The following is a 41,106-nucleotide window of genomic DNA, read 5'->3' on the forward strand; positions in this document are numbered from 1 at the left end:
TTGAAGCATTTGTTTGAGCTCTTTTTTGGTTTTACTAAAAAAATCAAAAAAAGCGAGTGTGGAAAGCGTGAATAGCTGCTATTAATTATTCTAATGCTATTTTATAATAGTAGAAGGATTGATTATACTAACAATTATCATAAAAGATTAATTTTTTGATAGTTCTCTGAGAGATATCCTTTCCAGATTTGATATTATCTTTGATCCGGTTAAACACTTTGGTTCAAGATATTTATATTGCCATTGAGATTCAGCAACATTAAGCCAAAATTATTTTGACCTTTGTTAGATTCAACTAGTTTTTTATTTTTTATTATACTGATATAGATTGACCTTTTTTAGGTATAATTTATACGGTTAAAAAGATTTTTTTAGCCGTTTAGAAGGTGAAAAAACATTTGAACTAGGTTTGTTATTAAATTTTAAGTTCAGGTAAATTTAGTTTATTTTTTCGATACGATTTGTATTTTAGATTAGGATTTAAATGTACTTCTGCAGGTTTTCTTAATTCTAGGCTAAAATGCGTTCTTAAATTGTTATAAATGAAGAGCGCTTGCTCAGTCATTTTTTGCGCTAATTCTGTATTTTTAATAGTTTGTTTTAGTCCATATTCGTATTTCAATGTTCTGTTAATTCGTTTTGCTACAGTATTTTCATATGGGTCGTATTGTTCAGTCATACTCATTATGATATTGTTGTCTTCGGCAAAAGCGGTATACTTAGGATTGCAGTATTGAAATCCTCTGTCAGAATGATAAATTAGTTTTTTTTGGGGGTATTTTCTGTTTTTAATAACTATGGCGAGCGCATCAGTACAAAGTGATGTTCTCATATGGTTATCGAGTTTGTAGCACATAATTTGCTTAGAATACGCGTCTGTAACAATGGCTAAATAATTATGGCCGTATTGTGTTTTAATATAAGTGATATCGCTTACCCATAGTTGTTCTGGTCGATTAGGAACGTAATTTTTTACAAGGTTCTTATATTTTTTGTATAAATGGTTTGAGTTTGTTGTGGTTATGTAGTTTTTCCGTTTAGGAATCAAAAGATTATTTAGTCTTAGGAAGCGATAGAACTTGTTTCTACAGATCTTAATATTAGCGTTTACAAAGTCTTGTTTTAGTTCTGTGTATAGCTTAATTCCACCGGTTTTCGAGCCTACTTTTTTACGGTATTCCTTGACCATTTTAATTAGTTCTTGACGCTCTATTTGTTGTCTTTGTTGTGCTTTGAGTCTTTTGTAGAAGGCTTGTTTAGATATCCCAAAACATCCATAGAGCCATTTTCTCTTATACGCTGTTTTTTCTTTAGCGCTATCTCTTTTGCTAATGTTTTGGGCAATGACTTTTTTGACATATCGACGCCTGTAATGAGTTCCATATCCGCGATAATGTCTTGTTGGAAGTCTTTTTGAAACTCAAGTTCTTCAATCTTTTCCTTTAACCTTTTAATCTCATCGTTTTTACTCATACCCGTATTTTGTTGCACTAAAGTAATGTATTTTCTTAACCAATAGGAAATAGTAGTTCTGGGAATGTCATATTTTTTAGAAGCTTGATTATTGGATATTTGCCCGCTAAGTATTTGGTCAACGACTAAAATTTTTGTTTCTAAAGTTGCTTTTTGATAGCTTTTTTTTCGCCAGTGTTCATTTTGTGTTTTCATAAGTGACTATAATTAAAGGTTTAATTTTTAGTCAACCTATTTTAGAAAAATTCATTTGTCAAATGACTTACAAAGGTTTTGTGTATGGATAGTTGCGTGTTTAAGCAACTAATAAAGCTGTTCTTTTTAAGAACATTATAAGTAATATTAAAACATGAAAAAATAAAGTTAGGTAACTAAATTGTTACCTGTTTAATTTATCCTATTATCTAATTTACCTCACTAAAACGATACTTCTCAAACATTAAAAAATCGTAAAAAGGTATTCTTAATAATTTTCACTATAAACCCCAAACAAAGTATATATTATTCAATATTTTTGTTTTTCTAAAAAAAAAAATTAAAATGCAAAACCTACAGCCTATAATGTTAGTTGGTACTGGATCGGATGTTGGAAAGAGCTGGATAACCACAGGAATTTGTAGGTGGCTTAAACAGAAAGGATATGCGCCTGCTCCGTTTAAAGCCCAAAACATGTCGCTAAATAGTTTTTCTACGCCCGATAATTTGGAAATAGGAAGAGCCCAAGCAGTACAAGCAGAAGCATGTGGCATTCCGCCAACTGTAGAAATGAACCCTATTTTGTTAAAACCATCGTCGTTAAATAAATCGCAGATAGTACTACACGGTAAACCAATTGGAGACCAAACGGCGAAAGAATATTTTTTAGGAGACAATAAAAAACAGCTTTTTGAGGAAGCTAAAAAATCATTTCATCAATTAGCGGCAAAGCACAACCCTATTGTAATGGAAGGCGCTGGAAGCATTAGCGAATTAAACTTAAAACATAGAGACATTGTAAATATGCGAATGGCAGCTGCAGCCAATGCTTGTGTGTATTTAGTCGCAGATATCGATAAAGGAGGCGTATTTGGTAGTGTGTATGGTACTATTGAATTGTTAGATGACTGGGAACGAAAACTTATAAAAGGAATTATTATTAATAAGTTTAGAGGAGATACTGCATTATTTGTTGATGGGAAGAAGAAATTAGAAGAGCTCACAAACATACCTGTTTTGGGAATTTTACCCTATGAGAAAGATATTATTCTTGAAGAAGAAGATTCAGTAGCATTAAATAGTAGGGAAACAACTGCAACGAATAATAAATTAAATATAGCGGTAGTAAAACTCCATTATATGTCTAATTACACCGATTTTCAGGCATTGGAACAAGAACCACTTATCAATTTATATTTTACCAGAAACGCTGAAGAACTAAACAAAGCAGATGTACTCATTATTCCGGGTACAAAAAATACGATTGAAGATTTAATCGCTTTAAAAAAGGATGGATTAGATAGTATTATTAAAAAGCAATATGCGAACATTCCTGTTATCGGAATTTGTGGAGGGTATCAAATGTTAGGTAAAGTGGTGAAAGATCCTTTTTCTGTGGAAAGTAATATTAAATCGGAAGATGGTTTGGGGGTATTTGATATTGAAACAACACTTTCTAAAACAAAACAAACGGTACAACGTAATTTTCAGTTTAAAGACATTAAGGAGCTTTGCGAAGGGTACGAGATTCATATGGGGGAGACCATTGTACCTAAAAACAAACATTTAAACTGTATTAATGGTAAGGAAGAAGGTTATTTTGATGGAAATAAAAGTTGGGGAACCTACCTACATGGTATTTTCGATAATCAAGAAATAACTACAGAGTTATTGCAATTAAAATTTCCGAATGCGAAGGCTAAAAACTACAAAGTATTTAAAGCAACACAGTTTACTAAATTAGCAAACTGGATAGATGAAAATTTAGATATGGCAACCATTTTAAAAAACGGCGCACAAAAATGTTAAACGGTCATGGAGACGATCTTCATTTAATTGAAGGAGAAATTACGCACAACTTTAGCTCTAATGTGTATTATAAAGGATGTCCTGAAGCGTTGCTTGATGATATATCGAGGAATATTAATTTAATTCAAAGTTATCCATCGCCTACTGCTAGCGAATTAAATGAATTGGCAGCTAAAAAGTTCCAACTCAATAACGAACAGTTTTTATTTACCAATGGCGCAACAGAAGCTTTTTATCTCATAGCTCAATTATATTCTGATAAAAAAGCAGTCATTGTAGCACCTACTTTTTCGGAATATGAAGATGCTTGTAAAATTTTTCAGTTAGAGTATCAGTTGATTTCTAGAGCAGTAATAAAAGATACGAGCGCAGATCTTATTTTTATATGCAATCCAAACAATCCAAATGGGGCTATTTTTTCGAAAAGTGAATTAGAACTTTTTCTTCAACAAAAAACAGAGACTATATTTGTTATTGACGAAGCATATATAGAGTTTACTAATAGCATTGAATCAATTGTTTCACTGACAAAAAAGTATAAAAATTTAATAGTTGTCCGTTCATTAACCAAAACATTTACAATTCCCGGATTGCGTTTAGGGTATGTCATTTCAAATGCTTCACTCATAACAAAGCTTTTAAATTTAAAAATGCCTTGGAGTGTTAATTTATTAGCTATAAGAGCAGGGGAATATATTTTTAACAATTACGAAACACTTCAATTTAACGCTTCATTATTATTAGAAGAAACGACGACCTTTAAGAAAGAACTTGCCCAGTTAAAAGGCATAAAAGTTTGTGAAAGCAATACCTCTTATTTTTTAGTTGAATTACTGCATACATCAGCAAAAGAATTAAAAGAATATTTAATAGAAAAGCATCAAATTTTAATTAGAGACGCTACAAACTTTAATAATTTAGAAGGGGAATTCATTCGGCTTTCAACACAAAGTAAAGAAGCAAACAATACACTTATTACAGCCTTAAAAGCATGGATTTAACCTCAATTTACATACTTGTAATTGCTTTTGGGTTGGATTTAATTTTAGGAGATCCGAAAAAACTTCCGCATCTTATTATACTATTTGGTAATAGTATTTCTTTTGGTGAAAAATGGCTTAATAAAAATAATTACAGGCTTTTAAAAGGGGCACTTTTAACCATCATTTTAGTTAGCATTTCTTTTACCCTACCTTATTTAATTATAGAATGGTTACATGCAAATGATTTTAAAATTAGTGCCATTATCTTTTCGGTAATCATGTTGTTTTACAGCCTAGCCAACAAAACATTAGTAAAAGAAGGCTATGCTGTTTTTAATACCCTAAAAAATGAAGGATTAGCGGCGGGTCGTAAACGTTTATCGTGGATTGTTGGTCGTGAAACCAATCAATTAAACGAGCAACAGATTAGAGTAGCTACTTTTGAAACCATGTCAGAAAATTTAAGCGATGGCGTTATTGCTCCACTTTTTTACTTTTTAATTTTAGGAGTTCCCGGAGCCATGGCGTATAAAATGATTAACACCTTCGACTCTATGATTGGGTATAAAAATGACCGATACCTGTTATTTGGTCGATTTGCTGCAAAGCTCGACGATGTTGTTAATTATATACCATCAAGAATTACGGCTTTGTTAATGTTAGTTGTTCAATTTAAAATAAACGGTATTCCATTCGTTATTAAGGAAGGTAAAAAACACAGTAGTCCTAATGCAGGGTATCCTGAAGCTGCTTTAGCCTATATTTTAAACTGTAAATTTGGAGGGCCTAATTATTATCATTGTAAATTAGTAGACAAACCTTTTATTGGCAACAATACTCGAAAAATTGAACACGCAGAAATTAAAAGAGTGGCTACCATTAATTATACCGCTAGTATATTGTTTACTTTTATCATCATTTGTTTACTATTAGTAGTTAACTATGCATAACCTACCTAAAAAATATGTAATTACCGGTGCTCCTGGTACTGGAAAAACGACTTTAATAAATCTTTTAAAAGATACAATTCCTTGTATGGATGAAGTTTCTAGAAGGGTTATTATTAATGAGCAAGAAAATAATAGCAACGGAATGCCTTGGGAAGATATTAATCGTTTTACAGAATTGGTTTTTAAACTAACGAGTAAAGAGTTATTAAATGTAAGCACCCAAATTTGTGATAGATCGTTACTAGATTTAGAAGCCTATTTAACCGTAGCAAACAAACCAACGCCCAAGTATTTACAAGAGTTTCCTTATAAAGAGGTGTATCATAAAAAAGTGTTTTTTGCCCCTACTTGGTTTGATATTTACTGTAAAGACGCTCAAAGATTACAAGAATTTGAGTATTGTTTAACCCTAGAAAAAGCGCTACTAGCACAGTATATCAAAAAAGGATTCGAAATTATTATGCTGCCAAAAACTTCTGCTTCCATAAGAAAAAAACTTATTTTAGAAACTATCGTATAATAAAATACTATATATTCGCCACGATTTTTGGTTTTTTATGCTCTTGTAACATTTAGCATAAGAATTAAAAGGGAATTTGGTGTAAATCCAAAACTGTTCCCGCAACTGTAAAGCTTATTAAAGGCTTCATTAATAAAAACCACTGTAGTTAAAACTATGGGAAGGTAAATGAACGCTAAGTTAAGTCAGGAGACCTGCCTAAATCAAAAACATAATTTAAACTTTCGGGAATAAAAGTTAACGTGTTCGATGGCCTATTTTTTATAGGCTTCTTACTCCTATATTTTAATTTCTGAACAAATGAAACAAAATGAAATTAAAATTTGTATTCTTTTTTTTACTTACTACCAGTTTATTAATTGCGCAGAAAACAAAATCTGTTCAACTTTTAAATAAACAAAACAATCACCCTATTCAGTTTTCATCTATCCTAAATAAAAATTCTAAAAAAGGAACAACCTCAAATACAAACGGTTTTTTTAAAATTACAGGAAAGCCAAACGATAAAATTAATATTTCATACATAGGTTATAAATCAGTAAATGTATTACTTAAAAACTTACCAGCCGTGGTGTATTTACAGCCAACATCTTTTGAACTGAAAGATGTAACTATTTCTTCTAAAAGAAAAAAAAGTACTGCATTAAATAAGCTTCAAATAAAAAACTTAGACGCTCCGTTAACAACAAATAATGTAAGTTCTAAATTAATTAAACTTAGAAATTCTAATGATTTAGGGAGTGCTGTTAAAAGTGCTACTGGGGTTAGACCTATAAATAGGTATGGTGGTTTTCAAACATTTAGAATTAGAGGTTTTAATAATTTTGTATTATTAAATGATGGAGTAAGGGACGAACGTCATAACCTTTCAACAAGTGCGCCTAGTACCAACTTAGCAAATGTTAGCCATATTGAAGTGCTTAAAGGTCCTGCTGGTGTTATGTTTGGGCACTCTGCTTTGGGTGGTATTATAAATATAGTGCGAAAAAAACCAACCGATACTTTTTCTGGAGAGTTTAGTGCTACTTATGGTTCTTTTGACACCTATGAAATGTCTGCAGGTATGGGCGGGCCAATTAATGAAAAATTAAAATATAGAGTCGATTTTGGACTTACTAAATCTAGCGGTTGGAGATATTATGGTGTAAATACCAACAATGCTTCTTTTACGCTTAATTATACGCCTTCTGAAAAGGATTTCTTAGAGCTATCTTTTCAAACAAATAACGATGTATACGATACCGATACAGGTATTCCGGTTGATGATAATGGAGATATTGTTGCAGGAATGGATCCTAAAACAAGGTATAACGATCCGCAAGATTATTTAAAGCACAAACGTTTTGATTTACAGATTAAATATAAGCATAAATTTAATGATAAGGTAAAATTAAACAATAATTTATCGTGGTCTGATGATGATATAAATTATCTATCTACAGAATGGTTATTTTTTAATATTGCTAAAGATTCGATAACTAGAGGGTTTCCTTTTTACTTTAACCATACAACCAATACAATTCAGAATCAATTAGATGTAAGTTATCAGTTTAAGACAGGTAAAATAAAGCACAAATCTATTTTTGGTAATTCTATTACTTTTTTAGATAGAAAATCATTTAGAGGAAGTGTAATTGGCCCAGGTACAAAAACTACTATTTCAGTAATAAATCCGATTCTAAATCAAGGACATATAGAAACTATTGATGAGAAAGTGCAAATAAGAGATGAGTTTAACAGTGGTTTTTATTGGCAAAACTGGTCAGATATTTCTAATCAACTTAAAGTTTTAGTTGGTATTCGTTATGATATTTTTGAAGGAAGCTATGCTACTGATAAAATTAATGCAGATAGGGTTTTAATTGAAGAAGGTAAAAAAACAGAAATTCCTTCAACTGCATTTAGTTATAGAGCTGGTTTGGTATATAAACCTTTTAAAAACTTTAGTGTTTTCTCATCATACTCAAACTACTTTAAACCTTCTAGAACGATATCACCAAGTAGTCAAATTTTTGATCCTGAAAAAGGATATCAAATAGAAGGTGGTATTAAATATGAAAAACTGAATAAACTAAACATTACTTTATCGAGCTTTTATATTTTAAAACACAATATCGTAGAAAGAAATAAGGTTAATGAATACCACCAAATTGGAGAGGCTGACTCTAAAGGAATAGAGTTTGATTTAGCATATACTCCACTAAAAAACATATACATAAAAGCTGGATACGCTTTTACTGAAGCTAAAATACGTGCTTATGATGCAAGCGATTCACAAACAAAAAAAGAAGGTAATGCATTACCTTTTGCGCCAAAACATTTGGCAAATATGTGGCTAAACTATGAGCTAAAAGAAGGTTTAGGTTTTGGTATTGGTGGTAATTATACCAGTAATAATTATACGAACTCTAGTAACTCATTTACATTGCCTTCATACTTATTACTAGATGGTGCTGTTTATTATCAAAAAAATAATGTCCGAGTAGGTTTAAATATAAATAACATTACCAATAAGTTATATTTTACTGATGCTATTTATGATTATCAGTTTTTCCCTGGTGCTGAGAGAAACTTTAAAGTAAACGTAAGTTATAAATTTTAAGTCCCCTTGAAAAAACTTATATCTATACATCATTACTTAGGTACTTTATTTTTTATGCTATTCCTTGTTTGGTTTCTTTCAGGGTTTGTAATGATGTATAAAAGTTTTCCTTTTTTAGGTAAAGAAGAGAAAATACAGCGTAAAAAAGAAACAAGTTTAACTACTAAAAAAATACTAACACCTGCTGCTGTATTTAAGCAAGACACCTTAAAAACAATACACAAACTAAGAATTAATAGTATTCTTAACAACATTGTTTATCATGTAGAAACTGCTTCGGGTAAAGTTATTTCGAGATATGCGAAGGATGGAAAACTTATAAATCTTACTAAAAATAAAGCCTTAGGCATTGCGAAAAACGCTACCAATTTAAAGTACATAGCCGAGGTTACTATTATTAATGAAGTAGATCAATGGATTCCTAAATCTAGATTTATTAAACATTTGCCTGTTTATAAAGTAAAGTTTAAAAACCAAGAAAACACATGGGTTCATATATCTTCTCTTACTGGTGAGGTTTTAAATATTACAACTTCTGGTGATCGGTTTTGGGCATGGGTTGGTGCCATACCACATTGGCTTTATTTTAAAGATATACGTATACATAGTTATTTTTGGCAACAACTTATTTTATGGTTGGCCGCATTTGGTTTGTTAATGACGCTTACCGGAATTGTTACAGGCTTAATACGCTATAAAAAGAAACCCAAAGCTAATTTTAAAAGGTTTAAAAATATATGGTATAATCTGCATTATTATTTTGGTTTAGGTTTTGGCTTGTTTATTTGCACATGGGTATTTAGTGGTTTTATGAGTATGACTCCTTTTAATTGGGTGCCTAGCTCTTCTTTAAACCAACAGGATAAAAGTATTTGGCAAGGGCAAAACTTTACGCTAAAAAGTATTACAGATAAAGATTGGATTAATTTTAAAGAGCTAGCCTCTAAGTCAAAATTTAAAGAGATTCATTTTTCTTTATTTAATGATAATATCTTTATTGAAAAATTCAATAAAGATACTGTTGAAAATCATTGTATTACTTCGATCAATTATAATGCATCAAACGAGCAATACATTGCTAAAATAAACAGTTTTAATACCAAAGAAAAAGTAACGGAATTAATAGTACTTAACGACTATGATGCCTATTATTATGATCGGAAAAATATAAAAACATTGCCTGTTATTAAAATTATTACCAATAAAAGCAACTACTATTATATTAATCCGAAAACCAATACAGTACTCCTTAAATCTGCTCCGAAAAACAGAACAGAAAGATGGTTATATCATGGTTTACATAGTTTAGATTTTTCGTTTCTTTCAAAAAATCGTCCGTTATGGGATATTATCATGATTTTCTTACTTACAGGCGGAACAATTACCTGTATTACTGCTACAGGCCTGGGAATTAAATTTATAAAACGAAAAACTAAAAAACATTTAAAAAAAAAGAAAACATAAAAATTATAAAAGTATTGAGGTAAAAAGAAGAAAAAACTAATTATAGACTCAATCCTGTTATAAAAAATCTATATATTCGCTTCGATTTTTGGTTTCTTATTTCTTTAGTAAAATTTAGAATTATAGAATTAAAAGGGAATTTGGTGTAAATCCAAAGCTGTTCCCGCAACTGTAAAGCTTGTAAAAGGCTTCATTAATAAAAACCACTGTAGTAATTACTATGGGAAGGTAAATGAAAGCTAAGCTAAGTCAGGAGACCTGCCAATATTACAATAATTTATAATAGTAACTCTCGGGTAAAGAGTTAGAAATTATGTTTTTCATATTTTCTTTCCTTGCCTGCTTAATTTCTTTTTTAAATGCAAAAATTGATTTTACGCAGTCTGTGGATTATGTGTTTTTCACTATCCATATTCGCACAAAATAAAACAATAAAAGGTGAAATTACTGATATAAAAATTCAGTTGAATTTTAATAACATCTATAAAACTGGCACCCTATTTTCATTAAGATAATCAACTTTAACCCTCATTATATTTGGGATAAGATCATCCCTTTTCAATAAAAATAAATCTCACATATTCCTTTTAAACCATGGGTAAAAACATCGCTAATACAACACATACTTTTTTCTTTTGCGACGGAGGATCATGCCAAAAGGCAGGTAGTGAAAAAGTTGTTAGAGAGGCTAGAGCTTATTTAAGAAATAACGAGCTTTGGGATACTACCCATACCATTAAAACGAGATGTAACGGACGGTGTGAAGATGCCCCTACTTGTATTGTAAGTCCAGGTGAATTTTGGTATAAAGAATTAACCCCCGAAAAAATAACGCATATCGTAAAAGGACATTTAAATAATGAATGCCCTATAGAAACTGAATTATTATATAAAAAAGGATGGGATAAGCAAATTTCTAACAACGAAAGAGCCCCAATAACACCAAAGCCTTTTGAACTAAAGAATGATACAGAATTAGGTGCGTGTTTTATTACCAAAGGATTTAGTTCAGATCAGTATTTGTATCCGTTATTCTTATTTCTTAGAGAAAACCCAGATGGTGTAACTCTTACTATGACAAATCAAAATTCTATTGATTTTAATGATATTGAAACGTTAGAATATTCTAAAACACATACACTTGAATTATTTACTAAAACAACTTGCATTCCATTAACTATTGCAGCTGTACCAAAAGATAATAAAGAGTTACAACAAGCTAAAATTTCTAGCACGGAATATTTTTATCAAAAGGAATCGCAGCAAGTTGGTATTCGTTTTAAAAATAAATTTGGTGACGTTTTAGGCAAGATAGAGTTCGACTCTATAGCTAATAAAGGCTGGGAATATTGTAGAAAAATACAGTTAAAAAACGCAATTTTAAATTTAACATAACAATGAAAAAAGGTATTTCAATACTAGGTTTAGGTTGGTTAGGTTTACCATTAGCTTTACAACTTCAAAAAAGCGGTTATGCTATTAATGGAAGTACTTCAAGACTCAATAACTTAAAATCATTAGCTACATATTCTTTTCACACCTGTAGAATAAAAGTTGAGGCTGATACCATTATTGGCGACTGGGAATCTTTTATTCATGATACATCTACGTTAATTATAAATTTTCCTCCCAAGCGAATTGAAAATATTGAAACCATTCATCCGCTTCAAATTAAACAAATTATAAAACATACACCGAAAAAAACAAAAATTATATTTGTTAGTTCCACATCGGTATATCAAAACACCAATACTCTTGTAAGTGAATCTCTACATTGCATTCCTGAAAAAGCTTCTGGTAAAGCTCTCATAGAAGCAGAACAGTTATTGCAACAACATTTTGGTAACAACTTAACCGTTTTACGTTTGGCTGGTTTAATTGGCCCTAAACGTCATCCTGGGAGATTTTTGGCAAATAAAAAGCAATTAAAAAACCCTAATGTTCCTGTTAATCTTATTCATCAAAAAGATGTTATTCGCTTAATAGCAACTATTATAAATAAAGATTGTTTTGGTGAAATTATTAACGGTTGTGCTGATATACATCCTAAAAGAAAAGATTTTTATGAGAATGCAGCCATTAAATTAAATATGCCTGCGCCTGTTTTTGAAACTAACTCTAAGGAAAGTTATAAAATAGTTGATAATTCTAAATCAAAATCAATACTAAATTTCACCTATCAATTCTCAAATCCTGAATGGATATTTACAAAAGATTATTTACCTGAAATAGCCATTGTAGGTTGTGGGCCTGGTAATAAAAACCTATTAACCTTAAAAGCTTTTCACGCTATTGAAAATGCTGATATTATTTTACATGATAATTTAATTTCAGATGAAATATTAGCGATTAATACACAGGCTGAACATATTTATGTAGGTAGAAAATACGGAGACAAAGAAGACCAAGAAACACGTCAGAATAACATCAATTCACTAATGAAAAAACATTGTGAACTAGGAAATAAAGTTGTTCGTGTAAAATCTGGAGATCCATACATTTATGGAAGAGCTGCCGAAGAAGTTCGCTTTTTAAAACAGCATAATTTGCCTTTTACTGTGGTTCCAGGAATTTCTGCAGCCTTAGCGGCGGCGAGTTCTGTAAACATTCCTATTACCGAGAGAAGACAATCGAACGCTATTTTAATTTGTACTGCACATACTGCCGATTATTCTACCGCACAGCTTAAAGGAATTGCAGAAATGCTAAACGCTGGTAACACACTAGCACTGTATATGGGGCTAAAAAGTTTAGATAAAATTATTCCTAAACTAATAGAAGTATGCAAAAACACAAACATTCCTATCAATGCAATTTCTAATGTTTCAAGAGATAACGAAGTGTTACTCTCATCAACATTAGGCGAGATAGAAAACGATATAAAAAAACAAGAACTACAAATGCCAGTAGTATTTTTAATAGGAGTAAAACCAATTAATTAAAAGAATGAAAAAAGGAATTTTACTTTGCGGTCATGGTAGTAGAACCAAAACAGGAACCGATGCTTTTAAAGAGTTGGTTGCTATACTACAAGCTCGTTATACAGAATACGAGGTAGATTATGGCTTTTTAGAATTTAATCATCCTGTGTACGAAGCGTCTATTGAACGTATGTATCAAAAAGGAATTCGTGAAATTTATGCGTTACCAATTATTCTTTTTGCGGGCTCGCATGCTAAGAATGATATTCCGTATGAAATGAATACCATACAAAGCTATTATAGTGATTTAACTATAAAAATGGGGAAACACCTTGGTGTGAATTCATTTTTATTAGAATTAGCGCAAAAAAGAGTTTTAGAAGAAGAAAGCAAACATACACCGATGGATAGAAAAGAGGTGTGCTTAATGGTTGTAGGAAGAGGAACAACCGATACTGACGCAAACTCTGATGTTCACAAACTAGCTTGTATGCTAGGTGAAGGAATGGGATTTGGGTTTACAACAGTTTCTTATAGTGGTACAGCCTATCCTTCAGTTACTAAAAGCTTAGAATTAACAAGTAAAATGGAATTTAAACGTACGATTGCAATTCCGTTTTTCTTTTTTACAGGAATTCTGTTAGAGCGTATTTATAATGAAATTCGAACATTTAGTGCAACATCTCCTCATGAATATGTGTACACCAAAGCTTTTGGTAGCGATGAGTTAATCTTAAAAGCTTTTGATGAGCGCTTAGATGAAACCATTAACGGTACAGCAAACATGAATTGCCAATTGTGTAAATACAGAAAACAAATTGTTGGTTTAGAATCGGAAGTAGGAAAAGAACAAATCGGCCATCATTTAGGTGTAAAAGGTGTTTTGTTTGAAGAAGATGAAAAAGTTGGTCAAAAAAACAGCGTATTTACTAAAATTAAAAAAGGTTTAGGAATATGACAAAAGGTACAATATACGGCGTTTCTTTAGGACCTGGTGATCCTGATTTAATTACCTTAAAAGGGTTAAAAACTTTACAAAACGCAGCTAAAATATATTACCCTGGCTCTTTATTTAAAGATGGCAGAAAAGCTAGTTATTCACGCTCAATTTTAGATAACTATAATTTAGATTCACAAAAACTCGAAGGGTTTTATTTAAAAATGGATTTAGAAAGAGCGCAAGCAAAGGTTATTTATGAAACAACCTTTCAACAAATACTTTCTGACTACAATAAAGGATTATCTATAGCAATTGTTAGCGAAGGAGACATTAGTACGTTTAGCTCTTTTTCTTATCTGTTAGAAAAAATACAAGCACATAACTTAAGTATCAATTTAATTCCGGGTATTAGCTCTTACTTGCATTTAGCATCTGAAAGTAAAATACCATTGTGTTTACAAAACGAAAAAGTAGTTGTAATTCCTCGCATACAAACCAAAGAAGAACTAGAAGAGGCTATTGCTAATTTCGATACTGTAGTATTAATGAAAATTATATCGGTTGTTGACATAATTACCGCTGTAATCGATACTCAAAAACATAACGTTACTTATGCCGAACGCTTAGGAACGAATAAACAATTTATAACGAATAACTGGAGTACTGCCAGTGTAAGAGAAACACCTTATTTTTCTCTTATGATTATTAAAAAAATAAACAAATGAAAATAACCGTAGCAGGCCTAGGTCCTGGAGATATCAATTATATGTTGCCCGTAGTTAAAAATGCTTTAGAAAAAGCAGATGTAGTTATTGGTTACGATTATTATTTTCAATTTGGAGCATCACTTTTTAAAGAAGGTGCTGAACTTATTTCGATGCCTTTAGGTAAAGAAGAAGCAAGAGCTCATAAAGCTGTTGAGAAAGCAAAAGAAGATAAATATGTAGTGGTTATTGGTTCTGGTGATGCTAGTATTTACGCCATGGCTGCCATTGTTTATGAAGTGGTATCTAAAGGAAATGATGATGCTATTGAATTAGAAACACTTCCTGGTGTTTCAGCATTTTTAGCTGCTGGCAGTAAATTAGGTGCACCGTTAGGTCATGATTTTTGCTGCATTTCATTGTCTGATTTAATGACACCTTGGAACATAATCGAGCAGAGAATTAAAGCTGCTGCCATGGGTGATTTTGTAACCAGTTTATACAACCCAAAAAGTAAAAAAAGACATTGGCAATTAGGTAGGTTGCAAAAAATATTTTTAACAGAACGCTCACCTGCTACCTCTGTTGCAATTATAAGACATGTAACAAGACCCGAAGAAGAACTTAAGATTACCACTTTAGGAGAATTTAACCCTGAAGATGTAGATATGTTTTGTTTGGTAATGATTGGAAACTCGCAAACCTATCGTTTTAAAGATTATTTGGTTACTCCTAGAGGTTACCTTAACAGAAAACCACATACAGGTAAAGAAATTCAACAAGAAAGTTTTAGAATTGTTACCGATCATATTAAAGAAATTCCTTTTTCTATTCCTGATAAATGGGCAGTAACGAGAGTTATTCATACGACAGGAATTTTAGAAGATTTTAATCATTATTCAGCAACACCGAATGCTATTGAAAACTGGCATACGCATCTTAAAAATGGTGGAGAAATTGTTACTGATGTTACCATGGTAAAAGCAGGTATTACAAAAGCTTTTATAAAAGAATACGGAAACCAAATTCATTGTTTATTAAATGATGAAGAAGCACAAGCGCTAGCTAAATCAGCAGATATTACCCGCTCACAAGCTGGTATTAGAAAAGCTATTGAAAAACACCCGAATGCTTTATATGTAGTAGGAAATGCCCCTACTGCTTTATTCGAAATTGTTGACCAATTAAGAGACAATACTGCTTTTAAACCTGTTGGTATAATTGGTGTACCTGTTGGTTTTGTGAATGTTTTAGAATCAAAAGAACAATTATCACAAATTGCAACTACCGATTGGGTAATTATTGAAGGAAACAGAGGTGGTAGTAATGTTGCAGCAGCTATTACAAATGCAGCTTTTACGTTACCTGAAGCTTCAACTTATTTTAAATCTTAGAAATGAACAAATTCACTCCAGAAAATATAGAAACCTTAGAGCAAATAATACTTGCCCGTAGAGATGTTAGAGGTAATCGTTTTATAGATACACCTATTCTTCAAAAGGATTTAGATAAAATTCTATTTGCTGGAGTAAACGCACCTTCTGTTGGGTTTTCTCAACCTTGGGAATTTGTGGTTATTAAAGATTTAAACATTAGAAATAAAATAAAAGACAGTTTTTTTGAAGAGAACGAAAAAGCGAAAACTCTTTTTGAAGGAAAAAAAGCCGATGCTTACACACAATTAAAATTAGAAGGAATTGTAGAATCGGCATTAAATATCGCAGTTTTTTATAAACCAAGTGAACATCCTGTTTTAGGACAAACTACTATGAAAGAAGCCGGTGTTTACTCAGTAGTATGCGCTATTCAAAATATGTGGTTAATGGCAAGAGCTTTAAATGTTGGCTTAGGTTGGGTAAGTATTTTAGACCCCAACAAAATTAAAACCATTTTAAATGCTCCTGAAAACAGACAATTGATAGGTTATTTATGCTTAGGGCATGTAGATAAGTTTTATGAAAACCCAGAGTTAGAACGTTTGCAATGGGAAAAGCGTAAAAATATAAACGATGTTGTAATTAAAGATTCTTATTAATAAATGAGATTAATAGAAAAACATATCGATTTTTATTTAATTGGAATTAGCAATCATCCTAGTCCGAAATTGAATGATGCTGTCTTGAAATTAATTAAAGAAGCAGCTGTTTTTTCTGGTGGAAAACGACATCATCAATTGGTAAAATCGTTCCTACCCGAAAACCATACTTGGATTGAAATTTCAGGTAAAATGGATGCGCTGATGAATCAGTATAAAAAAATTACGACAACGATTGTGGTTTTTGCCTCTGGTGATCCTTTTTTCTATGGCTTCGGAAATACGTTACAACGCTTATTACCCAATGCTAAATTAAGCGCTACTCCTTATTTTAATAGTATTCAACTGTTATGTCATAAAACACAAACAAACTACAATACATTAAAAGCAGTTTCTGTTCATGGTAGAGATTGGTCTGCACTAGATGAAGCACTAATTAAAAGAAACGAATTAATTGGCGTATTAACCGATAACAAAAAAACACCTGCCGAAATTGCGAAACGCATGCTGCAATATGGTTTTGATAATTACTCAATAACCATTGGAGAAGCTTTAGACGGAGATAATGAACATATTGATCAACTAGATTTAGTTTCTTGTTCTGACAAAACACACAATAATTTAAACTGTGTTTTATTAAAACAAACAGCACCTAAACATAAACCTTTTGGTATTCCTGATGCATCCTTTATTCCATTAACGAATAGAGCAAACATGATTACTAAAATGCCAATTCGATTAAGTACTATTAGTGCTTTAGAATTACAAAATAAAACGGTGTTTTGGGACGTAGGAGCTTGTACAGGATCTGTTGCTATTGAAGCAAAACAACATTTTCCGCATTTAAAAATCGTTGCCTTTGAAAAACGAATTGAATGCACTGATATTATTCAACAGAATACAGAACGATTCGCTACACCTGGTATTGACATTATTATTGATGATTTTTTTAATCTCAATTTAAATGATTTTGAAATTCCTGATGTTGTTTTTATTGGTGGTCATGGTGGACGCTTAAAAGAATTTATTCATTTAATACATCAACTAAATCCAGCAGTACGATTCGTTACTAACGCTGTAAGAGAAAGCAGCTCTAAAATATTTACAGAAGAACTTACAAAATTGAATTACATCGTTAATACTAGTGTTATTCAAGTAAACCAACATAATAAAATTAGCATTCACACAGCTGAACAAAAATAAATGAGAAAAATAGCCATCATAGCAGTAACTGAAAAAGGGATAGAAAAAGCCCTTATTATTCAGAAAGAATTTCCAAAATCATTAGTCATAACTACTTTACAGTCTAGTAATGAAAGTGTATCAACTATTACGTCTATTTCTGACTATTTAGCTGATAATTTCATGAAACTAGATGGTATTTGTTTTGTAACAGCCTTGGGTATTTGCGTACGCTTAATTGCACCATATATTCAAGATAAAAATACCGATCCAGCAGTAATTTCTGTTGATGATTTAGGTTTAAACGTGCAATCTGTATTAAGCGGACATAAAGGTGGCGCTAATGATTTTGCATCAAAAACGGCGAGTGTATTAGGTGCAAATGCTATAATATCTACCGCTAGTGATGTGCAAAATATTTGGGCGTTAGATACCCTCGGAATTCAATTTGACTGGCAAACAGAAAATTCAGTGCCTACGAATAAAATAATGGCGTTGTTTGTTAATAACAAACCAACAGCATTACTTTTAGATATTAAAGATAAAGGTACACAGCATTTAGAAAAAACAGTTCCTAGTTTTGTGACTATTTTTTATAATGAAAAAGATATTGATTATACACAATTCGAATTATTTATTGCGGTAAGTTATAAAGTTTACGAAGCAAAAATTCCTAGTTTATTTTTAATTCCGAAAGTACTATCTGTTGGTTCTGGATGCTCTAAGCAATTAGATTTTAAACTATTTCAAGAAACATTCAAATTAAAACTAGCTGCTGAAGGATTATACTTTTCTGCCATCAAAAACTTTGGTTCTATTGATATTAAAGCTGAACAGCAAGCTTATTTAGACTTTAGTGAGACTAACAATATTCCTTTCAGCACCTTTACTTCTGATAAAATAAACACCGTTACGATACCTAACCCAAGTGCAATGGTACAATCTAAAATTGGTGTTAATGGTGTTTCAGAATCTTGCGCGATGTTACTTTCTGGAAATAATGAATTGCTTGTTGAAAAACAGAAAATTCATTTAGATAACAGTGAGAAATTCACTTTTTCGGTTGCTTTAAACGCAGAAGTAGCTCGTAAAACGGCAGTTGCTATTATTGGTGCAGGGCCTGGTGATGAGGAATTAATAACCGTAAAAGGAAAACAATATTTAGAAGAAGCCGATTGTGTGTTATATGCAGGAAGTTTGATTCCTGAAGAAATGACGAATTGGTGTAAGCCAGGAGCGGTAGTTAGAAACTCTGCAATGATGACTTTAGAAGAGCAAGTTTCTTTAATGCAAGAGCATTATAAAAAAGGAAACGCTATTGTTCGTTTACAATGTGGTGACCCTTCTTTATATGGTGCTATTCAAGAACAAATGACCATTTTTGATGAATTAGGAATGGACTATTTTATTGTACCTGGTATTTCTTCATTTAGTGCAGCTGCCGCAGTATTAAAGTCAGAATTTACCATACCTGAAGTAGTACAATCTATTGTATTAACTCGTGGTGAAGGAAAAACACCAATGCCTTCAAAAGAAAGCATTTCGGCATTTGCAGCAACAAATTCAACCATGTGTATTTTTTTAAGTGTTGGTATTGCTAAAAAAGTAGAAGCACAACTATTAGAACATTTTGATGCAGATACTCCCGTAGCCGTGATGTATCGAATTTCTTGGAAAGATGAAGAAATATTTCAAGGGAAATTAGAGAACCTAGCACAAATTGTAAAAGAGAGTAAAAAAACAAGAACGGTATTAATTGTAGTTGGTCATGCTATTGGAGCTCGTAAAAACAGATCGCAATTATACAATCCTGAATGGAAACATATTTTTAGAACCAATAAGAAATTTGTAGTTACTGAGTAGCTGTGCATCTTAAAATGAATAAAACCTTCAAAAAAATATTAACAGGTATTGCGATTATATCAGGAATTGGAATTATTAGCTATTTAACACTTGTTTCGCTGGTTTGGTATCAATTTAATGTTGGCTGTGGAATGGATGATGGGCCATTTAAAGCTGTAATTGTTACCCCTAGTGAAATAACAAAAAATGCTAAAGAATTTGATTTATCTGATAATGGAATATTAATGTTGGAAAATAGAAATGATACTCTTTCTCCTACATTGACTTTGATTGAAAAAGGAAAAGTTAAATGGACTTTGGATATGAATACTCAAAATACAAAAGGGTACGAATCAACCAACATATGGAAAATTAGTAATATATCATTCGAAAAGAAAACTGACCCAATAAAACTTTTATTTACTGGTCATTGGACTTTTGGAGCTGAACAAGGTTCAATGGAAATTGATAGAGAAAATGGAGATAATAAATTCTGTTTAAGTTGGTAACTTAAAAAAGAACAGGCTAATTAATTAAAAATAAATAAGAAAACAATGATACTTGTATTTGGAGGAACAACAGAAGGTAGAAAAGTAGCAAAATTGCTACAAGAAAAATCGATGCCTTTTGTGTATTCAACAAAAACAAATATTCCTTTTGAAGAAAACAAAATTGCTAGTTACAGGCATGGTGCTTTAAATGAAAAACAGTTAGAAAGTTATCTGATAAAAAACAATGTAAAACTGATTGTTAATGCCTCTCACCCCTTTGCCGAAATATTGCATAATACTATCGCAAGGGTGGCTGAAAGTTTGCAAATACCTGTAATACGATTTGGTAGAAAATTATTATCAAAAAAAAATCATCCGTTAGTATTTTATGTAAATACTTATGATGATGCTTCTAATTTATTTAAAGAAAATCATATACTATTAGCATTAACAGGTGTACAGTCTATTAAAAGACTAAAACATTGGTGGCAAAAAAACACGACCTACTTTAGAATACTAAACAGACCTGAATCTTTAGCTATTGCAAGAGAGAGTAATTTCCCCGAAGATCAATTAATTTTAGGATTGCCTTCTGCTGATTTAAAAAAAGAGATTGAGTTAATTAAAGCGAAATCAATAAATATTGTTTTAACTAAAGAAACAGGAAACAGTGGTTTTTTAAGTACAAAAATAGAAGCGGCATTAAAAACGGACACACAAATCATCATCATCACACAACCAGAAATTCCTCCTTACTTTAAACCAGTATTTAATGTAGTTGAGTTAGAAAACTTACTTACTAGTACGCAGCGTTCATTATCGCTAACTAATAACGCAACTAAATGGGATTAAGAAAAGTACCTAAAGGCCCTTTAAGAGACGGATTTACAACTGGTACGTCTGCCACAGCTGCTGCAAAATCAGGATTGATGGCGATTATCCATCAAAAAAAGATAGCTTCAGTAAGTGTGCACCTCCCTATTGATAAAGTATTGGAAATTCCTGTGCATCATTGTGAATTTACAGAAAACACCGCTAAATCTTCAGTAATTAAAGATGCAGGTGATGATCCTGATGTTACAAACGGAGCAGAAATTGGATGTATTTTAAAACTTACACAAGAAAAAGAAATTCAGTTTATCGCAGGAGAAGGTGTTGGTACTGTTACGCTTAAAGGCTTAGAGCTCGCTATTGGAGAGCCTGCTATTAACCCTGTTCCTAGAAAAATGATAACCAGTGCCATTCAAAAATTATTGCATGATTATGATTTAGAATGTGGAGTATCTGTAACGGTATATGTTACGGATGGCAAAAAGTTAGCAAAACGTACACTTAATGAACGTGTAGGAATCATGAATGGTTTGTCTATTTTAGGTACAAGCGGTATTGTAAAACCTTATTCATCATCATCGTATATCGCAAGTATAGAGCAAGGTATTGATGTTGCTGTTGCTAATAATATTACCGAATTGGTAATTAATTCGGGTGCTAGAAGTGAAAAATATTTATCAAATAAATTTAGTCATTTGCCCGAATATGCTTTTATCCATTATGGAAACTGGATTGGTGATACACTCACTAAAATAAATAAATCTCCCATTAAAAAAGTTAGCATTGGTATTATGCTAGGAAAAGCTGTAAAACTAGCAGGAGGAGTTACAGATACGCATAGTTGTGTTTCTAGTTGGAACAAAGATTTTGTTGTAGAATTAGCTCGTCAAGTAGGCTTTTATGATGCTGATAAAATAAAAGAATTAAACATGGCTGGACGATTGATTGAATTGTTTGAGTTTGAACAAAACTCCCCCTTTTTTCAATTGTTATTAAAACATTGTTATGAAAATACACATTCAAAAATTAAACAGGTAGTACTAGATATTTACCTTATTCATAAAAACGAAACCCTTATTCAATTTATAAAAAAATGACTTTAACTTCTTTAATCAGGCCTTTAATGGCTGGTATTTTACATTCTTTTGAACCCGATCATGTTACAGCTGTTTCAGTATTAGCTACCGAGAATGCCATCAATAAACAAAAAGTTAGTTTTAAAACTGTTTTTAAAGCATCTCAATGGGCTTTTGGTCATTCAGTAACACTATTGCTTTTTGGTGGTGTAGCATTGTTATTTAAAAGCATGGCAACCTTATTTGTAAATGACATTTCTTTTTATGCAGAACTAGCTGTAGGCCCAATTATGATTTGGTTAGGAGTTGTAGCTATTAAAAGAAATCATGCTATTAATGAAATGGTAAATGACCATAAAAAGATTGAAGCTCATGAACACGACCTTTCAAACCCAATACATTTACACGGAACCAAAGGGGAAGAAATAGCCGTAAACCCGATGAATAAATCCTTTTGGATTGGTATGTTACACGGTTTAGCTGGTACAGGAGGTGCCTTAACATCTGCTTTAGTTTTAAGTAGCACCACAGTAGCTGATGCTATTTTAATTTTAGCTGTAGAATCTTTAGGGATTATTGTGGCAATGGGTGTTTACAGTTATGTTTTAATTGCTGTAATGAGTCGATTTTTAGAACGAAACTTAGCTATTTTTAAGTGGATGAATGGCGTTGCAGGAATAGCTTCTGTTATTATTGGAATTGTTTGGTTATATAATAGTATTCCTCAATTATGATACAAGATAAAAAACAACTCAATTTTCCTTTTTCAGCTATTGTTGGACAGGATGATTTTAAGCTAGCGCTAATTTTAAATTTGGTTGATCCACTTATTGGTGGAGTGCTTGCTATTGGTGATAAAGGTACAGGAAAGACTACTTTAATTAGATCGATAACAAACCTAATGAGTAGCCAACAAAATTCATCTTTCGTAAATTTACCTATTGGTGTTTCAGAAGACAGACTGTTAGGTAGTATTGATTTAGAACAATTAATAAATACTAAAAAGGAGATTGTTAACCTTGGTTTAATGGCACAGGCAAACGAAGGTATTTTATATGTAGATGAAATTAATTTATTACAAGATTACCTCACCGATATTTTATTAGATGCAGCTGCTTCTGGTAGTTATTATTTAGAAAGAGAAGGTGTTTCACATTATTTTAAAAGTCGCTTTTGTTTAGTAGGTTCTATGAACCCAGAAGAAGGTAATCTACGTCCACAATTAAAAGATCGTTTTGGTTTAAGTGTTACTATAAAAACACCTACTGACGTTGCAATTCGTCAACAAATAATTAAGCAACGTTTTAAATTTGATGATAATCCTGTTGCCTTTATAGCGAATTATAAAAGTGAAGAGGAAAGTATCTCTAAACAGATTGAAGCTGCTAAAAAGAACTTAAAAGCTATACAAATAACAGATGCTATTATTGAATATTGTAGCGAATTAGCCGTAAAACATCAAGTGGAAGGTTTACGTGCAGATATTTTATTATTAAAAACAGCAAGAGCTTATGTAGCCTATAAAGCTACAGCAACAATTACTAAAAAAGATGTAGATAGAATAGCCGACTTTGTATTAAACCATAGAAGTTTACACACACCTCCTAATCAGCAGGATTCTTCTGAAAATCAAAATAACCAATCACCAGAAAACAATTCTGAGACAAATTCATCTAAAGAAGAAAACACAACTATTCTTATTCCTAAAAACGAATTTAAAAAGCAAAAAGAAAGCGCCTCTAATACCATACAGCAAGCTACAAATACTGTTAATAGTATAGATGGTAATATTTCAGTTACTGATACAAAAAAAACGGTAAGCCAATATTTAGCAACTGATAAATTTGAATTAAAAACGAAACGAAAAAATAACCTATTAAAGCAACATCATGTTTTTTTAATAGACTCTAGTGGTTCAATGTTAAAAGACCAAATTATTGCTTATGCCAAAGGAACTGTAAATAAAATAGCTGAAAACTCTAAAAACCAAAACACAGAATTTTCAATGATTTCTTTGTTTGATGGTGAAGCGCAACTTCTTTTAAAGCAAACAAAAATTTTAAAAGACATTGAAATTGCTTTAATGGATTTAAAAACTGGTGGAAAAACAAATTTAAAAGCAGGTTTTAAACATATAAAACGAATTACTGCTGCTATTGATTTTAAACATTACTTACATATAATAACTGATGGAAAACTAAACGCTGGTGATAATTTAGAAGATACTGTATTGGCTTTTCAAACCTATTGCAAAGGTATACATGATGCTCAAATTATTGATGCAGAAAAAGGAATGGTAAAAATTGGTGAGGCCAAAGAATTAGCCAATCGCATTAATGCGAACTATGAAGTTTTAATTACTGAAAATATATAAACCTAAGATACTTGACAAAACAGTTTATCATATCAGCACCCAATAGTAACGCAGGAAAAACAACCATTACCTTGGGATTATTGCGTTTATTCAAACGTAAAAACAAAACAATTCAACCTTTTAAAGTTGGACCAGATTATATAGACCCAAAGTTTCATGAATTAGCCTGCAACAAAGTTGGTGTGAATCTAGATTTATATATGATGTCTCAACAAGATATTGATACGAACCTATCTCATTACGGAGAAAAAGGTGACATTAATTGTATTGAAGGTGTTATGGGCTTATTTGATGGTGCTAAAAAAGACAAAGGTAGTACAGCTGAAATGGCTAAAAAACTACAAACTCCCGTTTTACTAGTAATTGATGCCAAAGCAGTTGCCTACTCTGTTGCGCCACTTATACAGGGATTTGTGAATTTTGATGCAACTATAAAAATAATGGGAGTTGTTTTTAATCGTGTAGGTTCTAAAAGACATTATACCATGTTACAAGAAGCTTGCGAGGATATTGGTGTACAATGTTTTGGGTATTTATCAAATTTAAAAAACATTGAAATTCCTTCAAGACATCTTGGATTAAATATTCAAGAAATTGAGAAATTTGATAGTATTATTGATCTAATTGCTGACGAATTAGAAAAAACACTAGACTGGAATGCTATTTTAAAAATTTCGAAAGAAGTAAACACTCCTCCTCCTTCAATACATAAAACAACGACTAAAAATATAACATTTGCTATCGCTAAAGATGAAGCTTTCAATTTTATATATCCTCACAATATAAATGCGATGAAACAACTGGGAAAAGTTATTTTCTTTAGTCCTATTCATGATACTGAAATTCCGAAATGTGATTTTATATTTCTTCCAGGAGGATACCCTGAAGCTCACTTAAAAGAACTTTCTGCTAACACCTCAATGTTAGAAAACATCAAAACATTCGCTGAGAATAATGGTCAAATTTATGCGGAGTGTGGCGGAATGATGTATTTAGGAAAATCAATTATATCTGAAAACAACACCGCTTTTAAAATGGTTAATTATTTTGATTTTGAATCGACCATAGCTGATAAAAAATTGCACTTAGGCTATAGAACAACCAAAACAAATAATCACATCTTTAAAGGACATGAGTTTCACTATTCTAGTTTACAAAACGATAATGAAACTACTATAAATGCAACAGTTTTAAATGCCAGAGATGGTGAAACTGACACTAAAATTCATAAAAAAAATAAGGTAATAGGTTCTTATATCCACCACTATTTTGGTACACCTGAAATACTATTACAATTAATTAACGAACTAAATAATAACGTATGAAAATTTACACAAGAAAAGGAGACAAAGGTAGTACTGGAGTTTTTGGAGGTAAAAGAGAATTTAAAAACTCAGCACGAATTGAATGTATCGGAACTTTAGATGAGGTAAATTCAACTATAGGATTAATGCGTTCTAAATTAGGTAACGACCACGAGTGGCAACCTAACTTACATCGTATTCAAAAAGATATGATGAATATGATGTCGCATTTAGCACGCCCATCAGATTCTAAAAAAGTAAATCCAAATCCTGAGCCTAAAGACGGTGCCGAATTTTGTGAACAATGGTTAGATGAAATGGAAGACAGTATCAGTTCTCCTTCTGACTATTTTTTACTACCTGGAGGAAATGAAATATCTGCACTTTGCCATGTTTGTAGAACGCAAGTAAGAAGAGGTGAACGACAACTGGTTACTTTAATGCAAGAAGATCCTGAATGTGTACATGACTATATTATGAGTTACGTAAACCGTATGTCTGACTTATTCTTTACCATGGCTAGAGCTGAAATGGATAAACATGGTGTAGCGGAAGAAAAATGGAATCTTTTCTTATACAAGAGAAAGAAAAAAACAGTTAAAAAATAACCCCTGAATTTATTTCAGAATCATATAAAAGCACAATTCAATAGTAACAATTTATATTTTTAAAAATGAATAAGAAAATACCAATTACCATCGTTACCGGATTTTTAGGTGTAGGAAAAACAACCCTAGTACATAACATGTTAAGAAATGCTAATGGAAAGCGTATTGCCGTGTTGGTTAATGAGTTTGGAGAGGTTGATGTAGATGGACAATTAATTGCTTCGTCAGAATGTGGTGATGATGATTGTAATTTAGTACAATTACCAAACGGATGCATTTGCTGTACTGTACAAGAAGAGTTTTTACCTTCTATGCTACAATTATTAGAGCGTAAAGAAGAAATTGACCATATTGTTATTGAAACTTCTGGTTTATCAATGCCAAAACCTTTAGTAAAAGCTGTTAACTGGCCAGATTTAAAACCCCATATAACTATAGATTCAGTGATTACAGTAGTAGATGCTGTTGGAATAGCTACTGGAGAAATTTGTGATAGAGAACGCGTGCAAGCACAACGTTTAGCTGATGATTCTTTAGATCATGAAACACCAATTGAAGAATTATTTTTAGATCAATTAGCTTGTGCTGATTTAGTTTTAGTTAGTAAAAGAGATTTAGTTGACGATGAAAAGTTTTCAGCAATAACTAAAATAGTAACCGCTAAAGCAAGACCAAATACGAAAATTATACCTGTAGAAAACGGTACGTTAGATAATAGTTTATTGTTAGGTATTGAAGCTTCTGCAGAAGATGATGTAGATAATCGTCATTCTATTCACGAAGAGCACCATAAGTCAGGAAATCACCACCACCATAATGACGATATTAAAACTATTTTGTTAGAATATACCGAAACAGCAGCTATTAAAACTTTAGTTACCGATTTAAAAGCATTGGTAGAAAAACACGAAATTTATAGAATTAAAGGTTTTGTAAACATTCCTAACAAACCTATGCGTATGGTTTTACAAGGTGTAGGTTCTCGTTTCGATTATTATTTTGAAAGACCTTGGGGAGCTAATGAAGAGCGTAAAACAAGTATCGTTGTTATTGGTAAAAATATAGAATTGACTGAAAAAAATGAAGTTATTACTCATGTTCATTCGCATAGTCATAGTCACAGTCACGGACATTCTCATTAATAAATAATTTGCTGTTCTATTATAACAATAAATAGTATTTAGGTTTCATAAAAATATAAAGCGTGCATTTAATTTCTACCATACCGGGCGGCTGGAATCCTAACGATGAAGGAGTATTTTACATCGATCAATCTCCTGGAGATATTGTTTTTTTATCTTCGGCAGATTCTGATTTATTTATGATGAATAATGCCTACAAATTAGTACATAATTCTGTAGAAAATGCACCCTCTTTTCGTTTTGCTAACCTTAGCTATTTCAAACAAGAATTAACTATAGATACGTATATTGATGAGGTTATTTCATCTGCCAAAATTGTTGTTCTTAAACTTTTGGGTGGTAAAGCCTATTATAATTATTTATGTGAAGCCGTTACTGATTGCTGTGAAGAAAACAACATTCAATTAGTATTTTTACCTGGTGATAATAAACCAGATTTAGAGTTAATGCAATCTTCTAACATTCCGTTAAAAGATGTAGACCTAATTTGGAAATACATTCAATCTGGTGGTATTGAAAATTGTAAATCAGCGTTGCAATTAATTAACAACCGAATTAGTGATTCAAAAGTAACTCCGAATGCTATTAAAACAATTCCCGATTTATTTTTATATCACCCTAAAGAAGGAATTTATACTACTTTAAAACCAAAAAGCACCCAAAAAAAAGCCATTATTTTTGGGTACCGAAGCTACTATCTATCTAATAATTTAGCACCTATACATAGCCTTATTAGTGCATTAGAAACACAAGGCATTTCAGCTGTTGTTTTAATGGCAGCTGGCTATCGTGAGTATGATATTCAGCAACAAATATTCGACTTACTAAAACAACATCATCTTAAATATCCTCAGGTTATTATAAACACTACGGGATTTAGTGTGCAAGGATTTCATGACACCACACAAAGTTTATTTGATGTATTTAATGTTCCTGTGATTCAAGCTATCATGGGAAGTTGTAATCATGAAAGTTGGTTAGAAGGTAATTTCGGCTTGCCTCCGACTGATATTGCCATGAATATTGCCCTACCAGAAGTAGATGGTAAAATTATCTCAAAAGTTATTTCATTTAAAGAATCTATAGAAAAAGACACGTTAACAGATTCTGAGGTTGTTTCTTATGCACCACATATTGAAGGCTGCCAATTTGTTGCTAAAATGGCAAAAGCTTGGATAAATCTTCAGAATAAAAATAATTCAGAAAAGAAAATCGCTTTAGTTTTACCTAATTATCCTAATAAAAATAGCCGTTTAGCAAATGGTGTTGGTTTAGATACGCCACAAAGTACCTTGCAAATATTAGCGCAATTAGCTGATGAAAATTACGAATTATCTGCTAATTACCCCACAACAACTAACGAACTTATAAATAAATTAACCGATGCTATTACCAATGATGTAGCAACTATAAATACTTTAAATGAGCGTAAAACAATTCGTTTAGAAGAAAGTATTTTTTATAAGTATTACAATCAATTATCTCCAACACTTCGAAATACTGTAGAAGCACAATGGGGCCAACCAAATGAATCTCCTAATTATAAAGAAGGCGCTTTTTTAATTCCCGGGTTTATATCTAAAAACATATTTGTTAGTATTCAACCAAGTAGAGGGTATAACTTAGATTTACAAGCAAGTTATCATTCTCCAGATTTACCTCCTCCTCCAGCTTATTTGGCATATTACATTTGGTTACAATACAGTTTTAAGGCGGATGCTTTAGTACATATAGGTAAACACGGAAATTTAGAATGGTTACCAGGGAAAAGTGTTGCCTTGAGTAAAGAAACGTGTTTTCCTGCCGCTATTTTAGGAGCAATTCCTCATTTTTACCCGTTTATTATTAATGATCCAGGAGAAGGAACACAGGCTAAAAGAAGAAATCAAGCAATTATTTTAGATCATTTAATTCCACCAATGACCCGCGCTGAGAATTATGGTGACTTATTAAAGTTAGAACTCTTAATAGATGAGTTTTATGAGTCTGCTTTAGTTGATAGAAAACGTGCTACGCTTATTAAAACCAAAATTGAAAGTCTTGTAAATGAAACCCATCTTAAAACCGATTTAAATCAAGATGGAAAAGATATAGATGCCTTATTAGAAGTAATTGATGGGTATTTATGTGAACTAAAGGAATCTCAAATTAGAGGTGGTTTACATATTTTAGGAAAATTGCCTAGACAAGAAAAATTAGTCGATTTAATTGTTGCCTTACATCGTTTACCTCAAGGAAACTTAAAAGGAATTACACAATGTTTAGCGGATGATTTACAACTTAATTTCGACCCTATAAATGTGGTTTATTCTGATTCTTTAGATAAAGAGATTTTCGGTATTCATTGTAGAACCTACGGACAAGCTGTAGAATTACTAGAAAACAAAGCTAAAAATATCATTAGTCAATTGTTAGCTGGTAATAACGTCAGTAAAATTGGTGCTGATACAATACAAATTATAAAATACATACAACAACATACGATGCCTGTTTTACAAAAAACAAGCAATGAAATAGGTAATTTAATTAAAGGGTTAAACGGTCAATATGTTCCTGCTGGTGGTTCTGGCGCTCCAACAAGAGGACGATTAGATATTTTACCTACAGGACGAAATTTTTATTCTGTTGATATACGTACTGTTCCTTCGGAAACAGCGTATCAACTAGGGCAAAAAAGTGCGCAGAATATTATTGATCGCTATTTACAAGAAAACGGAGAATACCCTAGTTCTATTGGATTATCTGTTTGGGGAACCTCAACTATGCGAACTAGTGGTGATGACATTGCGCAAGCCTTAGCGTTAATTGGTGTAAAACCTGTTTGGCAAGGAAGTAACCGAAGAGTTAAAGATTTTAAAATACTTTCTACATTAGAACTTAAAAGACCAAGAGTAGATGTTATGTTGCGTATCTCTGGTTTTTTTAGAGATGCTTTTCCTGATTTAATTTCGCTATTTAATGCGGCTATAGAAAAAGTGGCCTCTTTAGATGAAACTGCTGAACAAAACCCTATAAAAAAGCGTTTTGATGAAGAAAGAAAGCAATGGAAAGAAGAAGGTTTAGATGATAAACAAGCTAGTGAAAGAGCTTTATACCGTGTGTTTGGTTCTAAACCTGGTGCTTATGGTGCTGGCTTACAAGGTTTAATTGATGGTAAAAATTGGACTACTTCTGATGATTTAGCACAGGCTTATATTAATTGGAGTGGTTACGCATATGCTGGTAAAAGCAACAGTGGAAAATCGGCTCATGAAACCTTTAAAAAACGATTAGCGAATATTGAAGTGGTAATGCAAAATCAAGACAATAGAGAGCATGATATTTTAGATTCTGATGATTATTATCAATTTCAAGGTGGAATGACAGCTGCCGTGAACACTATAAAAGGATCGCAACCTGAAATTTATTTTGGAGATCATTCTCGCCCTGAAAATCCGAAGGTAAAATCGTTAAAAGAAGAATTGTTAAAAGTGTTTCGATCTAGAGTAGTGAATCCTAAATGGATGCAAGGTATGCGTGAACACGGTTATAAAGGTGCTTTTGAAATGGCAGCAACAATGGATTATTTATTTGCCTATGATGCTACTACTAATTTGATTGAAGATTTTATGTATGAACAAATAACGGATAATTATTTGTTTGATAATGAAAATAAAGAATTTATAGAAGAACACAATCCTTGGGCATTAAAAGATATGTCTGAGCGCATGTTAGAAGCCGTTCAAAGAGGAATGTGGGAAAATCCATCAAAAGAAACTATTGAACAGTTAAAAGATATTTATAAAAAGTCTGACGCCATAACAGAATAAAAAATGAGAAAATTTAATATTCAAGCTCCAGATGAAACAATTTTAGTCGATTTAGAACATAAAAACCAATAACAAAACCTTTAGGAGCACTAGGGAAACTAAAAGAAATTGCTTTAAAATAGGAGTCATTCAACAAACATTAACTCCAAAATTAAACAAACCTTCTATTGCTGTTTTTGCAGTAGACCACGGTATTGCAGAAGATGGTGTCATAAATCCTTTTCCGCAAGAAGTTACTTAGCAAATGGTGTTCAATTTTTTAAGTGGAGGTGTGTCTAGTCCTGAAATATGGCTACAGGTTAAAATTGATTTTAAGCTGATAATTTGTATACCATATTAGGTGTTTTATAGTTTAAAGATAAGTGTAATCTTACTTCGTTGTATAAATTAATTGCATTTTTTGTAGCTCTTTTTGCGTGCGCCACGTTATCAAAGGTCTGGTCGAGATAAAATTCATCTTTTAATATGCCATTTACACGCTCTGCTATCGCATTTTCATAACAATGATTTTGTTCGGTCATACTAATACTTATCTTTTTTCTTTTAGTATTTGTGTGTATACATTACTACAATACTGTATTGCTCTGTCTGAATGATGAATAAGTTTTTTAATGTTTTTAGTTTGATAAATAGCCTTTTTAAGTGCTCTCACACATCCTTTTAACTCCAAACTATTACTTAGATCGTAACCTACTATTTTTCTAGAATGCATATCAGTTATTAAAGCCAAATAGCAAAACCGTTTTACTGTTCTAATGTATGTGATATCAGACCCCAAAACTTGGTTATTTCTAGTAACTTACAGGTCTTTTATAATGTTGTTATATTTATAAAAACGATGATAAGAATTCGTAGTTCTAGCACTTGTTTTTCTTCTAAGTGTTAACATTTGATGCTTTCTAAGCACATTAAATAAAGTATCTCTACCAACTTTAATATTAGCTTTATTAAAATCTACATCTAAGGATTTCACGAGTTTTCTTACACCTTCTCTAGGAAGGGATTTGCGTCTTTTTTTAACGATGTTAATAATCTGTTGTTCTAGTTTTAAACGTTTATCAGCTCTAGATTTGTAATACGCATCACGTTTAAGTCCAAAACAATGGATTATAGTCTTTAAATAAGCAAATCCCTTAGATTTTCCTTTAGCTTTAATTAAGGCTTTATACTTAACTTTTTTTTTAGTTCAGCAATAGATTTATAACCTAGATCCTCAGCAGCTACTTCAAGATAGGATTCTTCATAGCATCGAGATCTTTTTTTAGGAGTAGTTTTTTAAGCTTTTCAATCTCTTTTTGAAGTGCTTTAATTCTAGATATTTCATCTTTAGTTTCCACTTTTACTCTGGTGTTCATTAAGTCTTTTTGATTGTACTTTTTAATCCACACGTTTACTGTTGTAGGAGCAATAGAGTAGAGTTTACAAAGTTCGCTCTTTGTATGTTTTCCGATTGTAAGTTCGGCTAAAATTTTTAATTTAAAAGGTTCACTGTAACGTCTAATTACTTTGTCATTTCTGTACATAATGTTTAAGATTATGTAGCCTTATTTCAGGACGGATCAGGATAAACAGCTACGATCTTGTATATGAAAAGTAGCAGATTTATATGTACTAATTTTCAATTTAAAAACAAGATAGCAGAAAAGAACTAAACCTTGAGTTATGCTCTTAACTGCTATTTTTTATATACGTTGTTAGCAAACGTTAATTTTGATAAATTTAATTATTTGTTTTATATTCTAACGGTTACTGCCTTGAAAATAAAATGACAACAACATCACTCCCAAAATGCCCAGGTATTGATATAGTAAATTCATTTTCATTAATTAAAGTAATCCTATTTGGACTAATGTTAAAAGTATCTCCATTTGTATTGTTATGAATACCATCTATGTTTTCTATGACATTATTTCCATCATATATATATGAATCTTCGTAGTTTAAATAATTACTCTCAGGACTATCCGAAGTTAAAGTAATTGAACTACAAATTAAGTTACCATCATTGTCAGCTGATGGAATTATATAAAAATTTAAGTATCTATTAATTAAAATATTGATGTTTTGTTCGGTAATCGTTGCAGTACCATTATTAATATAATAAAAAGCTTGATATACATCACACTGGCTATTATAGTTACTTTGACTATAAGGCGCAGAAAAAGGTTGGCCATTAAAACTTATTGCTTGCCAGTTACCTATAAAAGGGTTTGGTGTTTTATTAACTTTAATTGGCAAGCTACCTGAAATATTATTAAATTCATCATTAAATGAAAAGTTAAGTTCTGCTTCTACAAATTCAGTAACAATAGATTCATCAATTATTGAGACTGTTAATTTAATGTTTCCGTTCTCAAATGAGATATTATTAAGTATTAAGTTGCTGTTGCTGAGGGATACATTTAAGTTATTAAAAGAATCTTGGTCAGCAGTTATATTGCTAATTTGATTAGTGTTATTAACAATATATTGGCTTAGTAAGCTAATGTTAGAAAAGAAAATATTATCGTTTAAAAACTGAATTACAGTGTTTAGCTTTCCAATAATAGTGTTAAATTTATTGTGTTTTGAAAAATATTCCGATATATTTCCATTATTGTCGTTTTCATCAGAATTTATAATTGCTCTATTATTTGTTTCAAGCGATAAGCTTATTTCCTGATTTGTAGTAAATTCTATAGCTTGATTTTCTGAACGACCACTTATATTATTATTTCCTACAACTCCATCGATGATAACTCCTAATACTTTGAGATTTCTCTCAGCAAATTGAGTTTTGTAATTTGCTGCTTTATTCCATGCAATTATTGCAATACCAGTACAAACTAATTTAGTCGTTGGTTCGGGGTCTAAAATTGCAGCTGCAGTAGTTAATCCACAAGCAAGTGTAGCAAAACCATATTTTGTTAAAAGACCTAAGTCAGTTAAACTAGATGACGTTCTATTTGCAAAATCAGTAGTTAAAATTTCATCAAATAATGCTTTATTTGCTTTGTAGTATTTAGCCATTGAAATTTTATCTTCCTCTGAAGAATTTGCATAAACATCATTTAAGTTTGTCATAAATGCATTAGTGTAGTTGTAGTTAGCCGTCCCTTGTGTAGTTGTTAAATAGTCGTTGATACTAGAAAAATATGTAGATAGGGTTTCATCTGGAGTACTATTGATGATTGTTTCAGTAATTAAATACTTTATTTTAAAATTTTGTAAATTAGTTATATTAAGAATTTGTTCTCCCAATTCTACATTACTTGGAACTTTAAAAACATATTCAGAATCATTTGTTTTTAAAATTGTTACTTCACTGTTTTCAATATAACCAGTGTATTGTTCATAGGTTAAATTGTCATTTGTAATAGTAACCAACTGTGATGTTTTAATTTCTCCCCCCATTAATAAATTGTTCTGTAATAACTTGTTCCGTTGGTGTAGAACTATCATCTTTCGAACAGCCAATTAGTAATATAATTGACAAAAATGTAATTAACTTTTCCATAGATTTTTTTTCAAAATTAGTTTAAATGATTAAACAAATCAATACCCAATATAGGGTATTGTATTATACTGATATAGGTTGACCTTTTTTTAGGCTAATTTATAGCGTTCAAACTATTTTTTTAGCCGTTTAGAAGGCAAAAAATAATTTGAACTCGGCTTGTTTTTAAATTGTTAGTTCAGTCAAATTTACATTATTTTTTCGATACGATTTGTATTTAAATGTACTTCTGTAGGTTTTCTTAAATCTAAACTAAAATGTGTTCTTAAATTATTATAAATATATACAGCTTGTTTGGCTGATTTTTGAGCAATAAGAGTGTTTTTAAGACAGTTTCTAAACCCATATTCATATTTCAAAGTTCTATTGATTCTCTCAGCAATAGCATTTTCATATGGGTCATATTGCTCTGTCATACTCATTGTTATTCCATTTTTTTCAGCAAACTGTGTATATTCTGGACAGCAGTATTGTATCCCTCTATCAGAATGATGAATTAACTTTTCGGAAGGATATTTTCTATTTTTTAAAGCCATTTTTAAAGCATCTTTACAGAGTGACACCTTCATATGGTCATCTAATTTATATCCCATAATTTCCTTAGAATATGCGTCAGTTACAATAGCTAAATAGTTGTGTCCTTTTTCTGTTTTAATGTATGTAATATCACTTACCCAAAGTTGTTCGGGTCTAGTAGGTATTTTGTTTTGAATGAGGTTTTTATATTTTTTAAATAGATGATTAGAGTTTGTGGTAGTTATGTAGTTTTTGAGTTTAGGGACGAGTAAATTATGCAGTCTTAATACATCAAAAAACTTATCTCTACCGATTTTAATTTCTTGTTCAATTAATTGATTTTTAAGTTCTTTATAGAGTTTTTTACCCCCAGTTCTGGAGCTTACTATTTTACGATATTCTTTGACCATCGTAATTATTTTAGTGTCGTTTATAGCTTTACTTTGTTTTACCTTTTTCTCTTTTGTAGAAGGCTTGTTTACTAATCCCAAAACACTGATAGAACCATTTTCTTTTAAACGGTTTTTCTTTTTTAGTTGTATCTCTTTTGCTAATGTTTTGGGTAATGACTTTTTTGACATATCTACTCCCGTAATGATTTCCATGTCAGCAATAACATCTTGCTGAAAGTCTTTTACAAACTCTAGTTCTTCAATACGCTCCTTTAGTTTTTTAATTTCATCTAATTTACTCATACCTGTGTTTTGTTGGACTAAAGTACTATATTTTTTGATCCAATACCCAATTGTTGTTCTTGGAGCATCATATTTTTTAGAAGCGAAATTAGTGGAAATTTGACCGTTTTGAATTTGGTCAACGACAGACAATTTGAGTTCAAGTGTTACTTTTTGGTAGCTTTTTTTTTGCCAGTGTTCTTTTTGTGTTTTCATAAGTGACTATAATTAAATGTTTAATTTTAGTCAACCTATTTCAGGACGCTGTTTTTTGTTAATGAAACCCAACGTGTTTGTGTATGCTTTGTTGCGTGGTTTAAACATCTAATTTAGTAAATAAAAACCGAATAGAAAATCCGCGAGGATTTTTGTAAGTAGGCGAGAACTAGCCATTAATTATACACCGTGTTGTGCGTTGTTATTTAGATTTCTTGCTTTAATTTTTTCGGGCTTTGTCTTGTGTCAAAAATTGTAACTACATTAATTTGTTTAGATGTAAATCTATAAAATAAGGTAGTTTGTTTTGTTACAACACATTTCCTTAATTTTTTTCCTTGTTTAGATTCAGGAAACATTTCAGGTTGATTTCTGATAAGTTCAATTGAATAATCTAACTTTTCAATGAATTCATTTTTTACTTCAACAGACCATTTTTCAACTAAATAGCTGAAAAGGGAATCTAATTTTTTCTCAGTCGTTTTTGAAATAACAACTTTACGAATCATTTATCTGTGTTTTTGCATAAAAGAATCATAATCGGTCATTTCTCCGTTTTCAATTTCTATTGATGCTTTTTCAATTTCAACTCTTTGTTCAAGCGATAATTCAGTCCAAAAATCTACTGTTTTTTCCCTTTTAAAAATGTTTTTAATAGACTCAATTATTTTCGGATTTTGAGTATCTAAAAGCATTTTAGCTAATTGTATTTTTTCTGCTTGAATATTCATCACATTTAATATTTATAATCAAAAATAAGAATTATAGTTCAAAATATTCTTGATATGAAGATTTTTTTTAATTACGCACAACGTACTTGTGTATGGTTTCGTTACGGAAAAGAGCGCAGCAATTTTCCGAATTTAGACCAAAGATAGTGAAAGTGCGAGGATTTTCTGTAAGAAAATCCCCCGTAATGAACTATACACGTTGTTGGCAATCTGGCATTATTTCGTTCGCTTAATTTTCGGTGGATTTTGTCGAGTGTCAAATACATCATTTATTTCAACCCAATTTTTGGCGGAGTTTATCCAATAAATAATTTTATAATTCTTAAAAACTAAATATCTAAATTTTTGTTTTCTTCCTTTTAATAATTCTTCAATTTTCCCAATTTCTGGTTGAGTTTTTAATTTTAGAGTTTCATTATAAATTCCGTCAACTACTTTTTTAGCAACTTGATAATTTACTTTTCTATTATAATATTTGAAGATTTCAGCGAGTTCTTTTTCGGAAAATTCAGTCCAATATATTTTTAACTCCATTGTTCCATTTTGGCTTTTAATTCACTAGCCTCAATTAGTTTTCCGTTTTCTGAATCGTTCATTGATTTGTCAATTCTCAAATTAAATTCCTCAATAGACATTGGATTAAAATCAATATTTTCAGCATTGCTCTTCCCTTTTCTCAATATATTTTCAAGCTTAGAAATAACTTCCTCACTTTGAATTTTAAGGAACTCTTGCATAAATTCTATTTTTCTTGATTGAATGTCCATCTGTTATAACTTTTTTCAAATATACAAAATTTTCAAAATCAGAACGGTTTTTTTGTTTTTCACGTGTTTTTTTGCTTGTTGCTAACGTTGTTGTGTAAGATTAGTTGCGTATTTCAAGCAACTAATTTACTAGATTAATCACGAACGGCGAAATTCCGAAGGAATTTCCCAAGTGAGCCGAAACTAGCAATTAATTTTACACGTTGTTATGTGCTGGCTTTTCTTTCCGTTTTTAATTTGTTTCCGCAATTCAAATTCTCAAAGAAACTTAATTGTCGCTCAAATAAATATCCATTAGCAATGAATTCCATTTCATATTCATTCGTTTCGATATTCAGTTCCATTTGGTCAATTGAATATTCGTGAAGCCAAAATCTAAAATATCGAGCTTTTAATATAGAAACTCCGAGTTTTAATAAAATCCACATTGGTGATAAAAAAAATGGATTAATACTTTCTTTTCCGCGTTTGAGTGAGATTCCAATAATGTTTTCATTCGGAATAGGAATAGCAGTTAATTTATTGGAATAGTTCGCACGTAATAAAATTCCGCCAGTTCGTTTTTCAAAGTTGCATTTCGATTCAATTTTCAGAGTTTCAGTTTCTGAATTTTTCGTTTTAAATGACTTTAGATAAAATCCTGTACTTCCAATCGCTTTCGGTTTTCGTAAATCGATTTCGGCAGGTTTTCCAATCTGTTTTATTATTGATTGTTCAGTCATTTTATTTTTAGTTCGAATCTTTCCTCAGCTTACACATAACGTGTTTGTGCATGATTTGTTTGCGATTAAAATTGCGATTCACTTTCCGCCAATGCGGAAAGATAATTAATTCGCGTGAATTTCCGAAAGGGAAATTCCGCCGCAATTAATTATACACGGTGTTGGGCATAGTTTTTTTCTTTATCCATTCTAAAATTTCTCTTTCATTTATTATTGACCAAGAATGTGGATTTCTTTTTCCATTTTTTCGGTAACCTTTATTTTTGGTTTCTATATATGATGTTTTAAAACCATTCTCTTTTAATTCTTTGTGTAAATTTTTTAATTGAAAACTATTTGTTTCCTCAAAACCTCTTTTATAAATAGTTCTATTAAATTCCAACGCTGGTTCTGTATAAAACACCAATTCTGTTTCATTAAATTTAACATTTTCAATATATTTTAAAGAATCTAAATATGGTGAAAATATTTTATATTCTTCTAAATTTTCTTTAGGCTTTCCTATTTTTTGATTTAGATAATTTAACAGGAAACTAGATTCATTTATTAGAACAGAATTATTTTTTTCAACTTTCTGTTTACAGTTTTTATATAATTGTATTAAATCTACTGGAGAATCCACAATAAAAATTCCTTTTGGATTAAATTCTCCATTTTTATAAAAAGTCAGATATTTTCCCAATTGTAAAGCGAGATTTCCACCAGCAGAAAATCCACCAATATAAATTTCGTTTCCATGAATGTTATTTTCTTTTATTATTTCCCAAAGAAGTTTTGCGGTTTTTTCTTTTTCTAATTTATTCAGGAATAAATTTCTGTTTGTTTTAATAATTAAGACGGAAATGTTTTCATCTAAAACACTTTTAATTAAATTTGATTCGTTTTTAACTCCTTCATTATTTTCTCCAAAACCAGGAAATAGAATTAATAATTCTTGATGATTTTTAGGAACTATTAATTCATAAGATTCAGAATTAATAGTTATTTCCTCTTTGGTATAAGTTTTACAGTTAAATAGAAATAAAATTGTTAATATGTATACTGTTTTCCTCAAATTATGCCCAACGTGTTTGTGTATGATTTATGGCGTTTTAAAGCACTAAATTTAGTAAATAAAAACCGAATAGAAAATCCGAGAGGATTTTCGTAAGTAGGCGAGAACTAGCCATTAATTATACACGGTGTTGGCAATAGTTATTTTTCTTCTTTATATTTCAGTTTTTCAAGCTTTTCAAATTCTTTTTTATTGACTTTTCTTATTTTTTGATTTCTATCACAAAGACTTGTCGTGTAATCAAATTCATTTTTTGTTTTAGAAGAAAATTCATTAGATTTTCTCGCATAGACTAAATAAGATTTTCCCATTTCAAAACTGTATCCGCAACTTGCATCACTTTCAGCCGAAGCGATTTCAATAATCTTTTTTTTTACTTTTCCTTTTATAGTTTTAATAATTTCAAACTCATAAATTATCGGATTTCCAGAAAACATATATTTTCCGTTGTTGAATTTTTTTGTTCCAATGACTGTTCCGCTAATAATCAAATCAGCTTGAATAAATGCTTTTTCAACTTTTTTCGCTAAAGATTCATTTGTTTCAATACAGCTACAAGCAAATGTTTTTGTAAAAGAAAAAGTGAAGATTAAAATCAGTAAATATATTTTTCTCATAACCTTGATTTCGGTTTTTAATTATTGCCAACGGTCTAGTATAACCGTCAGTTACGGGTTTATATGCGTTAATTTTGGGTTTGACACTGACGTTAGCAATTCCAAGTGGATTCGGACGTAGTCGAATCCGCCGTAATTGCGGTTATACATTGTTGGCAAACGTTATTATTCATCTTCGTTTTCTATTTTTGGAAATATCTCTTTTCCATCCCATTCCAGAATTCTTTGGGTCAATTTAGTTTCAACCCATTCCGTTTCATATTCTTTAGTTTCACCAACTTCTCTTTTGTAAACTATTTTGCCTTTTTTTCCCTCTTTGTCATTTGGAAAAATATATTCTTCTATGAACCAATATGCATCCGCATCAGCTACTTGAGTGTAATCAATAGCTTTAATTAGGTTTTCACCATCGTAGAACAAATAAATTCCGCCTCCATTTACTCCACAAGATTCTGCTAAATAGTCTATTTTAAAGATGCTTTTTATGTTTTCAAGTCCTTTATTTCCAACTGCTTTTATTGAAAACTCGCCTGTCATAAGTTGAGAAATATTCTCTTTAAAATCTAATCCATTTTCCAAAACCCTTGTTTTAGCAAACAATTTAAGTCCGTCCTTTTTTAAGGATACCAAATAAGTCAAATTTCCTTTAGTTGCTTTGTCAAGTGAGATTAGGCTTCCGAGTACGAATCCAACTTTGTCGTTCGTTTTTACTTTGTACCAAGGTGATTCAATTCCGTCGAATTTCATTGTGGAATCTGACTTTTCCATAATTTCTATTTGCTCACCAATTTTCAAAAGAGCCAAAACATTGGATTTCGCATTTGGTTGGTCTCGAAGTTTAACATCGTTACCAAACATATAAGCAATTTCTCCATTTTTAAATTCATAGTTCTCAGAGAGGTATTTGGTGTCTTGTCCAAATCCAATTTTTGAGATTAAAATGAATAATATTATTAGTTTTTTCATTTCTCTAATGTTTGCCAACGGTTTTGTATATGGAAAGTTGCGTGTTTGCGTGCGAGGATTTTCCGAAGGAAAATCAGACGTAGCAAACGTGC

At 31.2% G+C, this 41,106-nt stretch carries 39 protein-coding genes, 1 pseudogene and 2 riboswitches; of the genes and pseudogenes, 24 read left to right on the top strand and 16 right to left on the bottom strand.

Annotated elements, in window-relative coordinates; translation table 11 throughout:
• Nucleotides 1–415: 415 nt before the first annotated feature.
• Together Q4586_RS13295 and Q4586_RS13300 are read right to left on the bottom strand one after the other, a co-directional pair.
• Entirely contained in the window at nt 416–1,264 is an 849-nt protein-coding gene (locus Q4586_RS13295) for an IS3 family transposase (protein ID WP_303529840.1), read from the bottom strand.
• A complete protein-coding gene (locus Q4586_RS13300; protein ID WP_303529762.1) occupies nt 1,210–1,668 on the bottom strand; it encodes a helix-turn-helix domain-containing protein in 459 nt (152 codons plus the stop codon). The genes Q4586_RS13295 and Q4586_RS13300 overlap by 55 nt, the downstream gene beginning before the upstream one ends.
• Before the next feature lie 345 nt (nt 1,669–2,013).
• Between Q4586_RS13300 and Q4586_RS13305 the strand changes: the two genes are divergently transcribed.
• The 24 genes from Q4586_RS13305 (at nt 2,014) to Q4586_RS14025 (ending at nt 31,496) form a co-directional block, all read left to right on the top strand.
• On the top strand, nt 2,014–3,477 hold the full coding sequence (locus Q4586_RS13305; protein ID WP_303529764.1) for a cobyric acid synthase: 1,464 nt from the start codon (nt 2,014–2,016) through the stop codon (nt 3,475–3,477).
• Nucleotides 3,471–4,478: a pyridoxal phosphate-dependent aminotransferase gene (locus Q4586_RS13310; protein ID WP_303529765.1), complete on the top strand. Its 1,008-nt coding sequence runs from the start codon at nt 3,471–3,473 to the stop codon at nt 4,476–4,478. The genes Q4586_RS13305 and Q4586_RS13310 overlap by 7 nt, the downstream gene beginning before the upstream one ends.
• Complete coding sequence (gene cbiB, locus Q4586_RS13315; RefSeq protein WP_303529766.1) at nt 4,469–5,410, top strand: adenosylcobinamide-phosphate synthase CbiB; 942 nt, start codon at nt 4,469–4,471, stop codon at nt 5,408–5,410. Before Q4586_RS13310 ends, cbiB begins: the two co-directional genes overlap by 10 nt.
• Entirely contained in the window at nt 5,403–5,930 is a 528-nt protein-coding gene (locus Q4586_RS13320) for an AAA family ATPase (RefSeq protein WP_303529767.1), read from the top strand. The genes cbiB and Q4586_RS13320 overlap by 8 nt, the downstream gene beginning before the upstream one ends.
• Before the next feature lie 11 nt (nt 5,931–5,941).
• Nucleotides 5,942–6,146, top strand: a riboswitch (cobalamin riboswitch).
• A gap of 94 nt (nt 6,147–6,240) precedes the next feature.
• Nucleotides 6,241–8,532 carry a TonB-dependent siderophore receptor gene (locus tag Q4586_RS13325; RefSeq protein ID WP_068706485.1) on the top strand — a complete coding sequence of 764 codons (2,292 nt, stop codon included), beginning with the start codon at nt 6,241–6,243 and terminating at the stop codon, nt 8,530–8,532.
• A 6-nt stretch (nt 8,533–8,538) separates the two neighbouring features.
• On the top strand, nt 8,539–9,996 hold the full coding sequence (locus Q4586_RS13330; RefSeq protein WP_303529772.1) for a PepSY domain-containing protein: 1,458 nt from the start codon (nt 8,539–8,541) through the stop codon (nt 9,994–9,996).
• 72 nt (nt 9,997–10,068) lie between these two features.
• Nucleotides 10,069–10,276, top strand: a riboswitch (cobalamin riboswitch).
• Between the two features lie 314 nt (nt 10,277–10,590).
• A complete protein-coding gene (locus Q4586_RS13335) occupies nt 10,591–11,391 on the top strand; it encodes a (2Fe-2S) ferredoxin domain-containing protein (protein ID WP_303529774.1) in 801 nt (266 codons plus the stop codon).
• Nucleotides 11,392–11,393: 2 nt separating this feature from the next.
• Nucleotides 11,394–12,938, top strand: coding sequence for a uroporphyrinogen-III C-methyltransferase (cobA, locus tag Q4586_RS13340; RefSeq protein WP_303529777.1), 1,545 nt, complete (start codon nt 11,394–11,396; stop codon nt 12,936–12,938).
• A 4-nt stretch (nt 12,939–12,942) separates the two neighbouring features.
• Nucleotides 12,943–13,875, top strand: a complete 933-nt coding sequence (locus Q4586_RS13345; RefSeq protein WP_303529779.1) for a sirohydrochlorin chelatase — start codon at nt 12,943–12,945, stop codon at nt 13,873–13,875.
• Nucleotides 13,872–14,582: a precorrin-2 C(20)-methyltransferase gene (cobI, locus tag Q4586_RS13350; RefSeq protein ID WP_068706475.1), complete on the top strand. Its 711-nt coding sequence runs from the start codon at nt 13,872–13,874 to the stop codon at nt 14,580–14,582. The genes Q4586_RS13345 and cobI overlap by 4 nt, the downstream gene beginning before the upstream one ends.
• Nucleotides 14,579–15,955: a precorrin-3B C(17)-methyltransferase gene (gene cobJ, locus Q4586_RS13355; protein ID WP_068706473.1), complete on the top strand. Its 1,377-nt coding sequence runs from the start codon at nt 14,579–14,581 to the stop codon at nt 15,953–15,955. The genes cobI and cobJ overlap by 4 nt, the downstream gene beginning before the upstream one ends.
• Nucleotides 15,956–15,957: 2 nt before the next feature.
• Entirely contained in the window at nt 15,958–16,596 is a 639-nt protein-coding gene (gene bluB / locus Q4586_RS13360) for a 5,6-dimethylbenzimidazole synthase (RefSeq protein WP_068706471.1), read from the top strand.
• 3 nt (nt 16,597–16,599) lie between these two features.
• Nucleotides 16,600–17,799 carry a precorrin-6y C5,15-methyltransferase (decarboxylating) subunit CbiE gene (cbiE, locus tag Q4586_RS13365; protein ID WP_303529781.1) on the top strand — a complete coding sequence of 400 codons (1,200 nt, stop codon included), beginning with the start codon at nt 16,600–16,602 and terminating at the stop codon, nt 17,797–17,799.
• Nucleotides 17,800–19,641, top strand: a complete 1,842-nt coding sequence (cobM, locus tag Q4586_RS13370; protein ID WP_303529783.1) for a precorrin-4 C(11)-methyltransferase — start codon at nt 17,800–17,802, stop codon at nt 19,639–19,641.
• Between the two features lie 14 nt (nt 19,642–19,655).
• Nucleotides 19,656–20,129, top strand: a complete 474-nt coding sequence (locus Q4586_RS13375; protein ID WP_303529785.1) for a hypothetical protein — start codon at nt 19,656–19,658, stop codon at nt 20,127–20,129.
• A gap of 45 nt (nt 20,130–20,174) precedes the next feature.
• Nucleotides 20,175–20,963 carry a precorrin-6A/cobalt-precorrin-6A reductase gene (locus tag Q4586_RS13380; protein WP_303529788.1) on the top strand — a complete coding sequence of 263 codons (789 nt, stop codon included), beginning with the start codon at nt 20,175–20,177 and terminating at the stop codon, nt 20,961–20,963.
• Nucleotides 20,954–22,039: a cobalt-precorrin-5B (C(1))-methyltransferase CbiD gene (gene cbiD, locus Q4586_RS13385; protein WP_303529791.1), complete on the top strand. Its 1,086-nt coding sequence runs from the start codon at nt 20,954–20,956 to the stop codon at nt 22,037–22,039. Before Q4586_RS13380 ends, cbiD begins: the two co-directional genes overlap by 10 nt.
• On the top strand, nt 22,036–22,752 hold the full coding sequence (locus Q4586_RS13390; protein ID WP_303529794.1) for a hypothetical protein: 717 nt from the start codon (nt 22,036–22,038) through the stop codon (nt 22,750–22,752). Before cbiD ends, Q4586_RS13390 begins: the two co-directional genes overlap by 4 nt.
• A complete protein-coding gene (locus Q4586_RS13395; protein ID WP_303529797.1) occupies nt 22,749–24,392 on the top strand; it encodes an AAA family ATPase in 1,644 nt (547 codons plus the stop codon). The genes Q4586_RS13390 and Q4586_RS13395 overlap by 4 nt, the downstream gene beginning before the upstream one ends.
• An 11-nt stretch (nt 24,393–24,403) precedes the next feature.
• Nucleotides 24,404–25,717, top strand: coding sequence for a cobyrinic acid a,c-diamide synthase CobB (locus Q4586_RS13400; protein WP_068706459.1), 1,314 nt, complete (start codon nt 24,404–24,406; stop codon nt 25,715–25,717).
• Nucleotides 25,714–26,304 (top strand): cob(I)yrinic acid a,c-diamide adenosyltransferase, encoded by a 591-nt coding sequence (locus Q4586_RS13405; RefSeq protein ID WP_068706457.1) that lies wholly within the window; start codon nt 25,714–25,716, stop codon nt 26,302–26,304. The genes Q4586_RS13400 and Q4586_RS13405 overlap by 4 nt, the downstream gene beginning before the upstream one ends.
• A gap of 65 nt (nt 26,305–26,369) precedes the next feature.
• Nucleotides 26,370–27,446, top strand: a complete 1,077-nt coding sequence (gene cobW / locus Q4586_RS13410; protein ID WP_068706456.1) for a cobalamin biosynthesis protein CobW — start codon at nt 26,370–26,372, stop codon at nt 27,444–27,446.
• Nucleotides 27,447–27,508: 62 nt separating this feature from the next.
• A complete protein-coding gene (gene cobN, locus Q4586_RS13415) occupies nt 27,509–31,255 on the top strand; it encodes a cobaltochelatase subunit CobN (protein ID WP_068706454.1) in 3,747 nt (1,248 codons plus the stop codon).
• A gap of 118 nt (nt 31,256–31,373) precedes the next feature.
• The gene (locus tag Q4586_RS14025) at nt 31,374–31,496 is read left to right on the top strand and encodes a nicotinate-nucleotide--dimethylbenzimidazole phosphoribosyltransferase (RefSeq protein WP_438273390.1); all 123 of its coding nucleotides are present in this window, start codon (nt 31,374–31,376) and stop codon (nt 31,494–31,496) included.
• Nucleotides 31,497–31,566: 70 nt separating this feature from the next.
• Here Q4586_RS14025 and Q4586_RS13425 read toward each other — a convergent pair whose 3' ends face one another.
• The 14 genes and pseudogenes from Q4586_RS13425 to Q4586_RS13490 all read right to left on the bottom strand — a co-directional run bounded on the left by Q4586_RS13425 (nt 31,567) and on the right by Q4586_RS13490 (nt 41,014).
• Nucleotides 31,567–31,776 carry an integrase core domain-containing protein gene (locus Q4586_RS13425; RefSeq protein ID WP_303529808.1) on the bottom strand — a complete coding sequence of 70 codons (210 nt, stop codon included), beginning with the start codon at nt 31,774–31,776 and terminating at the stop codon, nt 31,567–31,569.
• An 8-nt stretch (nt 31,777–31,784) separates the two neighbouring features.
• A pseudogene (locus Q4586_RS13430) lies at nt 31,785–32,039 on the bottom strand (DDE-type integrase/transposase/recombinase); the annotation flags it as partial.
• Nucleotides 32,040–32,054: 15 nt separating this feature from the next.
• On the bottom strand, nt 32,055–32,228 hold the full coding sequence (locus Q4586_RS13435; RefSeq protein ID WP_176715006.1) for a hypothetical protein: 174 nt from the start codon (nt 32,226–32,228) through the stop codon (nt 32,055–32,057).
• A 247-nt stretch (nt 32,229–32,475) separates the two neighbouring features.
• Nucleotides 32,476–32,778 carry a transposase gene (locus Q4586_RS13440; RefSeq protein WP_303529812.1) on the bottom strand — a complete coding sequence of 101 codons (303 nt, stop codon included), beginning with the start codon at nt 32,776–32,778 and terminating at the stop codon, nt 32,476–32,478.
• A gap of 223 nt (nt 32,779–33,001) precedes the next feature.
• Nucleotides 33,002–34,648: a hypothetical protein gene (locus tag Q4586_RS13445; protein ID WP_303529815.1), complete on the bottom strand. Its 1,647-nt coding sequence runs from the start codon at nt 34,646–34,648 to the stop codon at nt 33,002–33,004.
• Nucleotides 34,649–34,939: 291 nt separating this feature from the next.
• Complete coding sequence (locus Q4586_RS13450; protein WP_303529818.1) at nt 34,940–36,157, bottom strand: IS3 family transposase; 1,218 nt, start codon at nt 36,155–36,157, stop codon at nt 34,940–34,942.
• A 206-nt stretch (nt 36,158–36,363) separates the two neighbouring features.
• A complete protein-coding gene (locus Q4586_RS13455) occupies nt 36,364–36,666 on the bottom strand; it encodes a type II toxin-antitoxin system RelE/ParE family toxin (protein ID WP_068706441.1) in 303 nt (100 codons plus the stop codon).
• The gene (locus Q4586_RS13460) at nt 36,667–36,888 is read right to left on the bottom strand and encodes a hypothetical protein (protein ID WP_068706440.1); all 222 of its coding nucleotides are present in this window, start codon (nt 36,886–36,888) and stop codon (nt 36,667–36,669) included. It lies immediately after the preceding gene.
• Between the two features lie 216 nt (nt 36,889–37,104).
• Nucleotides 37,105–37,422 carry a type II toxin-antitoxin system RelE/ParE family toxin gene (locus Q4586_RS13465; protein WP_303529828.1) on the bottom strand — a complete coding sequence of 106 codons (318 nt, stop codon included), beginning with the start codon at nt 37,420–37,422 and terminating at the stop codon, nt 37,105–37,107.
• Complete coding sequence (locus Q4586_RS13470; protein ID WP_068706437.1) at nt 37,413–37,655, bottom strand: hypothetical protein; 243 nt, start codon at nt 37,653–37,655, stop codon at nt 37,413–37,415. The genes Q4586_RS13465 and Q4586_RS13470 overlap by 10 nt, the downstream gene beginning before the upstream one ends.
• A gap of 206 nt (nt 37,656–37,861) precedes the next feature.
• Entirely contained in the window at nt 37,862–38,377 is a 516-nt protein-coding gene (locus Q4586_RS13475; RefSeq protein ID WP_068706435.1) for a hypothetical protein, read from the bottom strand.
• Nucleotides 38,378–38,522: 145 nt separating this feature from the next.
• The gene (locus Q4586_RS13480; protein ID WP_068706433.1) at nt 38,523–39,431 is read right to left on the bottom strand and encodes an alpha/beta hydrolase; all 909 of its coding nucleotides are present in this window, start codon (nt 39,429–39,431) and stop codon (nt 38,523–38,525) included.
• Nucleotides 39,432–39,571: 140 nt separating this feature from the next.
• Nucleotides 39,572–40,048 (bottom strand): hypothetical protein, encoded by a 477-nt coding sequence (locus Q4586_RS13485; protein WP_303529834.1) that lies wholly within the window; start codon nt 40,046–40,048, stop codon nt 39,572–39,574.
• Nucleotides 40,049–40,213: 165 nt separating this feature from the next.
• On the bottom strand, nt 40,214–41,014 hold the full coding sequence (locus tag Q4586_RS13490; RefSeq protein ID WP_303529837.1) for an SH3 domain-containing protein: 801 nt from the start codon (nt 41,012–41,014) through the stop codon (nt 40,214–40,216).
• Nucleotides 41,015–41,106 lie beyond the last annotated feature (92 nt).

Origin of the sequence: Tenacibaculum soleae, from assembly GCF_030549005.1 — a bacterium.
Taxonomy (GTDB): domain Bacteria; phylum Bacteroidota; class Bacteroidia; order Flavobacteriales; family Flavobacteriaceae; genus Polaribacter; species Polaribacter soleae.

Bases quoted from the DNA above. Each gene is read 5' to 3' on its own strand.
- Q4586_RS13305 (WP_303529764.1), top strand. From the start codon at position 2,014: ATGCAAAACCTACAGCCTATAATGTTAGTTGGTACTGGATCGGATGTT.
- Q4586_RS13320 (WP_303529767.1), top strand. From the start codon at position 5,403: ATGCATAACCTACCTAAAAAATATGTAATTACCGGTGCTCCTGGTACT.
- Q4586_RS13470 (WP_068706437.1), bottom strand. From the start codon at position 37,655: ATGGACATTCAATCAAGAAAAATAGAATTTATGCAAGAGTTCCTTAAA.
- cobW (WP_068706456.1), top strand. From the start codon at position 26,370: ATGAATAAGAAAATACCAATTACCATCGTTACCGGATTTTTAGGTGTA.
- cobI (WP_068706475.1), top strand. From the start codon at position 13,872: ATGACAAAAGGTACAATATACGGCGTTTCTTTAGGACCTGGTGATCCT.
- Q4586_RS13425 (WP_303529808.1), bottom strand. From the start codon at position 31,776: ATGACCGAACAAAATCATTGTTATGAAAATGCGATAGCAGAGCGTGTA.
- cobJ (WP_068706473.1), top strand. From the start codon at position 14,579: ATGAAAATAACCGTAGCAGGCCTAGGTCCTGGAGATATCAATTATATG.
- Q4586_RS13300 (WP_303529762.1), bottom strand. From the start codon at position 1,668: ATGAAAACACAAAATGAACACTGGCGAAAAAAAAGCTATCAAAAAGCA.
- Q4586_RS13405 (WP_068706457.1), top strand. From the start codon at position 25,714: ATGAAAATTTACACAAGAAAAGGAGACAAAGGTAGTACTGGAGTTTTT.
- cbiD (WP_303529791.1), top strand. From the start codon at position 20,954: ATGGGATTAAGAAAAGTACCTAAAGGCCCTTTAAGAGACGGATTTACA.
- Q4586_RS13440 (WP_303529812.1), bottom strand. From the start codon at position 32,778: ATGTACAGAAATGACAAAGTAATTAGACGTTACAGTGAACCTTTTAAA.
- Q4586_RS13475 (WP_068706435.1), bottom strand. From the start codon at position 38,377: ATGACTGAACAATCAATAATAAAACAGATTGGAAAACCTGCCGAAATC.
- Q4586_RS13445 (WP_303529815.1), bottom strand. From the start codon at position 34,648: ATGGGGGGAGAAATTAAAACATCACAGTTGGTTACTATTACAAATGAC.
- Q4586_RS13390 (WP_303529794.1), top strand. From the start codon at position 22,036: ATGACTTTAACTTCTTTAATCAGGCCTTTAATGGCTGGTATTTTACAT.
- Q4586_RS13310 (WP_303529765.1), top strand. From the start codon at position 3,471: ATGTTAAACGGTCATGGAGACGATCTTCATTTAATTGAAGGAGAAATT.
- Q4586_RS13460 (WP_068706440.1), bottom strand. From the start codon at position 36,888: ATGAATATTCAAGCAGAAAAAATACAATTAGCTAAAATGCTTTTAGAT.
- cbiB (WP_303529766.1), top strand. From the start codon at position 4,469: ATGGATTTAACCTCAATTTACATACTTGTAATTGCTTTTGGGTTGGAT.
- Q4586_RS13490 (WP_303529837.1), bottom strand. From the start codon at position 41,014: ATGAAAAAACTAATAATATTATTCATTTTAATCTCAAAAATTGGATTT.
- Q4586_RS13345 (WP_303529779.1), top strand. From the start codon at position 12,943: ATGAAAAAAGGAATTTTACTTTGCGGTCATGGTAGTAGAACCAAAACA.
- Q4586_RS13335 (WP_303529774.1), top strand. From the start codon at position 10,591: ATGGGTAAAAACATCGCTAATACAACACATACTTTTTTCTTTTGCGAC.
- bluB (WP_068706471.1), top strand. From the start codon at position 15,958: ATGAACAAATTCACTCCAGAAAATATAGAAACCTTAGAGCAAATAATA.
- Q4586_RS13395 (WP_303529797.1), top strand. From the start codon at position 22,749: ATGATACAAGATAAAAAACAACTCAATTTTCCTTTTTCAGCTATTGTT.
- Q4586_RS13450 (WP_303529818.1), bottom strand. From the start codon at position 36,157: ATGAAAACACAAAAAGAACACTGGCAAAAAAAAAGCTACCAAAAAGTA.
- Q4586_RS13465 (WP_303529828.1), bottom strand. From the start codon at position 37,422: ATGGAGTTAAAAATATATTGGACTGAATTTTCCGAAAAAGAACTCGCT.
- cbiE (WP_303529781.1), top strand. From the start codon at position 16,600: ATGAGATTAATAGAAAAACATATCGATTTTTATTTAATTGGAATTAGC.
- cobA (WP_303529777.1), top strand. From the start codon at position 11,394: ATGAAAAAAGGTATTTCAATACTAGGTTTAGGTTGGTTAGGTTTACCA.
- Q4586_RS13455 (WP_068706441.1), bottom strand. From the start codon at position 36,666: ATGATTCGTAAAGTTGTTATTTCAAAAACGACTGAGAAAAAATTAGAT.
- cobM (WP_303529783.1), top strand. From the start codon at position 17,800: ATGAGAAAAATAGCCATCATAGCAGTAACTGAAAAAGGGATAGAAAAA.
- Q4586_RS13380 (WP_303529788.1), top strand. From the start codon at position 20,175: ATGATACTTGTATTTGGAGGAACAACAGAAGGTAGAAAAGTAGCAAAA.
- Q4586_RS13325 (WP_068706485.1), top strand. From the start codon at position 6,241: ATGAAATTAAAATTTGTATTCTTTTTTTTACTTACTACCAGTTTATTA.
- Q4586_RS13375 (WP_303529785.1), top strand. From the start codon at position 19,656: ATGAATAAAACCTTCAAAAAAATATTAACAGGTATTGCGATTATATCA.
- Q4586_RS13485 (WP_303529834.1), bottom strand. From the start codon at position 40,048: ATGAGAAAAATATATTTACTGATTTTAATCTTCACTTTTTCTTTTACA.